Origin of the sequence: Methylobacterium sp. Leaf102 (assembly GCF_001422425.1) — a bacterium.
Taxonomy (GTDB): Bacteria; Pseudomonadota; Alphaproteobacteria; order Rhizobiales; family Beijerinckiaceae; genus Methylobacterium.
Genome location: NZ_LMMX01000001.1, coordinates 1 through 57,465 on the forward strand (window position 1 = coordinate 1; position 57,465 = coordinate 57,465).

48 protein-coding genes, 1 tRNA gene and 1 pseudogene (1 of these 50 only partly in view) are annotated in these 57,465 nt (G+C 69.6%); 26 read left to right on the plus strand and 24 right to left on the minus strand.

The window, feature by feature from the left end; all coding sequences use genetic code 11:
• Positions 1-66 precede the first annotated feature (66 nt).
• Positions 67-1,208 (plus strand): IS3 family transposase gene (locus tag ASF27_RS00010; RefSeq protein ID WP_156467404.1). Its coding sequence is split into 2 segments (ribosomal slippage): positions 67-334 and positions 334-1,208, totalling 1,143 coding nucleotides; the frame shifts between segments, so codons are not numbered across the junction.
• Between the two features lie 655 nt (positions 1,209-1,863).
• Here ASF27_RS00010 and ASF27_RS00015 read toward each other — a convergent pair.
• The gene (locus tag ASF27_RS00015; protein WP_244480909.1) at positions 1,864-3,906 is read right to left on the minus strand and encodes a M23 family metallopeptidase; all 2,043 of its coding nucleotides are present in this window, start codon (positions 3,904-3,906) and stop codon (positions 1,864-1,866) included.
• A 462-nt stretch (positions 3,907-4,368) separates the two neighbouring features.
• On the minus strand, positions 4,369-4,716 hold the full coding sequence (locus tag ASF27_RS00020; RefSeq protein ID WP_056356783.1) for a hypothetical protein: 348 nt from the start codon (positions 4,714-4,716) through the stop codon (positions 4,369-4,371).
• A gap of 146 nt (positions 4,717-4,862) precedes the next feature.
• Here ASF27_RS00020 and ASF27_RS00025 point away from each other — a divergent pair.
• Both ASF27_RS00025 and ASF27_RS22790 read left to right on the plus strand, forming a co-directional pair.
• Positions 4,863-4,939 (plus strand) — tRNA-Arg (locus ASF27_RS00025).
• 53 nt (positions 4,940-4,992) lie between these two features.
• A complete protein-coding gene (locus ASF27_RS22790) occupies positions 4,993-5,139 on the plus strand; it encodes a hypothetical protein (protein ID WP_210166255.1) in 147 nt (48 codons plus the stop codon).
• Positions 5,140-5,227: 88 nt separating this feature from the next.
• Here the strand turns inward: ASF27_RS22790 and ASF27_RS21295 are convergent.
• Positions 5,228-5,721 (minus strand): annotated as a pseudogene (locus ASF27_RS21295) (IS5 family transposase); the annotation flags it as partial.
• Between the two features lie 726 nt (positions 5,722-6,447).
• Between ASF27_RS21295 and ASF27_RS00030 the strand changes: the two are divergent.
• The 7 genes from ASF27_RS00030 to tssG all read left to right on the plus strand — a co-directional run bounded on the left by ASF27_RS00030 (position 6,448) and on the right by tssG (position 14,943).
• Entirely contained in the window at positions 6,448-7,248 is an 801-nt protein-coding gene (locus ASF27_RS00030; protein WP_056356786.1) for a MetQ/NlpA family ABC transporter substrate-binding protein, read from the plus strand.
• A 91-nt stretch (positions 7,249-7,339) separates the two neighbouring features.
• Positions 7,340-8,140, plus strand: a complete 801-nt coding sequence (locus tag ASF27_RS00035; RefSeq protein WP_056356789.1) for a MetQ/NlpA family ABC transporter substrate-binding protein — start codon at positions 7,340-7,342, stop codon at positions 8,138-8,140.
• Positions 8,128-9,276: an ATP-binding cassette domain-containing protein gene (locus ASF27_RS00040; protein ID WP_244480888.1), complete on the plus strand. Its 1,149-nt coding sequence runs from the start codon at positions 8,128-8,130 to the stop codon at positions 9,274-9,276. Before ASF27_RS00035 ends, ASF27_RS00040 begins: the two co-directional genes overlap by 13 nt.
• Positions 9,257-9,910 (plus strand): methionine ABC transporter permease, encoded by a 654-nt coding sequence (locus ASF27_RS00045; RefSeq protein WP_056265753.1) that lies wholly within the window; start codon positions 9,257-9,259, stop codon positions 9,908-9,910. The genes ASF27_RS00040 and ASF27_RS00045 overlap by 20 nt, the downstream gene beginning before the upstream one ends.
• Positions 9,907-11,286, plus strand: a complete 1,380-nt coding sequence (locus tag ASF27_RS00050) for an LLM class flavin-dependent oxidoreductase (protein WP_056356792.1) — start codon at positions 9,907-9,909, stop codon at positions 11,284-11,286. Before ASF27_RS00045 ends, ASF27_RS00050 begins: the two co-directional genes overlap by 4 nt.
• An 817-nt stretch (positions 11,287-12,103) precedes the next feature.
• Positions 12,104-13,912, plus strand: a complete 1,809-nt coding sequence (gene tssF / locus ASF27_RS00060) for a type VI secretion system baseplate subunit TssF (RefSeq protein ID WP_056356795.1) — start codon at positions 12,104-12,106, stop codon at positions 13,910-13,912.
• A complete protein-coding gene (tssG, locus tag ASF27_RS00065) occupies positions 13,909-14,943 on the plus strand; it encodes a type VI secretion system baseplate subunit TssG (RefSeq protein ID WP_162238626.1) in 1,035 nt (344 codons plus the stop codon). The genes tssF and tssG overlap by 4 nt, the downstream gene beginning before the upstream one ends.
• Positions 14,944-14,994: 51 nt before the next feature.
• Here the strand turns inward: tssG and ASF27_RS00070 are convergent, their stop codons facing one another.
• The 8 genes from ASF27_RS00070 to ASF27_RS00105 form a co-directional block, all read right to left on the minus strand.
• Positions 14,995-16,065 carry a serine/threonine-protein kinase gene (locus ASF27_RS00070; RefSeq protein WP_056302549.1) on the minus strand — a complete coding sequence of 357 codons (1,071 nt, stop codon included), beginning with the start codon at positions 16,063-16,065 and terminating at the stop codon, positions 14,995-14,997.
• Positions 16,058-17,521, minus strand: coding sequence for a type VI secretion system-associated protein TagF (gene tagF / locus ASF27_RS00075; RefSeq protein ID WP_056356800.1), 1,464 nt, complete (start codon positions 17,519-17,521; stop codon positions 16,058-16,060). The genes ASF27_RS00070 and tagF overlap by 8 nt, the downstream gene beginning before the upstream one ends.
• 16 nt (positions 17,522-17,537) lie before the next feature.
• On the minus strand, positions 17,538-20,441 hold the full coding sequence (gene tssM, locus ASF27_RS00080) for a type VI secretion system membrane subunit TssM (protein ID WP_056356804.1): 2,904 nt from the start codon (positions 20,439-20,441) through the stop codon (positions 17,538-17,540).
• Positions 20,438-21,901: a type IVB secretion system protein IcmH/DotU gene (gene icmH, locus ASF27_RS00085; protein WP_156467405.1), complete on the minus strand. Its 1,464-nt coding sequence runs from the start codon at positions 21,899-21,901 to the stop codon at positions 20,438-20,440. The genes tssM and icmH overlap by 4 nt, the downstream gene beginning before the upstream one ends.
• A 187-nt stretch (positions 21,902-22,088) precedes the next feature.
• Positions 22,089-23,426 carry a type VI secretion system baseplate subunit TssK gene (gene tssK, locus ASF27_RS00090; RefSeq protein WP_056356809.1) on the minus strand — a complete coding sequence of 446 codons (1,338 nt, stop codon included), beginning with the start codon at positions 23,424-23,426 and terminating at the stop codon, positions 22,089-22,091.
• Between the two features lie 22 nt (positions 23,427-23,448).
• Complete coding sequence (locus ASF27_RS00095; RefSeq protein ID WP_056356811.1) at positions 23,449-24,711, minus strand: FHA domain-containing protein; 1,263 nt, start codon at positions 24,709-24,711, stop codon at positions 23,449-23,451.
• 70 nt (positions 24,712-24,781) lie between these two features.
• On the minus strand, positions 24,782-26,206 hold the full coding sequence (locus ASF27_RS23340; protein ID WP_056356815.1) for a DotG/IcmE/VirB10 family protein: 1,425 nt from the start codon (positions 26,204-26,206) through the stop codon (positions 24,782-24,784).
• A gap of 103 nt (positions 26,207-26,309) precedes the next feature.
• Complete coding sequence (locus tag ASF27_RS00105) at positions 26,310-27,527, minus strand: DotH/IcmK family type IV secretion protein (protein WP_156467406.1); 1,218 nt, start codon at positions 27,525-27,527, stop codon at positions 26,310-26,312.
• A gap of 295 nt (positions 27,528-27,822) precedes the next feature.
• Here ASF27_RS00105 and ASF27_RS23345 point away from each other — a divergent pair, with 295 nt between their 5' ends.
• The 3 genes from ASF27_RS23345 to ASF27_RS00115 are packed head-to-tail and all read left to right on the plus strand — an operon-like array spanning position 27,823 to position 29,689.
• The gene (locus tag ASF27_RS23345; RefSeq protein ID WP_277996057.1) at positions 27,823-27,957 is read left to right on the plus strand and encodes a hypothetical protein; all 135 of its coding nucleotides are present in this window, start codon (positions 27,823-27,825) and stop codon (positions 27,955-27,957) included.
• Complete coding sequence (locus ASF27_RS00110; RefSeq protein WP_056356822.1) at positions 27,954-29,108, plus strand: type IV secretory system conjugative DNA transfer family protein; 1,155 nt, start codon at positions 27,954-27,956, stop codon at positions 29,106-29,108. The genes ASF27_RS23345 and ASF27_RS00110 overlap by 4 nt, the downstream gene beginning before the upstream one ends.
• Positions 29,105-29,689, plus strand: coding sequence for a DUF882 domain-containing protein (locus ASF27_RS00115; protein ID WP_056265793.1), 585 nt, complete (start codon positions 29,105-29,107; stop codon positions 29,687-29,689). Before ASF27_RS00110 ends, ASF27_RS00115 begins: the two co-directional genes overlap by 4 nt.
• 77 nt (positions 29,690-29,766) lie before the next feature.
• Here ASF27_RS00115 and tssE read toward each other — a convergent pair whose 3' ends face one another.
• The 6 genes from tssE to tssA all read right to left on the minus strand — a co-directional run bounded on the left by tssE (position 29,767) and on the right by tssA (position 35,733).
• Positions 29,767-30,237: a type VI secretion system baseplate subunit TssE gene (tssE, locus tag ASF27_RS00120; RefSeq protein ID WP_056171572.1), complete on the minus strand. Its 471-nt coding sequence runs from the start codon at positions 30,235-30,237 to the stop codon at positions 29,767-29,769.
• A gap of 8 nt (positions 30,238-30,245) precedes the next feature.
• Positions 30,246-31,055, minus strand: coding sequence for a type VI secretion system accessory protein TagJ (locus tag ASF27_RS21300; RefSeq protein WP_156467407.1), 810 nt, complete (start codon positions 31,053-31,055; stop codon positions 30,246-30,248).
• Between the two features lie 28 nt (positions 31,056-31,083).
• Positions 31,084-32,496, minus strand: coding sequence for a type VI secretion system contractile sheath large subunit (gene tssC / locus ASF27_RS00125; RefSeq protein ID WP_244473779.1), 1,413 nt, complete (start codon positions 32,494-32,496; stop codon positions 31,084-31,086).
• A 7-nt stretch (positions 32,497-32,503) separates the two neighbouring features.
• Positions 32,504-33,997: a type VI secretion system contractile sheath large subunit gene (gene tssC, locus ASF27_RS00130; protein WP_056356824.1), complete on the minus strand. Its 1,494-nt coding sequence runs from the start codon at positions 33,995-33,997 to the stop codon at positions 32,504-32,506.
• 2 nt (positions 33,998-33,999) lie between these two features.
• Complete coding sequence (tssB, locus tag ASF27_RS00135; RefSeq protein ID WP_056171576.1) at positions 34,000-34,536, minus strand: type VI secretion system contractile sheath small subunit; 537 nt, start codon at positions 34,534-34,536, stop codon at positions 34,000-34,002.
• A gap of 120 nt (positions 34,537-34,656) precedes the next feature.
• On the minus strand, positions 34,657-35,733 hold the full coding sequence (gene tssA, locus ASF27_RS00140; protein WP_056356827.1) for a type VI secretion system protein TssA: 1,077 nt from the start codon (positions 35,731-35,733) through the stop codon (positions 34,657-34,659).
• Between the two features lie 243 nt (positions 35,734-35,976).
• On the opposite strand from tssA, the gene tssH reads away from it, so the two are divergent.
• The 3 genes from tssH to ASF27_RS00155 all read left to right on the plus strand — a co-directional run bounded on the left by tssH (position 35,977) and on the right by ASF27_RS00155 (position 40,316).
• On the plus strand, positions 35,977-38,643 hold the full coding sequence (gene tssH / locus ASF27_RS00145) for a type VI secretion system ATPase TssH (RefSeq protein ID WP_082478720.1): 2,667 nt from the start codon (positions 35,977-35,979) through the stop codon (positions 38,641-38,643).
• 66 nt (positions 38,644-38,709) lie between these two features.
• A complete protein-coding gene (locus tag ASF27_RS00150) occupies positions 38,710-39,186 on the plus strand; it encodes a type VI secretion system tube protein Hcp (protein ID WP_056171580.1) in 477 nt (158 codons plus the stop codon).
• A 116-nt stretch (positions 39,187-39,302) separates the two neighbouring features.
• Positions 39,303-40,316 carry a LysM peptidoglycan-binding domain-containing protein gene (locus tag ASF27_RS00155; protein WP_056356832.1) on the plus strand — a complete coding sequence of 338 codons (1,014 nt, stop codon included), beginning with the start codon at positions 39,303-39,305 and terminating at the stop codon, positions 40,314-40,316.
• 34 nt (positions 40,317-40,350) lie between these two features.
• Here ASF27_RS00155 and otnI read toward each other — a convergent pair whose 3' ends face one another.
• A complete protein-coding gene (gene otnI / locus ASF27_RS00160) occupies positions 40,351-41,142 on the minus strand; it encodes a 2-oxo-tetronate isomerase (protein WP_056302575.1) in 792 nt (263 codons plus the stop codon).
• A gap of 158 nt (positions 41,143-41,300) precedes the next feature.
• On the opposite strand from otnI, the gene glp reads away from it, so the two are divergent.
• The 3 genes from glp (at position 41,301) to ASF27_RS00175 (ending at position 46,787) form a co-directional block, all read left to right on the plus strand.
• Positions 41,301-42,551 (plus strand): gephyrin-like molybdotransferase Glp, encoded by a 1,251-nt coding sequence (gene glp, locus ASF27_RS00165; RefSeq protein WP_056356837.1) that lies wholly within the window; start codon positions 41,301-41,303, stop codon positions 42,549-42,551.
• 521 nt (positions 42,552-43,072) lie between these two features.
• Positions 43,073-43,768 (plus strand): TerC family protein, encoded by a 696-nt coding sequence (locus tag ASF27_RS00170; protein ID WP_056172148.1) that lies wholly within the window; start codon positions 43,073-43,075, stop codon positions 43,766-43,768.
• Positions 43,761-46,787, plus strand: a complete 3,027-nt coding sequence (locus ASF27_RS00175) for an ATP-binding protein (RefSeq protein WP_056356843.1) — start codon at positions 43,761-43,763, stop codon at positions 46,785-46,787. Before ASF27_RS00170 ends, ASF27_RS00175 begins: the two co-directional genes overlap by 8 nt.
• A gap of 6 nt (positions 46,788-46,793) precedes the next feature.
• Here ASF27_RS00175 and ASF27_RS00180 read toward each other — a convergent pair whose 3' ends face one another.
• From ASF27_RS00180 to ASF27_RS00195, 4 genes are all read right to left on the minus strand, one after another.
• A complete protein-coding gene (locus ASF27_RS00180; RefSeq protein WP_056356846.1) occupies positions 46,794-47,045 on the minus strand; it encodes a hypothetical protein in 252 nt (83 codons plus the stop codon).
• Positions 47,046-47,122: 77 nt separating this feature from the next.
• Positions 47,123-47,602 (minus strand): 30S ribosomal protein S9, encoded by a 480-nt coding sequence (rpsI, locus tag ASF27_RS00185; protein WP_056171590.1) that lies wholly within the window; start codon positions 47,600-47,602, stop codon positions 47,123-47,125.
• 2 nt (positions 47,603-47,604) lie between these two features.
• Positions 47,605-48,078 (minus strand): 50S ribosomal protein L13, encoded by a 474-nt coding sequence (rplM, locus tag ASF27_RS00190; protein WP_056171592.1) that lies wholly within the window; start codon positions 48,076-48,078, stop codon positions 47,605-47,607.
• A 271-nt stretch (positions 48,079-48,349) separates the two neighbouring features.
• The gene (locus tag ASF27_RS00195) at positions 48,350-48,790 is read right to left on the minus strand and encodes a PaaI family thioesterase (protein WP_056356849.1); all 441 of its coding nucleotides are present in this window, start codon (positions 48,788-48,790) and stop codon (positions 48,350-48,352) included.
• A 59-nt stretch (positions 48,791-48,849) separates the two neighbouring features.
• Between ASF27_RS00195 and ASF27_RS00200 the strand changes: the two genes are divergently transcribed.
• From ASF27_RS00200 to ASF27_RS22795, 4 genes are read left to right on the plus strand one after another with little or no spacing between them, the layout of a single operon-like run.
• Positions 48,850-49,272 (plus strand): CoA-binding protein, encoded by a 423-nt coding sequence (locus tag ASF27_RS00200; RefSeq protein ID WP_082478722.1) that lies wholly within the window; start codon positions 48,850-48,852, stop codon positions 49,270-49,272.
• A 31-nt stretch (positions 49,273-49,303) separates the two neighbouring features.
• Positions 49,304-50,581 carry a hypothetical protein gene (locus ASF27_RS21940; RefSeq protein ID WP_156467408.1) on the plus strand — a complete coding sequence of 426 codons (1,278 nt, stop codon included), beginning with the start codon at positions 49,304-49,306 and terminating at the stop codon, positions 50,579-50,581.
• Entirely contained in the window at positions 50,578-51,639 is a 1,062-nt protein-coding gene (locus ASF27_RS21305) for a DUF262 domain-containing protein (protein WP_082478723.1), read from the plus strand. Before ASF27_RS21940 ends, ASF27_RS21305 begins: the two co-directional genes overlap by 4 nt.
• Complete coding sequence (locus ASF27_RS22795; protein WP_210166256.1) at positions 51,623-52,279, plus strand: hypothetical protein; 657 nt, start codon at positions 51,623-51,625, stop codon at positions 52,277-52,279. The genes ASF27_RS21305 and ASF27_RS22795 overlap by 17 nt, the downstream gene beginning before the upstream one ends.
• Before the next feature lie 8 nt (positions 52,280-52,287).
• Here the strand turns inward: ASF27_RS22795 and ASF27_RS00205 are convergent, their stop codons facing one another.
• A complete protein-coding gene (locus tag ASF27_RS00205; RefSeq protein WP_056357789.1) occupies positions 52,288-53,571 on the minus strand; it encodes an MFS transporter in 1,284 nt (427 codons plus the stop codon).
• 190 nt (positions 53,572-53,761) lie between these two features.
• A complete protein-coding gene (locus ASF27_RS00210) occupies positions 53,762-54,109 on the minus strand; it encodes a DUF3140 domain-containing protein (RefSeq protein WP_056356858.1) in 348 nt (115 codons plus the stop codon).
• 231 nt (positions 54,110-54,340) lie between these two features.
• On the opposite strand from ASF27_RS00210, the gene ASF27_RS00215 reads away from it, so the two are divergent.
• From ASF27_RS00215 to ASF27_RS00225, 3 genes are all read left to right on the plus strand, one after another.
• Positions 54,341-55,618, plus strand: coding sequence for an O-acetylhomoserine aminocarboxypropyltransferase (locus ASF27_RS00215; protein WP_056357792.1), 1,278 nt, complete (start codon positions 54,341-54,343; stop codon positions 55,616-55,618).
• Positions 55,619-55,816: 198 nt separating this feature from the next.
• Positions 55,817-56,212: a response regulator gene (locus ASF27_RS00220; RefSeq protein ID WP_056171599.1), complete on the plus strand. Its 396-nt coding sequence runs from the start codon at positions 55,817-55,819 to the stop codon at positions 56,210-56,212.
• A 29-nt stretch (positions 56,213-56,241) separates the two neighbouring features.
• Positions 56,242-57,465, plus strand: the 5' portion of a protein-coding gene (locus ASF27_RS00225) for an aminotransferase class I/II-fold pyridoxal phosphate-dependent enzyme (protein WP_056171601.1). 72 nt of this gene lie beyond the right edge of the window; only the first 1,224 of its 1,296 coding nucleotides appear in the window; its start codon is at positions 56,242-56,244; the stop codon falls past the right edge of the window.

The following is a 57,465-nucleotide window of genomic DNA, read 5'->3' on the forward strand; positions in this document are numbered from 1 at the left end:
TGACGTGACTGGCTGGCTTTGGACCGGGCTGATTGAGAGGATCAGCCAGGACCGAAGGAGCTGGACATGCGGCGAGGTCAGAAGACGGGTGCGGAGCAGGTGGTGCTGAAGCTTCGCCAGATCGAGGTTCAGACGGCGCAGGGCAAGAGTTTGGCCCTGGCCTGCAAGGAGGCCGAGATCTCCGAGCAGAGCTACTATCGCTGGCGCAAGGAGTACGGCGGCTTGCAGATCGACCAGGCGCGCCGGATGAAGGATCTGGAACGTGAGAACGCGCGATTGCGCCGGCTCGTGGCTGATTTGTCTTTGGAGAAGCAGGTGCTGGCGGACGTCGCCGCGGGAAACTTATAGCCCCGGAGCGACGCCGGCAGGCCGTCGACGGCATCAGGGAGAAGTATGGTCTCTCAGAACGCCATGCCTGCCGGATCGTTGGCCAGCACCGGGGCACGCAACGCTACATACCGACTGTGCCGGCTGACGAGGATGCGCTGACCCGCGCCATCATCGCCTTGGCGTCTGAATACGGACGCTATGGCTACCGCCGTGTCACCGCGCTGCTGCAGGCAGCGGGCTGGCAGGTGGGCAAGGACCGGGTTCAGCGGATCTGGCGTCGTGAGGGGCTCAAGGTCCCGCAAAAGCATCGGCCGCGAAGCCGGTTGTGGTTGAACGATGGCTCCTGCGTGCGGCTGCGGCCTCTCCATCGCAATCACGTCTGGAGCTTCGATTTCGTGCAGACACAGACCCACGACGGGCGGAGCCTGCGCATCCTGACGCTGATCGACGAGCACAGCCGGGCGTGCTTGGCGCTGAAGGTGGCCCGGCGCATCAACAGCCTGGGCGTGATCGAGGCGCTGGCCGATGCGATGTGTCTGCACGGCATCCCAGAGAACATCCGCTGCGACAATGGTCCAGAGATGATCTCGAAGGCTTTGCGGAAATGGGTCGCCAAAACCGGCCCGCAGATCCAGTACATTGCACCAGGATCGCCGTGGGAGAATGGCTACTGCGAGAGCTTCAATGGCAAGCTAAAGGACGAGTGTCTACGCCAAGAGATCTTCTACTCGCTCAAGGAGGCACAGACCGTGATTGGGATCTGGCAGAATACCTACAACCGCGTTCGGCCGCATTCGTCGTTGGGCTACCGGCCACCTGCGCCTGTCACCCTCCCGGATCTGGCCTTCCGGCTACCCATGGCCGCCACCATGCAGTAGCCTTCCAATTGGCTCGGTCCAAAATACCGGTCAGGTCACTGCGCCTGTCACCCTCCCGGATCTGGCCTTCCGGCTACCCATGGCCGCCACCATGCAGTAGCCTTCCAATTGGCTCGGTCCAAAATACCGGTCAGGTCACCCCCACCAACCCAATCCACCAAACTTGGCGAAGAGCCAGTTTTCAGGGGGAAGGCCAGTGCCGGCGAAAGGCGAAGACACCGCCGCAGGACCTGCAACGCACGCTCTCGGCGATCCTCTGACGGCATCAGAACGGGGCCGAATGGTGGGCTATTCGAAGCGACCGCAGATCGTCGATGAGTTGCTCGAAGCACCCAGCCGCGCGCCAGCGCCGGGCCTGCTGATAGACGGCTTCCCAGGGCGGGAAGTCGTTGGGCATCCACCGCAACAGCCGCTCGTCCTCACGACGTAGCGCGGTCCGTCGAACACCTCGCGAGACTGCACTCACGCTGACCCGCATCCTCGCGCAGCAGCGTTGGGTCGGGAGCGACCAGCGGCCCATTCCCCCTCGGAAACGTCGGACGGGTGAGCGGCGTGCGAAGCGGTCACGCCTCCTTCGTCTGGATTCCCATCTTCACCGCTCCATGACAGCCTCGAGGATGCGTCTCGCGACGTCGCACGGGCACCGTGAAACCGCTCAGCGGACGGGGTCGCGCTGCGCCATCGCAGTCGCGGAGCGCGATTTCTGCATCACGCCCTCGATCTGCTCCCGTTGACGGGTGAACTCCGCCAGCATTCGGCCGTCGAGCTCGCGTCCACGGGGAACGCGGATCTTCATGGGGTCGACGAAGTGACCGTTGATGATCACCTCGTAATGGAGGTGGGCGCCCGTCGACAGGCCGGTGGACCCGACATAGCCGATCACCTGCCCCTGCCGCACCTTCGCGCCGGCCGTGACCCCGCGGGCGAAGCGAGACATGTGGTTGTAGGTGGTGACGTAGCCGTTGATGTGCTGGACCTCGACCCGCCGTCCATAGCCCGAATCCCAATCGGCCTTGATCACGGTCCCGTTGCCCGCCGCGACGATGGGTGTGCCGATGGGGTTGGACCAATCCACGCCGGTGTGGAGCTTGGCGTAGCCGAGCACTGGGTGGCGCCGGTAGCCGAAGCCCGACCGCATGATGCCGTCGGCGATGGGTTTGCGGATGAGGAACTTCTTGAGCGACCGTCCCTGTTCGTCGAGGTAGTCGATGGTGCCGTCATCGGGTGACTGGAACCGGTAGACCTTGCGCGGTTCGCCACCGAGGTTGAGCGACGCGTAGAGAAGGTCCGGTCGCTCCGACGGGGTCTGTCCCGTCTCCTCGTCGAAGGTGTAGAACACGTCGAGGGCGTCGCCCGGCGAGATTCGGCGCTGGAAATCGACATCGTAGCCGAAGATCCGCACGAGATCCTCGACGGTGGTGCGCGGCAGGTCGTGCCGGGCCGCCGTCTCGTAGAGGCTCTGGTAGAGCCTCGGCCCCGAGCCGCCGTCCTCCTCCTCGTCCTCCGCCGCCGTCTCGGTCTTGCCGGAGGCCTTCGCGGCCGGCGCCCCGTCCGTGGGCGGGGCGACCGAGACGAAGGCGCCCCGATCGTTGATGGCCGCGATGCCCTCGATGCCACCCTCTCCGTAAAGGATGAGCCGCGTCACCTGCCTTGGATCGCCGGGCTTCGGGCCGGGCGCGATCTGCAGGCGGAACTGCTGCCCCTCGGTGAGTTCGGCGATGCGTCCGCGCCCGCCCAGGGCCGAGACGATGCCGCGGATCTGCTCCTCGCTGGCCTGCCCCGTCGCACGCAGGACCATGTCCAGGGTCTCGCCACGCTTGAGCGCGAGATCGCGCTCGTCGACGAGGGACACGTCGCCGGCCCGTAGTCCGACCTTGGCGAGCTTCGTCACGTTCTCGGGCACCACGAGCACGTCGATGGACTGGAACGGACTTTTCCCGACGGGTGCGGCCGGCCCATCGAAATCAGGCGTGACCCCACCCTGCTGCAGGGTGCGCGACAGCATGATTTGCGGCGCCACCGGCACGGCACTGCGCCGGCCGGCCTCGGTGGTGAGGCGGCGCTCCTCTTCGACCTGCGCGACGACATCGTCGTCCGTGAGGGCGGGTGCGCCGGGATCGACAACGAGGCCGACCAAGTCCTGCTTGACCACCGACACCTCGCCGCCCGGCCCCTCGGCGAGGCCGGGATCGGCGGCACGCTCCGCCGGTTCGTCGGAGGTGAACTTCATCGGATCGAAGCGGGGCATCTCGGCCGCGAACACGCCCGTCGTCATGGATAGGGCCGTGGTGACCCGGACGAAGGGGCGGACCTTGATGATCTCCCGGTCGGCGAGCCGCACGGTGACGGGCGCCCGAAAACTCTGCTTGGCCGAGGCGATCATCAGGTTGCGCACGAGGCGGTCGCCCTTGCGGGCCAAGGCGATGTCGTCATCGCTCGGAGCCGGACGGACGACCACGGCCGCCCGCTCGGGGATCGCCGCGAAGGAGATGTCGCTCTGAAAGGAGACGTGGATCGCCGCACCGATGAGACCCGCTCCGGTCAGGCCCGTGAGGGTGCTGGCGCAGAGCCAGCGCAGATTGACCTCGCGTCGGTCGATCCGCGGTGCATCGGGCCCGAGCAGGTCGAGGGGCGGTTCGATCCCGTTCTGGGAGCGCGGAGTCGCACGCGCGTCCTGAGTCGGGGCCGGATGGCCGATCTTGAGGCGACCGCGCTTCACGAAGAACCCTTGCGACACTGCCGGGCGAACTGGGGGCGCCCTTGCCCGGCGGGTCTAGGATGTCGAAGGTCAGCATGTCGAGAGTGAGGCGAGGTGCGGCGACCGCACGGCGCGATCGCCCCTCGCCCACACCCGTGCCTGCGATCCTTCACGGTTCAGGGGCCAGCCGGGCCCGCCGCGCCGTCGCGACGACCTGTTCGGGCGTCGGAGGATTCGCGGGATGACGATTCCAGCACAGTGGCGTGCTCCGCCTTGTCGCGCTTCCCGCCCCCCGCTGGCGTAGTGGAACTCGCCGGCCCTGAGCTTGCCGAATTGGCCGCCGTTCCCCCCGCTCGCACCCGGAATTTCCTGGGCGGCCGCGATGGTGCCAGGCGCAGCCGTGTGCTGGAAGTGTTGCCTCGTGCGGTTCGAGACGACCTGGGCGTGGTTTCCTTCGGAAACTCAGGTCTCGACGGTCGCCCGGAGGCCGTCCCGGCAGCCCTGCGCCACGAACTCGCTCCCGCTGTCGAGGCTCGGCGGAGCTTTCTGGGCTTGGCAGTCGTGCTGACCCGGGAGGTGGCTCCGTGCCTCGGCCATGACGTAGAGGCGGCCGTGCAGCGGGGCATTCGACTCGATCCAGTCGAACAGCGCGATCTGGAGGCGGTCGACGAAATCCTCGCCCGACGCCGCCCAAGCGAGGCGCCGACAGGTTGCTCGACGAAACGCGCGTGCGTGCAGGGTCGGGGCCGGAAAACAATTGGCTTTGGCCGAAGGCGGTACCGTCGACCGGCAGGAGCGGGTTCGTCGCAATGGCGGCTGGCGCTGGACCGCCAGGGCTTGCGCATTCGGCGAGGCGCTGTCGATCTCCCACCGGGGCCGCGAACCGGGCCGGCCTTTCCCTGCTCACACACCCGTTGCACCCAACGGCGCCATGGGCTAGATCTTCGCCGCGGTCAGCACCCGTAGCTCAGCTGGATAGAGCGTTGCCCTCCGAAGGCAAAGGTCACACGTTCGAATCGTGTCGGGTGCGCCAATCATCAAGCCATTGGTCTCGCTTATGATTCGGCCCCGCGTTTCAACCTCCCCATGGCGTCGTTGATCGACCTGTCGCCCGTTTTGTCACAGGTAACGGGTTTCGAATCACGGCTGCCATTCGTCGGCGCAGTCGATCCTGGCAGGTTCAAGTGCGAGGCGCCGCCCCGCCTCGTCACGATCATTCTCTTCGAAAAGTGAAACCGTATCGTGGGCAGAAGCGCAGGCGCGTGAAGCCCAACGGCTAAGGCGTCTCTGCAAAGTCATGTGAGCCAGAGCATGCTGATGCCAGGGCGAATCGCTCGTGGCGCTCGCCCGCCATCAGCACCGTAGTGCTGGGTGCACAACCGCCTTCGGCGCGCAGAGGCAGCTTGGTCGACAACCCGCCCTGGCTGCGCCCAGGGGCTCACCCCGCCTTCGACCGTGCCCTCATCCCCCAATGGCGCCGGACCGGCGTGCAGGTGGACGCGCACCACCGTGGTGTCCACGAAGTGCAGGTCCCAGTCGAGGTCGCCTCGGGCATCGGCTTGCGCCTGCAGGCGCCGCCGCATCCGGTCGAACACGGCTGGCCTGCCGCCAGCGACGGAACCGGCTCGACCCGGTCCCGACAGCACCATAGCGCGCCGGCAGATCCGCCCAGGGTGCGCCGCTCCGCAAGATCCACCGCGTAGTGTTCAGAATTTGCCGGTGGTCCTCGAAAGAAGGGCCCGTGCGAAGCTGCTGCGGAGGCAGCAGCGGAGCGATCGGCTCCCACTGCGCACCGGTCAATTCGTAGCGTCGCATCCCGTCCACCTGGGGGCGATCACCCCGCCGATGAACCCTTCGCAGAGACGCCCTATGACGCGGTGTGTCGGCTGATCTGCCAGGTGGCGGCGCGCGCAGGGGGCCGGAGGCGAGGTCCGAGCCAGCACCGGGGCGTGTCGACGGCTGGAACCGGACCTTCGAGCCGGTATCGATCGCGGAGGCGCGCTGGGGCCCGACCACCTACGGCCACGATACCAACGGTCAGGTGACGGAGGCGCGGCGACGGACTGGCGGAGCGCTTCGATGACGATCTGGCCCTGAACGGGGCGGCGTTCCACGTGGTGGATGCGGGTCGGGGCGGTCTGGCGCAGGCGGCACGCCTGCCGGAAGCGGCAACCGACAAACGCCCGGGGGCGCCTTCGACGCGACGGGATCAACCCGGAGACGGTCGCCGAGTAGAAGAAGCGGGCCTGGGTCGCCGACCAGCGCACGGGATCGAAGAATCGCCGTTCGCCGGTACTGACGGTGCTGAGCGCTGTGTCGAATTTAGCTGGAAGCCCGAGCCGACGCGACACGAAGTTTCGTCGGCAAGGCTCGTCTCGGCGTCGTGCAGGGAGAAGATCGATGCGCTTCGAGCACGGCATGTGAAAACAACAGTCTGCAAAGTGGCAAAATTTTGATATTCAGTACTCTTGATGCGAGCCGTTCCTTTGGAGATACAGAGATCGTCTTTCCTTTTTCTAACAACAGCGAGAAGCGTGCGCCGTGCTTGCACCGACCCGTCGCGTCTTCCTGTCCGGCGCCCTGGCCCTGAGCATCGCACCGGCCCGCGCCGCATCGACGCCCCTGCGGGTCGTGGCCTCCTCGCTGCCGCATACGGAGATCCTCGAATTCGTCGGCGAAAAGCTCGCCCCCGAACTGCCTCTGAAGATCATCGAGATCTCGGGCGATCTGCGCCCGAATGCCCTGCTGCGTGACGGCGACGCCGATGCCAACTTCTTCCAGCACGTCCCCTTCCTCCGCTCGGAGGAAGCCGCCATGGGGATGCGCTTCGCCGTCGTCGCGGCGGTGCATGTCGAGCCCCTGGGATTGTATAGCCGCCGCGCCACGTCGCTCGCGGCCCTCCCGAGTGGCGGTGCCGTCGCCCTGTCGAACAGCGTCTCCAACACCGGCCGCGGGCTGTCGCTGCTTCAAGCGAACGGCTTGATCCGACTGCGGGCGAGGGACGCGGGCGTGGCCGCGACCGTGGACGACATCGTCGAGAACCCGAAGAACTTCCGCTTCGTCGAGATCGCACCTCCGCAACTGCCGCGCTCCCTCGACGACGTGGCGCTCGCGGTGATCAACGGCAACTACGCGTTGGAAGCGGGGCTGGAGCCCGCGCGGGATGCGTTGGCCCTCGAAGCCGCCGAGGGCAACCCGTATGCGAACGTCCTCGTCACGACCGAGGGCTTGGCGAGGGATTCCCGTGTGCTGCGCCTCGGAACCCTGCTGACCTCGGCCGAAGTCGCGGAGTTCATCGGCCACCGCTACCGCGGCTCGGTCGTCCCTGTCCGCCCGTCCTGACCGCCGGGGGTGGGGTGAGACCGGCCGCCACCCTTCGAGATCCACAGCCTGCCCTGCCTTCGCCGAGTCGGGCGACCGGAGTCCACGACCGATGCGCTTCCTGAAGACCCTCGCCATCGCCTTCCTGTCCATGGGTACGATGGCGGCCCAGGCAGAGACCTTGACGATCGGTACCGTGCCGGGCGCCTACAGCGACGCCATCACCGCGGCCGCCAAGGAGGCCAAGGAGCAGGGCATTGTGGTGAAGGTGATCGAGTTCAGCGACTGGACGACGCCCAACGTCGCCCTCGATGCCGGCGACATCGACCTGAACTTCTTCCAGCATCGCCCCTTCATGGAGAACGCCGCGAAGCAGAAAGGCTACCGATTCGACATCGTCGGGCTCGGCATCCTGCAGAACATCGGGCTATTCTCGCTCAAGCATAAGAGCCTCGACGGGATCCCGGTGGGGGGCAAGGTCGCCATCGCCAACGACCCGGTGAACCAGGGCCGAGGCCTGCTGCTGCTGCAGAAGGCCGGCCTCATCAAGCTCAAGGACGGTGTCGGCTTCCTCGGTACCGTCGACGACATCGTCGAGAACCCGAAGAAGCTGAAATTCACCGAGGTCGAGGGTCCGCAATTGGTGCGGATCACCGGCGACGTCGATCTCGCCCAGGGCTACCCGCATTTCATCGTCGCCGCCGGGGCCTTCGACCCGAAGAGCGGGCTGATCTATTCCGGGATCGAGGACAAGCTGTTCGCCGTAAGCTTCGTCACGAAAGCCACCCGCAAGGACGATCCGACCATCCGAAAATTCGTCCAGATCTTCCAGAACTCCGAGGCCGTGAAGCAGCAGATCCACACATCGTTCGCCGGCAGCGAAAAGCTGTACCTGCTCGCGTGGCAGAACTGACCATGGTGAGCCTGGCTTTGGATCGCCTCGGGGCGACGGGTTCGGCCCGGTCGAAGGCGATCGGCCTGGACGCGATCCCCGCCGCCCGGACCGAAGCGGGCCGGCGCTGCACCGGCACCGTGCGGTTCGAGAACGTCTCGAAGACATATCGCTCTGCGGGTGGCGAGGTCCGTGCCCTCGACGACGTCAGCCTCGACGTTCCGTCCGGCGCGATCCTCGGCATCATCGGCCGCTCGGGTGCCGGCAAGTCGACCTTGCTCCGAACCGTCAACCGTCTGGAGGCGCCGACGTCGGGACGGGTGCTGGTCGACGACGAGCCCATTGAGGCCCTCCGGACGGACGGCCTCGTGGCCCTGCGCCGCCGCACCGGCATGATCTTCCAGCACTTCAACCTGCTGTCGGCCAAGACCGTCCGGCAGAACGTGGCCCTGCCGCTCAAGGTGGCCGGAATCCGCCCGTCGGAGATCGAAGGCCGGGTGGAAGCGGTGCTGCGCCTCGTCGGTCTCCAAGGCAAGGCGGAGGCCTATCCGTCGCGCCTCTCGGGCGGGCAGAAACAGCGCGTCGGCATCGCCCGCGCCCTGGTCAGCGACCCCGAGATCCTCCTCTGCGACGAGGCGACCTCGGCCCTCGACCCGGAGACCACCCTGTCGATCTTGGGCCTGCTGCGGGATATCAACCGGCGGCTCGGCCTGACCATCATCCTCATCACCCACGAGATGAACGTGATCCGCGAGATCTGCACGGACGTCGTGGTGCTGGAAGCCGGGCGGATCGCCGAGTCCGGTCCGGTCTGGCGCGTGTTCGGCGCCCCGGAACACCCGGCGACGCGGGCCCTGCTCGCGCCCCTCACCCGCGACCTGCCCGACGATCTGGCGGAGCGGCTCGTGCCGCATCCCGTCCCGGGCGCCCAGGCCGTCCTGCGGATCACCTATCCCGGGGGGTCTGCCCCCGACCTGTCGGCCCTCGTCGCGGCGACGGGCGGCCCGCTGCGGCTCCTGCAGGCGAGCGTCGAGCGCATCCAGGGACACGCCGTCGGCCGCCTGCTGATCGCCGCCGAGAACCGGCAGGCAGAGGCCCGCCTGAGAGCCATCGGGGTCACCGTCGAGGGAATCGGCTATGTCGCCGCAGATGATTGACCGCCTCTGGCAGGCGGCGTTCGACACGATGTTCATGGTGGGCGTCTCGGCGGGAATCGCGGTGGCCGCCGGCATCCCGCTCGCGCTGTTCCTCGTCACCTCCGGGGCGGGCGGCATCTTCCCGGCACCGCGGACGAACCGCTTCGTCGGCCTTCTCGTGAACGGCTTTCGCGCCGTGCCCTTCATCGTGCTCCTGGTCGCGCTGATCCCGTTCACCCGGCTCGTCGTGGGAACCACGATCGGTGTCTGGGCGGCCATCGTTCCCCTCGCGGTCAGCGCGACGCCCTTCTTCGCACGGATCGCCGAGGTCTCGCTGCGGCAGGTCGATCCCGGACTGGTCGAGGCGGCCCAGTCCATCGGCTGCCGCCGACGCCACATCCTGCTCCACGTGCTGCTGCCCGAGGCGCTTCCGGGAATCGTCGGCGGCTTCACCATCACGATCGTGTCGATGATCGGCGCCTCGGCCGTGGCCGGCGCGGTCGGCGCGGGTGGGCTCGGCGACGTGGCGATCCGCTACGGCTACCAGCGCTTCGACACCACGGTGATGTCGGTGGTGATCGCGATCCTCATCGTCCTCGTCTGCCTCGTGCAGTTCGCGGGCGACAGCGTGGTGCGGAGGCTCCGGGCACGATGATGGGCGCCGCCAAGCAGATCCGGCTCAACGCGTTCAACATGAACTGCGTCGGTCACATCAACCACGGCCTCTGGACCCATCCGCGCGACCGCTCGGCCGAGTACAACACGCTCCGCTACTGGACGGACCAGGCCAAGCTCCTGGAACGCGGCCTGTTCGACGGGATGTTCATCGCCGACATCCTCGGCGTCTACGACGTCTACGGCGGCGGCATCGACGTGACGGCACGGGAAGCCGTGCAACTGCCGGTTAACGACCCGACGCTGATCGTTCCGGCCATGGCGGCGGTGACGGAGCATCTCGGCTTCGGCGTTACCGTCAACGTCTTCGCGGAAGCGCCCTACACCTTCGCCCGGCGCCTCTCGACGCTCGACCATCTCACCGGCGGGCGGGTCGGCTGGAACATCGTCACCGGCTATCTCGAGAGCGCCCATCGCGGCCGGGGCGAGACCCTTCCGGTGCACGACCGCCGCTACGATTACGCCGATGAGTATCTGGAGGTGCTCTACAAGCTCTGGGAGGGAAGCTGGGACGACGCGGCGGTACGCCGGGACCGCGGGGCACGGGTGTTCGGCGATCCCGCGTTGATCCGGCCGGTCTCCCATCGCGGCGAGTTTCTTTCCGTCGACGGCTACCACCTGTGCGAACCCTCGCCGCAGCGGACGCCCGTGCTCTATCAAGCGGGCGCCTCCGGCCGGGGCCGCGCCTTCGCCGGGCGACACGCCGAGTGCGTGTTCATCTCGGCGCGGGACAAGGCGGCGGCCCGAGACGCCGTCCGGGCGATCCGGGCAGAGGCCGCCGCCGCCGGGCGCGACCCACAGGACGTGAAGGTGTTCATCGGCATCGCCGCCATCCCCGGCCGCACCCGTGCCGAAGCGGAGGATAAGCGCGCCGAGTACATGCGCTACGCCAGCGCCGAGGCCGGGCTCGCGCATTTCTCCGCCTCCACCGGCATCGATTTCGCCCGCTACGGCCTCGACGAGCCGATCCCCTACGCCCCCGGCAACGCGATCCAGTCGGCCACCGCGGCTGCGGCCAAGCGCGGGCTGACCAAACGCGACCTCCTTGCGGAACTCGGCCTCGGCGGCCGCTACGCGGTGCTGACCGGGGACGCCACGTCCATCGCGGACGAACTGCAATCCTGGGTCGAGGAGGGCGAAGTGGACGGGTTCAACCTCAGCCGCATCGTCGTGCCGGAAAGCTTCTCGGACTTCATCGATCTCGTGATCCCCGAGCTTCAGGACCGCGGCCTGTACAAGACCGCCTACGCGCCGGGCTCGTTCAGAAACAAGCTGTTCGGCGCGGGCGACCGCCTACCCGCCCGCCACGCCGCCCAAGCCTACCGAGCCAAGCCTACCGAGGCGCCGCCGCCGTGAGCGGCTGACGGCAGACGCCGCGATACCGGCGGGCATGGCCGCGGCGATAGACGGGTGAAGCAGAACACCCCCAAACGCGTCTTGGAGATCGTCGCAGGGAGAGATCCGCAAGTGTCCGGCCGGCGCCGTGGGCCAAGGCAGCGGTGGGATCGTGCTAACAGGCTTCATCCCCCTGATGTCCTCATCCCCCGTGGTATCCTCATCCTCCGTGGTATCTTCATCCCCCGTGGTATCCTCGGGCCGCGTCGTACGGGTAGGCCCGGACGCGTTCACCGACGCGCGCGGGATTCGCGGCGGCGCCGTTGTCCGGCCGCCCGCCGCGCCCGGGGAGGCAGCTCGCGAAGGTGGACTTGGCCGGGTGGGTCCGGGTCGCCGCACAGGAAGGCGAGTGCACCAGGCATCGCGATCGGTGCGCCGCGATCGCCCCGGGGTCGCATCCAGAGCCGATGTCTTCGCATGAGAAAGCGCGATCCCCGCAGGGAAACGACAGCGCGAGCGCCCGGCGGTCGAACATCCGCGGGCACGCTTCACCGGCTCGGAGCCACCTCCTCAAGACAACCCAGGGTCGCATAGAATACGGATAGCTGATTCCGGGACGGGACGGCTCGGCACAACAGGACGTCCAGGATCGATTGCTGCGCGACCCAGCACGTGTACCTCTGGCCGGATCGGAAGTACAAATCTGTATTTGCGACGATCTCATGAAGACCATCATCGTCCATGTCCCTGCACAACCAAGCAGACCGGCGCGATTTTCCGTGATTCGACCGATCGTCCGGTGTAGGTTTTCTACCGTCCGAGCCTGGAGAGCGCCCCCGTGAACGACCGCCTCTACGGCTTCTACAATTCCGAACTCGAGGCCCTGCGCGGCCTCGGCGGCCGGTTCGCCGAGCGGCATCCGAAGATCGCCGGGCGGCTGCGGCTGTCGCCGGATGCCATCGACGATCCCCATGTGGCCCGGCTGATCGAGAGCTTCGCCTTCATCGCCGCGCGCCTGCGGCTCAAGCTCGACGACGACTTTCCCGAGCTCACCGAGACACTGCTCGAATTCCTCTATCCGCACTACCTCGCGCCGATCCCGGCGCTCGCCGTGACGCAGGTGGCGTTCCCGCCAGACCTCAAGGAGGTCATCACCCTGCCGCGCGGCGCCGTGGTCGAGAGCGAGGTGCTGGAGGGCGACGTCTGCCGGTTCCGGACCACGCAGGACGTGGAGCTCTGGCCCGTCCGGGTCGCTTCGGTCGCCCTGACCGGGCGCCCCCTCGTCGCGCCGCCCTGCCCGCATGTCGAGGCGCCCGCCAGCCTGCGGATCGTCCTCGAGACCGTCGATCCGGGCGTGACCTTCACGGACCTCGGCGTCGACCGCCTGCGCTTCTACCTGCGGGCGCCCTGGCAGCCGGCGGTGGCGCTCTACGAACTCCTGCTCAACGACTGCCTCGAGATCGCCCTCGCGGATCACGCCGAGGACGGGGGAGCCGTCTTCATCGGGCCCGACGCGATCCGCGCGGTGGGGTTCGAACCCGCCGAAGCGGTGCTGCCGCCCGCGCCGCGGTCGCATCCGGCCTACCGCCTGCTGACGGAGTTCTTCGCTTATCCGCAGAAGTTCCTCTTCCTCGACCTGTCGCGCCTCTCGGCGAAGACCCTGCGGCGGGCCGGCAACCGCCTGGAGATCTTCTTCTATCTCGGCCGGCATGCGCAGGAGCTCGAACGGGCCTGCACCGCCGGAACCTTCGCCCTTGCCTGCACGCCGGTCGTCAACCTGTTCGAGCAGCGCGCCGAACCGATCATGCTCACCCAGGTGGCGAGCGAGTACGCTCTCGTGCCCGACGCGCGTAGGCACGCCTCGCGCGAGGTCTACGCGGTGGAACGCGTCACCCTGACCGACCGCGCCGGGATGACCCGCGACGCGAGTCCCCTGTTCGGACGGACGCTGGCCCAGCACGACGCGGTCGGCGCGCTCTACTGGCAGCTGCGCCGCCGGCATCTGGCGGAAGGGGGCGAAGGCACGGATGCCCGGCTCGCCCTCGTCGATGCGGCCGCCTCCCCGGCCTCGCCCACCGATGCGGTCCTCTCCGTCGACACCACCTGCATCAACCGGGACCTGCCCGCCCGCCTGCCCTATGGCGGCGAGCACCCGGTCCTCACGGTGCTGCGCGGACCGGGCGAGGTCGGGCGCCTGAAAGCCCTGACGCCCTTCACCGCCACCCTGCGGCTCACGCCAGGCGACGGCCTCCTGTGGCGGCTGATCTCGCACCTGACGCTCAACCACCTGTCGCTCTCCAACGGCGAGGGCGGACCGGAGGCGCTACGCGAGATCCTGCGGCTCTACGACTTTCGCGATGCGCCGGAGACCCGCACCCTCATCGACGGGATCGTGTCCGTCACGCACCGGCGCTCGACGGCGCGGGTGGCCGAGGGCGGTCTCGCACGCGGCCTCGACATCGAGGTGGAGATGGACCGCCGCTACATCGATCCGGGCGCGGCCTTCCTGCTCGGGCAGGTGCTCGACCGTTTCTTCGGCCTCTACGTCAACCTCAACAGCTTCACGCGCCTGACCGTGCGGATGCGCGGGGCCTCCCGGGCGCTGAAGACATGGCCCGCCCGCTCCGGCGCCCGGCCGCTCGTATGAGCCCGCGCGTTGGAAAGGCCGTCCCGGAGCGGCTCGGCGACAAGCTCGCCGCCGAGATCGACCGCTTCGAGCCGTTCGAGGGCTTGCGCCTCGTCGAGGCGTTCGGCCCCAGGCCCGCGCCGGACGAGGCGGAGGCCCCGGCCGATCGGCCCCTCGCGACGGGCGCCCTGACGAGCCGGCACGTCGCCACGCCCCTCGTGCCGGGCGGTCGCTTCGGCCTGGACCGGAGCTGGATTCCCGAGATCGCCTTCGTCGGGCTCGCCGGCCCCCTCGGCCCGCTGCCGCCGATCTACACCGAGGTGGCGCTCAAGGAACGCAAGGCGCGCAATCTGGGATTCGCGGCCTTCCTCGACGTATTCGTCGCCCGGATCACGACGGCCTTCCTCGACACCTCCGAGAAGTATCGGCTTCCGGCCCTGGTGGCGCGCCGCGGTAGCGGCGGGGCCAACCGCATGACGGAGGCGTTGCGCGCCCTCATGGGCCTCGGCCTGCCGTCGCATCGGGGCCGGCTCGCCACCCCGGACGCCGAACTCCTGCCCTATGCGGGCCTGCTCGGGCGGGACGTGCGCTCGGCCGCGGGCCTCGAAGTGCTCCTGGCCGACCGGCTCGGCACGCCGATCCGGGTCGCGCCGTTCATCGCACGGTGGCTGCCCATCGCCCCCGCCGAGCAGAGCCGCCTCGCCGGGCCGAACCCGGCCTTCGGACGCCTCGGCGTCGATGCCGTCGCGGGCTCGGGGATCATGGATGCCTCCAGCACCTTCCGGGTGGTGGTGGGGCCCCTCGACGCGGCGACCTTCGCGGCCTTCGCGCCCGACGGGACGCGGATGGCGGAACTGGTGGAGCTGGTGCAGCTCTACATGGATCCCGGCCTCGACTTCGACGTCCAGATCATCCTGCGCAAGGACGACGTGCCCGAGTGCCAACTCGGCCCGGCCGCCCCGTCCCTCGGCTGGAACGCCTGGCTGCGCCAGCTGCCCGCCGAGCGCGACGCCGATCAGTCGGTGCACGATCCCATGCGGGGCGCGCACTGAGCCCGACGCCGGGTGTCGTCCGGCCGGACGCTCGCGCGGCTCGCTCGCGCGTCAGCGCCGCCGCAACACGCGCGGCAGCCAGCCGCCCGCACCGAGCCGCGACAGGACCTCCTCCGCCGAGGGCCGGCGGTCCGGATCGGCGCGCAGCAGGGCCCGCACCAGGCGCCCCAACCGGCCGTCGAGGCCGCTGTCCGGCGGCCGCAGCCGCGCCGCCCGCGCGCTCTCGCGATCGGTGCCGAGGGGCGGCCGCTCGCCCCGCGCGGCGCAGGCGAGGAGGAGGCCGAGGGCGAAGAGGTCCGCGGCCGGACCGCCGGGCTGCCCGTCGAGCTGCTCGGGGGCGGCGACGGACCACTTGCCCGCGAACGCGATCTCCGGATCGGGCTCGCCGATCCTCCGGGCGACGCCGAAATCGATCAGCGTGGCGCCCGCGGCACCACCGCACAGCATCACGTTCTCGGGCGAAAGATCGCCGTGCACGAAGCCGGCCGCATGAACGGCCGCGAGGGCGCCGGCGATGCGCCGGGCCAGGACCGCGACCTCGTCCGGTGCCAGGCCCCCCCGGGCCCAGATCGCCCGTGCCAGCGTCTCGCCGTGGAGCAGGTCCATGACGATGAAGGCGCGGCCGTCGGCGTGCCGCAGCAGATCGCGCACCTGCGGGATGGCCTCGTGGCGCAGGCTCATCAGCGTGCGGGCCTCGGCGACGTGGAGACGGGCGATGACCGGATCGCGGACGCGATCCGGCCGCAGGATCTTCACGGCGTGGTCGCGCCGCAACTCGCGATGGCGGACCTGGTAGATCTCGGCGATCCCGCCCCGTCCAATGCGGTCGCGCACCACGTAGGTGTTGGCCAGGACCGTATCGGGGCTGAGCGAGGCGGTGTCCGGCGTGTCCGGCGCGGCGGAAGGCTGCGCGCGCGACGCCTGCGCCAGGGCGGAGCCGCCGTCGCCGAGGCGGTCGAGGGCGGCGCGCGCCGCGTCCACCAGCGCCCGTCGCTCGGGTTCGAGGCGCGGACGGCCGTCGCCACCGGCGACGATGGCCTGGACCAGGGCGTCGAGCCGCACCTGAACCCGCAGGGTTTCACGCCGGGCGGCCTCGCCCTCCACGTTCGCCGCCTCAACCATCGGCGCCGACGACATCGACGACGACGGCCGAGATGTTGTCGCGCGCACCGGCGATCAGCGCGTCGTCGATGGCGCTTCCGACGGCCTCCTGCGGGGTGCCGTGACCGACGGCGTGGCCGAGCCCGGCCTCGCCGAGCGCTCCGACCAGCCCGTCGCTGCACAGGACGAAGCGGTCCCCCGGCCGGATCGTCCCCTCGACCCAGTCCGCCGCGAACGCATCCTCCGCCCCGACAGCACGGGTGACCATCCTGCGGCCCTCGCGGGTCACGTGGTCCTGCGTCAGGGGCCGGAGCGCATGGCCGCGCAGGAGATAGGCGCGGCTGTCCCCGACCCAGACCACGGCGTAGCGGCCCCGGTGGACGAGGAGCGCCACCACGACGGCCGCCACGATCTCCTCGGGCCCGAGCCGGCGGGCACGAGCCCGCAGGGCGGCGTTCGCCTCCAGGAGGAGATGGTCGATCTCCGCCCGCTCCGGCGCGCGGCCGAGGGGGGCCGGCATCGCTTCCAGCCGGTCGGCGACGACGCCGGCCGCGTAGTCCGCCGCCGCATGGCCGCCGGCGCCGTCGACCACCGCCCACAGGCCGAGGTCCGACCGGTTCACCACGGCATCGTCGTTGCGCCGCCGCCGCGTCCCCTTGTGCGACCGGGCGGCGCCGACGAGCTTGACCAGCCCCGGATCGGGCTCCGGTTCCGGGGGCCCGGCGGGCTTCGACGCGGCGGGCGGCCCGGCCCGCAGGCCCTCGTGCCAGCCCCATTCGCGCCAGCGCCCGTCGAGCAGGGCGGCGAACTGCTCGGGTTCCGGCGCCGCGTCATGGAGGAGCAGGGACGGCGCCACGGTGCTCGAGCCTCGCGTCCACCAGGCGGAGAAGGGTCGGTTCGTCCCCGCCAGCATCGCCTCGACGGCGTCGGCATAGGCCTGGATCGGGCCATCCGCGCCGTCGCGCGCGAAGCGGCTCGGGTTCGGCCGGGCCGGCTCGTCCGGTATCGGGGCCGGCGGGCCGAACGCGCGCACGGCCTCCTCGAAGGCCTCGAAATCGTAAGCGTCGTCGAGACAGCTCCGGGCCAGGGCCTCGACACCGTCGAACCAGGCTTCGGCGGCGCGCACGAGCCGCCACGGGCTGGCCAAGCCCGGAAGTTCGAGGGCGATCACCAGGGGAAAATAGCGACCGACCCGGTCGACGGAGGGCATCAGGACGCCGGCCGTGGCATGCGGCCCGAGGGTCCCGGGGCCGGCGACGAAGCGCCAGACCGGGGCGACGAGATAGGTCGGCAACCACTCCGTTCCGAGCTGGCGCCGGCTCGTCACGATGGCGCGGGACAGCCATTGGTCGAGGGCGGCCTGCAGGGCCTGACCCAGGCGGCGGTTCACGAAGTCGCCCCGGGTCGGGACCTTGCCGAAGAAGCCGAGCTGCGGCGGGCCGGGCGGCGCGGCGTCGGCCGCGCGCTTCACGGGCATGGGCCACGCCCCCCCGTCATGGAAATCTCGGGCAGCGGAAGCTCCGCAGGGCCGCGAGCCCGAACGGATTCGGCAGCGCCAGGCTGCGGATCTCGAAGGTCACGGCGTGGCTCGCCGTGCCGTAGGTCACCCGGGTCCGGTCCGGCGCGACGGCCTCCGCGCGGCCGGCATCGAGGAGCCGGAGCAGGGCCCAGGGTCCGGTGAAGGAGAGGGCCTCCGGGGCGCCCGGCTGCACGCTCACCCGCGCCGCCGGGCCGGCGAGGCCCGGCGTCGGCCAGGTGAAGCGCAGGGGGCGCGCGCTGCCGCGCGAGAAGGCCGCCTCCTGGCCGTCGCTGACGAACGAGGCGGCCGTCGCCTCGGCGTCCAGGCGGATCGGCGTCACCTCGAAGGCCAAGGCGGGCTGCGCCCCGGCCGCCGGAAAGAAGGCCTGCCGGATCTCGTCCGCATCCTCGAAGCTGCGCAGGAGGGCGGCGCTGCCCGCCGATCGCCATCGCCAGGGCTTCGCCGTCCCGTCGACGGCATCCGCCATGTGGGTGCGGAAGAAGGTGGCGAAGACGCCCTCCGGTCCGAACACCGCGGCGAACTCCCCCAGCGGCGTATCGGCCGCCGCATTCCGATCGAACGGGAAGCGCCTGTCCGTCGCGGCGCGGCAGGCCTGCTCGCCGGCCCGGCTCCAGCGGCGGGCGAGATCGACCACCTGCGCCTTGCCCTCGGCTCCCGCGATGAGGGTCTCGTCGAGGGCGATCGGCACCAGGGGACGCGCCAGCATCGCCGCGACGTGCCCGTCGAGGCTCGTCCGCAGGACGGCGTGCTTCTCCTCCGGGTAGAGCCGCGCGAACAGCCCCTCGAGCCGCGCGTCGGCGAAGGGCTTGTCGAGGGAGTCGGCGCCGCCGAGCATGCGGTAGAGACGCAGGGTCTCGCCGATATCGGCTCCGGCCGATCCGGAATCCGCATCCTTCGCGCCCCTATCCTTGCTTACCGCGTCCTTGCTCCCCGCGTCCTTGGCACCCAAGTCGGCGACACCGGCCTGGATCGATTCGCGGACCAGCCTCGGCGAAGCTGCGCCGGCCACGCCCGGGACGGCCTCCCGCGCCACGGCGGCGGGCGGCCGGGGCATTCCTCTCGGCACCACCGGCGCGTCCGGGTTCGGTTTCTGGGCAGCGTCGGCGTCCCCGGCCGCGCCGGCCTCGCGCAGGGCGTTCCCGAGCGCGACCAGGATGCGCGGCAGCAGGAAGCCCGTCAGGGCGCGCTCGTAGAGGTTGGCCCGCCCGGCCGAGATCTTCTCCGCCTGGTCGAAGGTATCGAGCAGACTTGGAGTGCCGGCCTCGGTGAAGGGCGTGGCCGCATCGCGGGCCTGGCTCAGCACCACTTCGGCGCGCACGAAGTCGGTATCCGCCACGGCCTCGACGGGCAGGGTCCCGGCCCCGGCGGTGTAGACGGCGAGGCGCGCATCGGTGTCCGAGAGCATCCGCTCCTGGCGCAGGTAGGCGACGAGCCAGGTCAGGGACAGGCCGAGGACGAGGGCCGCGGCCAGGCCGCCCGCCGCGGAGCGCAGGATCCTGCGGCGGCGCTCCAGGGCCGGATTGGTCGAGACGAGGTTCGCCTCGTTGAAGATCACCTCCCGCAGCAGGCGCGCGAGGAAGTAGCTGTGCTGCCCGTCCGCCGAGGCGGCACCGAAGCGCGGCAGGTCGATGGCGAAGCGCTGGCTCGCCGAACGCGTCACGAGGTCGAGGCCGCTGCCGCTCTGCTCGGCCGAGGCGAGGTAGAGGCCGCGCAGCCGCGGCGGGGCGTCGAAGCGCGAGGACGCCGCGATCTCGCCGATGGTCTCGTGGAGCGGCTCGGCGATGAGGGCGAGCTGGCTCGGAAAAGCGAAGATCTGCGCGCGCCGCTCGGGGTCCGTCTCGGCCTGCAACCGGTCGAGGAGGAGTTGGTCGAGGCGTCCGACGAGCCGGTCGAAGGCGGAGCCGAACCGGTCGGCGAGGTCGCGGCCCTCGATCCCGCCGCGCGGCGGCGGCAGGGTGACGCCCCAGACCTGCTCGCGGCCGGTCCGGGCCATGTCGTCGAAGAAGGCCGTGAATCCGGCGAGGCGGTCCGCCTTGGTCAGCACGAGATAGACCGGCACGCGAAGGCCGAAGGCCTCGTCGAGTTCCCGCAGGCGCTTGCGGATCGTCCGGGCGTGATGCAGCCGCTCGGTGGCGGAGGCCTGCACCAGCAGGTCCATCCCGACCATCACGATGGCGCCGTTGAGGGGCTGGCGCCGCCGGTGCTTGCGCAGCAGCGTGAGGAACCCGCGCCAGCCCGCCGCATCGGCCTCGCCGTCGCCCTCCTGCGCGGTGTAGCGCCCGGCGGTGTCGATCAGGATGGCCTCGTCCGTGAACCACCAGTCGCAGTGGCGGGTGCCGCCGACGCCCTCGACGGATTCGCCGACGCTGTCGGCGAGGGGAAAGCGCAGGCCGGAATTGCGCAGGGCCGTGGTCTTGCCGGAGCCGGGCGGGCCGATCAGCGCGTACCAGGGCAGCGCGTAGACGGAGGCGCGCCCCATGGTCTTGCGCAGGAGCTTCAGGGCGTCGCGCAGCCGCGACTTCAGTTCGGCGACGTCGTCGGCCGCGGCCCGGGCGGGATCGGCCTCGGCCCCGGCCGCGACGGCGTCGATGAGCGCCGCGTCGCGCCGCTGGCCCCGGACGAGGCGGACGAGGCAGTAGAGCACGAAGCCGACGGCGATCGCCCCCACCGCGTACAGGCGGGTCTCGAAGCGCTCGAACGGCCGCCAGCGGCCGAACGAGACGCCGTCGCCGTAGAAGAACACCACGCAGGCGGCGACGAGCGCCCAGATCAGGGCGACCAGCCACCAGGCCTTGACCCGGCTGGCATAGGTCGTCGCGTAGGACCGGATCTCGTAGATCCAGTTGAGGATGTTCATGGCGTGGCTCCCGCCCTCGACGGTCCCGGGGCCGGTGCGCCCGATGCAGGACCGTCCGATGCAGGACCGTCCGACACGCCCCGGGCCGGCGTGTTGCGGCGGATCAGGAGTTCGGTGCGCCGGTTCTCGGCCCGTCCCTCGCGGGTGTTGTTCATGGCGATGTTCTCGGCAGAGTCGTTCGGGCGGATCGGCTGCGCCTCGCCGCGGCCCTCGGCCCGGATCGCGTCGCTGCCGATGGAGCGGCCGAGGATGGCCGCCACGGCCTCGGCGCGGGCGACCGAGAGCTGGTAGTTCGAAGGGAACCGCACAGTCTGGATCGGGACGTTGTCGGTGTGCCCGACCACCTGCACCGTGACGTCGTCCGTCCGGATCGCCGCGCCGACGCGCTCGAACAGCTGGACGAAGGCGGGAGCCACCGTCGCGCTGCCCGACTCGAACAGTCCGGCGTTGCGGATGCGCACGATCGCGCCGGAGCCGCTCGGCTCGACGTCGATGGCGCCCCGGTCGATCTCCGGCTTTAGCACGCGCCCGAGCCCGGCCGCGAGGGATGTGTCGGATGCCGGGGGCGCTTCGGCGATCGGTTCCGCCGGAGCTCGGGCCGACGGCACGCGACGCAGGCTCGGCGTCCCGCGCGGCGGCGCGTCGAGAAAGGCCGCGAAGGTCGCGTCCGAGCGCCGGTTGACGGCCCATTGCAGGGCGAGGAACAGGCCCGCGAGGGCGAGGATGCCGAGTCCGGCCCCCGCCCAGAGCAGGAGCTGCCCGCGGATCGGGGGCAGGCGCGCATCGACGCCGCGCCACTCGGGCGACAGTTCGCGCTCCACCGGCCCGCGCAGGGTGCGGTAGAGCCCCTCCCGGATACGCCCGATCTCGAGATGCCCCTGCGGATGCACCCGCATCCGCCCCTCGAAGCCGAGGGAGAGGCAGTGGTACATGAGCAGCAGCACGTCCCGGTTCGAGCCGGGGTCCTTGTGCAGGTGCGCCAGGAGGTCGAAGAAGCGCTCACCGCCCGTCACGTCGGTGTGGAAGGTCGAGACCATGCCCTGCCGCGCCCACAGGCTGTAGGCGCCCCAGGACGAGTTCAGCACCACGTCGTCCACCGTCGCGCAGAGGGCGTAATGCGCAGCCTGCGCCCGCTCGCGCGTGACCGCGACGCCGAGGATCGCCGCCTCGAAGGCCTTGACGGCGGCGATCACCTTGAGGCGCAGGGCCTCGAGATCCGGCGGGCTCGACAGGCTGCGCAGGCGTCCGACGAGGCTGAGGATCGGCAGGGCGGCCGCCACCATCGGGGGCACGCCGGACCGGGCGAGATCGAGGCTGCCGAGGGTCTCGATGGCCGCGTCCGGGGGGGCCGCCGCCGGCTGCGGGTCCACCCGGAGCACGGGCTGGGGACGCACCCCGCCGGGCGTCGGCTTGACCACCGTGGATTCACCCGCAAGCCCGCGGGCCTCAGCTTCCGACACCGTTCGCTCCCGCTCGCTCCAAGGTCGTCCACCGGCTCGCGACGGCCCGCGGGCGCGGGCCGCGGCCGACCGCTCCGCGCACGGCCGAGGTCACCCGCGACACTGCGCCAAAACCACCGCCCGCCCCAAGGGAAATTCTACCGAGGATCGCATAAAACCGAACAGACACCGTTTGCGTGTTTCGCGCTCAGCCCTTGATCGCCCACAGTTCGAGTTCGAGATCGGGGAAATTGCCGGCGAGGTGGATGGCGACCGCACTCGAATGCTCGAGTTCCCGCCAGAGCGGGCCGGTGGTGTCGAGCTCGAAGTAGACCGTGCCGCCGCGATAGGGGAGCTGGCGCGGCGCGACGGCGAGGGGCCTGACCGCGATGCCCGGCAGGGCGACGTTGACGAGCTGGGCGATCTGCTCGACGGGACCGATCTTGACCTGGTTCGGCAAGGACCGCCGCAGGCTCTCGGCCGGCATGTTGGCGCGCACGGCGAGGACGAACCCGGCGCCGAGCAGCAGGGAGCGGTCGTTGATCGCGCCCACCCGCACGCCGTGGCGGCGCTCCTGAAGGTCGATGGGCACGGCCACCTGATCCAGGAGTGCGGAGAGCGCCGCCCGCAGGTCGGAGAAGACCGTCGCGAACGTCGCCGCCAGATCCTCGTGGGAATAGTCGGGAAAGCGCGTGGCGCGCTTCGAGGGCGCCGTGAAGGTCGCGAGTTCGCCCGCCAGGGCGAGGCAGAAGCCGTAGAACGCCTCCGGCGGCAGACGACCCGCCTGGGCCGCCGCGTGGCGCAGGGGCGGATCGGCCCGGTTTAGGGCCTGGAGGAGCAGGAAGTCGGCGACCTCGGCGGTGCCGCGCACCGTCGGGTCGGCGATCCGGGCCGCGATGGCTTCGGCCCGATGCGAGACGAGACCCTGCAGCTCGTTGACGAGGGCGGCCAGGGGCGCCTGCGCGGCGCAATTGAGGCAGGGCGCGATGAACCGGTCGTCGAGGACGATGCTGAGGTCGGAGCGGACCTCGACCACCCGGGCGACGGCGAGGCGTTCCGTGCCCGCGAGCGGTCCGTTCGACGGGGCATAGGCGAGGCGCAGGCGCCCCACTTCAAGGCTCGCGCTCGTGAAGCTGTCGCCGTTGGCGTCCGGCGCGTCGTAGGCGGTCCGCCGCAGGCGGGTGGCGGCGTCCTCGCGGCGCTCGGCGCCGATCTCGGGACTTCCCGGCTGGCGCATGGGAATCGCGAGGTAGATCGTGACGTCGCGGGTGCCGGGCAGCAATTCGAGGGGCGGCGGGAGGTCGGCGTCGCCGGGCGCCTCGAAGGGGGTTCCATCGGGGAAGATGCCCCGGGCGTGCGCGACCGCGAAGCGCCCGGCGCCGAGGGTCTCGCGATTGATGCCGATGTCCGAGAAGCCCCAGGGATAGGGCGCGAGGTCCCGCGTCAGGCCGCGCACGAAGCGTTCCGTCCAGCGGTCCGCCTGCTGGAAGTGCTGGACGCGGAGGAACATGCCCTCCGACCAGACCACACGGTTCTCGCTCAGCATGGATCGGGGCTCCGGGGCTCTGTCAGGTCCTGCGGGCGTAGGCCCGACGCAGCGGCGTCAGCACGACGTCGGCCGCGGGGGCGTCGGGCGCGCCGCAGAGGTTGGCGTGAAGGGCGACGTAGCGGTCCCACGAGGCGGCGCGCAGGAGCGGGCCCACGGCGAGGCGGGTCCGCTCGCGGGCCGCGTCCTCGAGGAATTCGGGCTGGATCTGCGCGCCGAGATCGGCGGCGGCCTCGCCGACGGAGAGGCCGAGGGCACGGCTCGCCTGGGCGAGGCGGGCGAGGCGGCCGGTAAGTTCGTCCGTCGCCCCGGCATCCCCCATCGCGAGGGCGGCGGCGAACAGGGAGGCCAGGTCGGCCCCCGACGTCTCCCGGTCGGACAGGCCGAGGTCGCGTTCGGCGGTGCGATGCACCGCCTCGAGGGCGGCGAGGACGTCGATGAGGCGACGCAGGATCTGCCCGCTGCGGACCATCGCGGCGCGGTCGCGGGCGGGCGCGACGCCCTCCGGCATCAGGCCGCCGAGGCCGGCGCCTTCCACCAGGGCGGCCTGCGCATCGCCCCAGCCGGGTCCCGCGGCGGCGCCCGACGCGGGCGGCGCATCGTCGCCCAGATCCCAGTCGGCCGGCAGGATCGCCCGGACGCCGCCGAGCTGCAGCGCCTCGCTCACCGGCGAGAGGTGCTCGCTGCGGCTGGCGAAGTCGCTCAACGGCTGGAGCATGGCCTTGGGCTCGTCCGTCAGGGACGTCGCGGGCGGAGCCTGCCAGCCGAAGGGCTGCACGACCTGCGCATCGACGGCCCCGCCCGGCAGGGTCGAGAGCCAGTCGCTGGCGCTGCCGCCGAGGCTGCGCGCGGCGCGGCCCTCGCTCGCCTCGCTGGTGCCAGCGAGGATCCCGGTCACGCCCTCGGCGGTGCCGGGCGCGATCCGGTCCGTCCCGCCACGCGGGTCGGGCAGGGTCGCGTCGGCGGTCCGATCGAGGGCGATGCGATAATCCCCGATGCGGAAGACGTCGCCCGGCCCGAGGAGGCGCCGCTGGTCCCGTCCGACGGGGCGCGTGTCGGCGGCGAAGAACACCCCGTTGCTCGACAGGTCCACGAGGTACAGGCCATCGGGTCCGTTCTCGATCCGGCAATGCACCTTGGAGATGTGGCGGTCGGGATCGGCGAGGATCCAGTCGTTGTCCGGCGCCCGGCCGATGGCGAACGGACAGGCGGACGGTTCGAGGCGCCGCGGGTCGATCCCCGGAACGCCCGCGGGCGTCTGCAGGACGCGCAAGGTGAACGTCATCGTCCCATGAGGCTCCGCCGGAGCCCCCGTTTCGTGAACCCCCGAATCCTGCGATTCCCCGCCCGCACCGCTAGTTCGCCCGCATCCGGACGCGGGTGTCCCGCTCGCTTCGGCCCGAGCCGTAGACGGCGTCGCGCGGCAGGGCCGGCGGCTCGAGGAAGACGACGCCGATGCCCAGGCCCGGGGCGCCCGCGATGGTGGCCGGCTTGTTGAAGTTCTGCGCGCCGATGGCGGTGGCGGCCTGGCCCAGGGGCAGGAGCGCGCCGATGGCGGCCTGCGTGCGGATGCCCCCGCCCTGCGAGGAGACCGCGAGGCCCGTGCCCGGGTCGATGGCGATGTTGCGGTTTCCCTGCAGCAGGAGTTGGCCGGCCTGGCCGGCGCCCTGGATCAGCGCCCCCGCGAACAGGCCGGCGTAGCGTTCGAAGACGTGCTGGTCGACATCGTTCGAGACGCCCGTGCGCGCGTCGCGGGCCGAGATCGCATAGGCCTTCAGGGGGAACTGGCGCCCGTCGTTGAGGACCATCTGGCTGAACTGGATCGCCGCCTGGTTGCTGCTGTAGACGATCTGGCCGATCAGGCGGACGCCGTGCAGGGGGCCGGGCCGCTGCGCCCCGTCGACATCGTAGATCGTGGCGAAGATCGGCGCCTGCGGATCGTCGGAATTGAAGCCCTGGTCGAGGGACGCGTAGACCGTGTCGCCGGCGCGCGCGACGGCGTAGCGCCGGACCGGCGCCCCCCCGAACTGGCCGTTCGGACCGGCCTGCCCCGGATATCCCCCCTGCCCCGGATATCCCCCTTGCCCCGGATAAGCATTCTGGCCCGGATAACCGCCCTGGCCTTGCGAACCGCCGCCATAGCCCGCCTGCCCCGGGGCGCCGCCCGGCCCAGCGGAGCCGCCCGGAGACCCGGACTGGCCGCCGCCGGCGCCGCCGAAGCCGCCCGGCTGTGCCCCCGCCTGCGGGTAGGTCGCCTGCTGGATCGGTGTGCCGCCGCTTGGTGCGGGCGATCCGCCGCTGCGGGTCGGGCCGGCACCGGAGATCCCACCGCCGCCCGCTCCCTCGGCCCGCCCGTAGCGCTGCAGGGTGAAGCCGCCGCTCGGTGGCGCCATCAGCGCCTCGATCTGAGCGTTGATCCGCGCCTCGATCGCCGGGTCCGAGAGCGCCTGACCGGGGGGTCCCTGGTAGACGACGCTCGGTGCGGCCGGCGCCTGCCCCGGCAGCGACCCTTGCGTGAACGGCATCGCCGCCTGGGGCGGCGGCTGGACGGGGCTGGCGGGCGCCTGGACAGGGCTGGCGGGCGCCTGGACAGGGCTGGCGGGCGCCTGGACAGGGCTGGCGGGCGCCTGGACAGGGCCGGCAGGCGCCTGGACCGTGCCGGCAGGCGCCTGGACCGTGCCGGCGGGTGCCTCGGCCTGGACGCGGATCAGCAGGGTGGCGTCGGGTGTCGCGCCGGCCAGAGCCGCACCGAAACCGAGGGCCAGGACGAGGGATGGCATCGTTTCACCTAGTCACGAGGGCGGGGTCACGAGGGCGGAGACACGCGGACGGGGTCGCACGGCATGCGGCCGATCCGAGGCGGTCCCGGTCCGGCGAACGGAATCAGTACGCGATGGTGACGGCGCGCTCGCGGCCCTCGGCATCGGTCACGAGAAGGCGCGGCACCGGCCGGTCGAAGCGCCAGACCCGCAAACCATCCGTGGTCTGGGCCATGGCGTCCTGAACCGGGTTCACGACGACGACGGGTCCGCGCACGTAGAGCCGCCCGCCGTAGCTCCAGGCCGACACCACGGGGTCGTCGACCCGCAGGCGCAGGGCGGACCGGGGCGGGACGCCGGTGCCGAAATCGTCCATCAGCCGGTCGGGGTCCGGCGGGCCGCCCGCGCGCCGAACCCGGGTCGAGACGAGGCGCGCGGGGCCGGCATCCGCCCCCGCGGCGGCGGCCACGAGCGCCGTGTGCCGGGCGTTGACGGGCCCCTCCCGGAGCAGCCGGCTCGCCGCCGCGGTGGACGCGGCCTCGGCGTCCGGCACCCGGCCGGCGGCGGAGGCACCGCGCCCGCGGACCGTGATGGCGACGGGCAGGTCCACGGTCTCGATCCCGCGCCCGCCGCTGCGCACGATCAGCACGATCGGCAGGGGGTAATTCTCGATGGTGATCGAGATGTTGCCGTAGGTGGAGACCCGGCAGGGCATGATGTGGATGGTGCTGGGGCGCTCGGCCGGCGCCACGGCCTGGCCGCCGCAGCCGCCGCCGTCGACGGCGAACATGCGTGGGTCGTAGGCGGTCGCGGTGATCGGCCAGGGATGGCCGCCACCGTCGAGGATCGTGATCGGCGTCACCATCCCGAAGGCGAGGTGCACGACCTGGGGCGCCGCCATGTCGACCTGAGGCTGGATGCTCATCAGCTTCGGCCGGACCTTGGGCGGCGGCTCGTCCGAGTAGCCCGACGCCATGGCGGCGCTCTGCGCATCGATGATTCGGTTTCGGATCGCTCCGATGTTCCCGGGGGTGAGGATCGCACCGCCCGACCGGTCGGTCATTGCGCTCTGGAGCGCGGAGACCTCGGCCGGCGTGAGCTCGCGCGGCGGCGGAGGCGTCGCGGCCCGCTGCGCCTGGGGGGCCGGGCCGGGGGGCGCAGAAGCCGAGGAGGGCCCAGAAGCCGAGGGCGGCGCGGGAGCCTCGCCCGCGACCGGGCGGGCGGGTTCGGCCTGCGCCACCTGGGTCGCGGCACGCGCCTGCGCCAGGGCCGGCGCCGCTCCGCCCGGCGCCAGAACGCAGAGCCACACCACCAGGGGTGGCGAAAATTTCCTGCTGATCAAGCCCGAAAGCCTCTTCGCCTCACGCACGTCACCACCCCTCGGTTGTGGCGGGATCGGCTCACCTGCCGTGCTTCGGCGCCGAAACGCAATGCCATTCCTGCCACACCCCGGGTTTTCGGCAACAACTCGGCGGAGCGGGAACGGCTGAAAATCGCAGGGCGCCCGGGACCGTGCTTCGGTTCTGTGCTCCCCCGGACACAGGGCCCGGCAATCACCAGCGGACCCTCCGAAGCGGATTGACGCGGGCGCTTCCGAACGGGGATGACAACTTCTGGTTATTGCAGGGAGCCCGGGTATGAAGTCGCTACGCCTGCTCGTCCTGGTTGCGTCGGCCCTCGGCCTTCAGGCCTGTTCCTCGACAGGCGGCACGGGCTCGCCCGAGAGCACGCAAATCTTCCTCAAGGACGAGATGGGCCGGCGCGGTCTATGAGGCTCGTTCGTCCGCTCCTCGCCGCGACGGTGTCGCTCGCTCCGGTCGCCGCGACCGCTCAGGTGAATCCGATCCTCGCGGCGACGCAAGCCGCGGCCCCTTTCGTGCCCGGCGCCTTCGCCCCCGCGCCCTATCCCTACGGGGCTCCGGCCGGGTACGGCGGCTTCTATCCTCCCCCGTATCCCGGCTACGGATCGCCCTACCCCGCCACCAATCCCGCCCTGAACCAGATCACCCAATCGCAGGGGAGCCCGAACGTGCCGAGCCGCGCCGGCGCGACGCAGATGCAGGGTCTGCTCGGCGGTGGCCAAGGGGGCGGTCAAGGGGGCGGTCAGGGCGGCGGCGGCCAGGGAGGAGGATCCGGCGGTGGCGGATCGCCGGGCGGCGGCGGCGCCGCGATGCTTCCCGCGCCCGATCCGGACACCAGCTACGAATTGCTGCAGGATCCGGGCTCGCCGGTCTACGGCCGCTACGGCGGCCTGCGCTCGAAGAACGGCGACATCCGCCAGCAGGTGATCGCCCAGGCGGCCCGCGGCGTCGGCGTGCGCCAGGGCTTCGCGGACGAGACGGCCCGGATCAACGCCGAACTCGACGGCGCCTACGGCGCGGCCCTCGACCGGCGCTACGACTTCGCGCCCCTGATGATCGACCGTACCCTGGTGCCGCCCGTCATCGTCGAGCTGCGCCGCCTCGGGGAGCGGGCCGACGACCGGCGGCTCTACCTCACCCTGGGCGCCTTCGAGATCGTGCGGCCGGCCCGCCTCGCCCTCGCGCCTCCGGGCTGGCGCGACTACCTCTACAACACGGGCGTGCCGCCGACGCTGCCGCCATCGGCCTCCGAGGTCCGGCCCGAGGGCGGCGCCGAGGAGGGCGTCTGGGGGATCGCCTTCGAATCCGGCGTCGCGGTCGGGATCGCCGAGGCGCGCGCCAGCTTCACCGCCAACCTCGACCGCCTCGAGCGGGACCATGCTGGGATGGGCCGCTATCACGACCTCGCCCGCAGCGGCGCCGTCAGCCTGCCCGTGGTCGGAACGTCGGCCCGCCGGGTGCGCGTGGCGGCGGACGGCGCACGCGCCTTCGTGGGCGAGCGCGTCGTCAGCCTGCAGGTGAGCCCCCGGTTTCGCGCCGCAGCCCCCGCCGCCTTCCGTTGAGGCGCTTCGCGCGCCGCACCGTCCTGGGCGGTCTCCTCGCCGGAGCATGGCCGGGCGACGCCGCCTATGCCGACGCCCTCGCGTCCCTGCGTGACCGGCCCAACGGCCGTGACCGTCTCTGGCTGCGCCGCGCCGACGGCTCGGAGATCGTCAGCCGGTTTCGGGACCCGTCCGGCGCCTACGACCGCGCGCAGATCCTCCTGCTGTCATGGTTCATGCGCGACATCCGCGACGACGAACGGGCGGTCTGGATGGAGCCGCGCCTGTTCGACCTCCTCGCCTCGGTCCAGTCGAGCATGGCGGCGGTCCACGGCGCCCCGCTCCCCCTCCTGGTGACCAGCGGCTACCGGACCCCGGCCCACAACGCCGCCCTGGAGAACGCGGCGCGCCAGTCGATGCACGTCTACGGCTATGCCGCCGACGTGCAGGTGAAGGGCTACGCTCCCCGCGCCGTCGCCCTCGCGGCCTCCTTCGTCTCGGACGGCGGCATCGGCCTCTACGACAGCTTCACCCATCTCGATGTCTGGACCCGCCGCAGTTGGGGCGGCGAAGCCAGGAAGCCGCCGGAGCCGTCGCCCTGAGCGGGGGCGGAGTGGTTCTTCCGCGGCGCGGGCCGTCGGTCGCCCCGGCGCCCGCGATCACGCGACACCCAGTCCCCTCAGTGCGGGCTCTCCACGGCGAAACTCCGGATCGCCGGGTCGAGCGAGGTCTCGAACGCGACCGGCTCCGGGCCGGCGCCGAGGTGCGCGACGGCCTCGATCCGGATGCGCAGCAGGCGTTCGAGGGGATCGCGGCCCTTGACGACGCTCACCCGCACGGAGTGGAACCGCGGCTCGAACGCCTTGATGGTGGCTTCGAGGGCGCGGGCGAGGTCGGTGCGCTGCTCGGCCGTGGCGAGCGGCGCGCCGACGAAATCCTCGACGCCGTAGCCGGGCAGCGCTCCGCGCAGGGCGGTGAAGGCCGCCGGCAGGGTCGTGGGCCTCCGGCGGGTGTTGAGGAGCGATTCGAGGTCGCGCCGGAAGCCCTCGCGGATGCGGCGCAGCGCGTCGCTCCGCGCCCGCGGCGGGTCCGCCGCCCGCTCGGGCTCGTCGTCGATCAGCCGATCGAGGAGGGAGGCCTGGAGGCGCATGCCGCGGCTCAGCGCGGCGCGAAGGCGACGCGGCCGAGGCTCAGGAACTCGCGCACCGCCTCGCCGACGAGCCAGACGCGCTGGCCGCGCCCCCGCACCGTGCCGCCGGGCAGGTCGATCCAGGCGGTCTCGCGGGCGAGACGTGCCGCCTCGCCGGCCTCCGGATCGTGATACTGCGCCAGGACGAGGAAGGTGGTCTCGCGTCCGTCCACGAGGCGCGCCTCGGCCCGGCGCCAGAGCAGGTCGGTCGGGCGCCGGGGCGGCGCGAACACCAGGCTCTCGACCCGCTCCGGCGCGAGCCAGAGGTAGCGCCCGGCGAGCGTCAGCGCCTCGAATCCGGCCTGAGACAGGTCGCACACGTCGCGGACCTCCTGCATCGCGCCCGCGTCGACGGCGGCCAGAATCGGCGGCATCGCCTCGAGGGCGAGGCGTGCGGCCTCGGCGGCCGCGGCATCGCCCGCCCGCACGGCGAGGGCCAACCGCATCGCCCCCCCCTGACGCGCGGTCGGGCCGTCGATGAAATCCGGGAGGGCGCCCTGGCGGTGCCAGGCCTCCCGCGCCACGGCGGCCCGCAGCAGGTGGCGCATGGCGACGAGGGCCGTGGCCTCGGCCGGCGCGTGTTCCATGGCGACCTGAAGCTGCGCTTCGGCCCGGTCGAGGGCGCCGGCGAGCACCAGCAGTTCGGCCAGGGCGAGGCGCGCCGCGGCCTGCGTCGGCCGGGCCTTCACGCCCTGCGAGGCGACCGCGATCGCATCGTCGAGGCGCCCGGCGTCGAGGAGGTCGGCGAGACCGGTCGGCGCGTCGTCGGTCGTGGTCATGGTCAGGCCTCTGGCGGGGGAAACGGCGTCACGCGCCGCTCTGTGCGGTGGTGACCTCGGCGACGAGCTGGAAGCTCGCCGCGACGTCGTCGAGCTGGAAATGCGGCTGCAGGCGCAGGGTGCACCCGAGCACGCCGGGGCGGCCGGGGATCTCGCGTACTTCGACGCCGGCGTCGCGCAGCGGATAGCGCGCCTTCAGTTCCGGAGCGGCCGTGTCGTTGCCCAGGCGGTACCGGCCGAGCCAGTCGACGATCAGGCGCTCCACCGCGGGGGCGTCGCCGAGGCGCCCGACCTGATCGCGCATCATCACCTTGAGCGTATGGGCGAAGCGCGCGGCGCAGAGCACGTATTGCAGCATGGCGGCGAGCCGGGCGTTCTCCTCGGCCGCGGCGCCCAGGCTATGGGGCGGCCGATGCAGGGACGGGTTGGCGTTGAACACCAGGGAGGCCGTGAACGGCACCCAGCCCACCGGGATGATGCCTTGGTCCGACAGCTGGCGTTCCTGGCTGGCGGTGAGGCGGATCTCCACGGGGGGCTGCGCGGCGAGGCCCGGCCGATCGGTGCCGAAGGAGAGCGTCGGCAGGTCGGTGACGAGGCCGCCGCCATCCTGGTCCTGCGGGGCGCCGCGCAGGTCCGCGAACCAGCCCGACAGTCCGAAGGCGCGCAGGACGACCCGGGCGAAGGCGTAGATCGGGCTGCCCCACAGGAGGGCGTGGCCATCGGCCCGCACATCCTCCTCGAACGGGAAGCCGTCCACCCGGCCGCGATGGTGGGCGCGGTGCGGCCGGCGCATGAGCACGCGCGGCGCCAGGATGCCGAGGAACCGGCAATCCTCCGTCTCGCGCAGGCTCTTCCAGCGGAGGAAGTCGGGTCCGTCGAAGGCGCCGCCGAGCTGCGGCAGCCCGTCGAGGTCCGTGAAGGCGTCGACCGCGAGGGTTTCGGGCCGCAATGCGGTGAGGAACGGCGCGAAGGCCGCGGCCGCCACGCCGGCGATGCCCTTGAGCGCGGCGATGTCGTCGGTGCGGTCGACGGGATCGAAGCGGTGGCCGACCGCATAATCGCCGAGCAGCAGCCCGAACGGCTCGCCCCCCGGCATGCCGAATTCCTGCGCGTAGACGAGCTCGAACAGGCGGCTCTGATCGAACTCGACCGCCCGCTCGAAATCCCGGCACAGGTCGCGCCAGGACACCGAGAGCAGTTTGACCTGGACGTCGCCCGTCTCGGTCGCCACCCCGACCAGGTAGGCGAGACCGCGCCAGCGCGCCTCGAACGCCTGGAACTCGGCATGATGCAGGATCGCGTTGACGGACGTGTTGAGCGCGCGGTCGATCAGCGCGACGAGGCGGTCGGCCTGCCTGCGCGCGGCCGCGCCATCGGACGGGGCCGCCTGCCCCATCCCCCCGAAGGACGATGCGGGCTGTGCGCGGTCCGCGTCGAGCACCGGGCGATCAGCCCTGCCGCGGGATGCGGGCCACCATGCGCAGGGAGGTCGTGAGCTCCTCCATCTGCAGCCAGGGCCGCATCCACGTGATGGCGTTGTAGGAGCCGGGGCGGCCGGGGATTTCCTGGACCTCGACCTTGGCCTCGCGCAGGGGATAGCGGGCCTTCATCTCCGCGCCGGCGTCGTCGTTGGCGTTGACGTAGTTGCCGATCCAGCGGTTGAGCCACTTCTCGCAGTCCTCGGCCTCCATGAAGGAGCCGATCTTGTCGCGGGCGATGACCTTCAGGTAGTGCGCGAACCGCGCGGTGGCCATGATGTAGGGCAGCCGGGACGAGATCGCGGCGTTGGACGTCGCCTCCGGGCGATCGTACTTCTCGGCCTTGTGGGTTGTCTGCGCGCCGAAGAACACGGCGTAATCGGTGTTCTTGTAGTGGCAGAGCGGCAGGAACCCGAGCTTGCCGAGTTCGGCGTCGCGCCGGTCGGTGATGCCGACCTCGGTGGGGCATTTGAGGTCGAGGTCGCCATCGTCGCTCTGGAAGACGTGCATCGGCAGGGATTCGACCTTGCCGCCGCTCTCGGCGCCGCGGATGGCGGTGGCCCAGCTGGTCTTGGCGAAGGCGTCGGTCAGGCGGGCGCCGAGGACGAACGCGGCATTCGACCAGCAATACTGCGCGTGGGTGAGGGATGTGCGCTCGCCGACGAGCCCGCCGGGCGTCTCCTCGAAATCGAACTCGTCCACCGAGCGGGTCTCGCGGCCGTAGGGCAACCGCGCGAGGACGCGCGGCATGGTCAGGGTGACGAAGCGGGAATCCGGCGAATCCCGGTAGGAGCGCCACTTGGCGTATTCCACCGTGTCGAAGATCTTCTCGAGGTCGCGCGGCCGGGCGAGATCGCGGAAATCCTCGAAGCCGAACAGCTTCGGGCTCGCGGCGGCGATGAAGGGCGCGAACGCGGCACCCGCCACGCCCGAGAGCCCCTGCAGCATCTCGATGTCCTCGAAGTGGTTCGAGAACTCGTAGTTGCCGATGAGCGCGCCGTACGGCTCGCCGCCGGGGGTGCCGAACTCGTTCTCGTAGATCGCCTTGAAGATCTGGCTCTGGTCGAACTCCGTCGCCTTGAGCAGATCCTTGCCGAGCTCGCGCTTCGAGACGTTGAGCACGCGGATCTTGAGGTTGGCCGACGTCTCGCTGTTGTGGACGAGGTATTTCAGGCCGCGCCACGATCCTTCCAGCTTGAGGAACTCGGGATCGTGCATCACTGCCGCGAGCTGGCGCGAGATCCGCGCGTCGATCTCCGCGATGGCCCGGGTCAGGGTGACGGTGAGGTTGCGGTCGAAACTCACGGTGCCCGCGAGGGCGGTCTGCGTGAGGGTGCGCAACAGGCCCTCGGTCCGGTCCGGCTCCGTCTGCTTCGTCGCCGCGATGGCCGTATCGAGCAGGCTGGTGGAGCCCGTGACCGATTCCGTGGTCGGGAGGGTGCGGGGATCGGCGGATCGCGACATCGTCAGAGAGCTCCGTCGGGGGTGTGGGTCGGCGGCGAGCCCGGTGCCTCGCGGTCGAGCTCGCCGACGAGGCGGCGCAGTTCGCCGTTGTCCTGCAGGATGCGTTCGAGCAGGAGCTCGAGATCCTCTGATCGGTCGGCCTTGGTCATGAGATCGCGCAATTCGTTGCGGGTCTCGAACAGCTTGGCCAGGGCCGGCACCTGCCTGACGATGGCGGCGGGCTCGAAATCGTCGAGCTTGTTGAAGCGCAGCTTCAGCGCCATCTGCGTTCCGTCGTCGGCGAGCGTGTTGTCGACGAGCAGGTTGAGGCCGGGCGCCATGCGCGCCATGACCTCGTCGAAATTGTCCCGGTCGATCTGGACGAACTTGCGTTCCCGGAACGGCTTGAGCGGCTCCGCCGGATTGCCGGTGAAATCACCCAGCACGCCGACGACGAAGGGAAGCTCCTTCTCAATCAGGGCGCCTTCGGTCTCGACCTCGTACTTGATATGCACGCGCGGCTTGCGCACGCGTTCGAGCTTCTCATGAATGCTTGACACGCGGACTTCTTCCTGTGCTGGAGCCGGGACGGCGATCTTGGCAGCGGGAGCGCCGCGGCGATCCGCGCGCGACGATCCGTGGCGGAGCCGAACCGGCAGGAATTTCGGACCTGGACGGCCTCACGGCACGGGCCTTTCGGCACCGGATTCGATTCCGGCCTGTCGGAGGAACTGAACCCGGCCCGCCGCATCCGGGATCAGCTCGGAGAGCAGATCGAGGAGGCTCATCCGGCCGCGCCGTACGATGGTCTCGAGGGCGTAGGAGATCGGCGAGTGCGGCTCGGCCCGGCGGAAATAGGCGGCGATCCGAAGGAGCTCGTCGAAGGCCTCGTCCCGCGTCGCGATCTCGGTCCGGACGCCCTTCGGGGCCGGGCGAGCGGCCGGCCCGTCGGGAGCGGGCGCCGGATCGGGGGCGTCCTGCAGCACCGGCACGGCCACGGTCGCGGCCGGGCCGTACCAGGATTCGCCGAGCATCCTCCGGTAGACGTCGAGGACGTCCTCCAGAACCGTGCGGATGTTGGACAATGGCGGCGCGTCGGCGCCGCAGAAGGCATCGAGGGTCGCGCTCATGCGCTGGAACGCCTCGTAGGCCGCGCGGGCCATGTCGGCATGGGCGCGCAGGGCCTCGGAGCCCGCCGCCGCCCGCGCCTCCAGGAAATCCTGGCCGGACCGGTCGGCCTCCCGCCCCGAGCGCTGCATGTGCCAGAGGGCGTTCGCGCCGTAGGCGTGGTTCGGAAGCAGCGAGATCATCCGGATCGGCTGAATCAGGACCCCGTCGCCGCCCACGCCGTTCAGTCCGGCCAGGGGAGAGAGCCGGCCCTCCGCATCGTCCTCGTCGTTCGAATGCAGGTCGGGCCAGTACCGGTCGATCAGCCCGTCGACCAGGGCGAAGCCCTGCGCCAGGCCGGCGAAGCCGTCCTGCCGGACGAGCGCCTCGGTGAGCCAGGCGGTGACCTCCAGATCCTTGCTGTGGTTCGCCAAAGCCTCGGCGGCGAGCTGACGGACCGTGGTCCAGGCCGCGGGCACCGAGGTCGGCTCACCCGACGCCTCGGCGGTGCGCTCCGCCGCGCGGGCCTGCGACCGCGCATCCTTCAACCGGAGGTACAGCGCGTCCGAACCGAGATTCGCCCTCAGATCCGAGCCGGCGGGCTCGGGTCCACTGAAACGCTCCAACAGGGTGGCGAGATCGATCGGCATCGACGCTCGATAAAGCGCATCTATCTACGATTGTACAGGCCTTGACCGCTCGCGGCAGAGTTATAATAACTGACGCCCGGGGCGTTCGGCGGACCCCGGCTCGGATCCGACTGGCCGGAGCCGCTCTAGCCTGACGACACAAGTAGAATTCGAACTCCACCTTCCCGACCAAGGCTGAACCCCAGTCGAAGACAGCGATCGCAGCGGCTTCATGGTCCGGCGCGGCGGAGCAGACGAGATCCCATGCCGACATTCGACCTTCACGTCGTGGTTGCAAGACTGGACCCGCCGCTTCGGCAGGCCCTGGAGAAGGCCGTCGGCCTCGCGGTCGCCCGCGAGCACGGTGCGGTTGAGGTCGAGCACTGGCTGCTGGCCCTCGTCGACGGGTGCCGGCCGTTCACCGATCTCTTGAGCGAACTCGACTGCCGGACCGCCTCGGTGTCGAACGAGGTCGCCCATGCACTGGATCGGATGCGCCGCAGCGGCGGCGGCGCCCCCTCCCTGTCGCAGGCGACGATCGGGTGGATCGAGGAGGCCTGGCTGACGGCCTCCCTCCGCTACGGCCGGGATACGGTCACGGCGGCCGACCTCGTCTCGGCGCTGACCACCTCGACCGCGCTCAGGGCCACGGTCCGGGACATCGCCCCGTCCCTTCGGGTCGATCCGGGCCGGGTGGCGGACATGGCCGCGGCCGTTCCGGCATCGGTCCGAGAATCGGGTGGCGCCCCGGTCGACGGCCGTTCGCCCGAGGACGCCGAGATCGAGCGCTACACGGTGGACCTCACCGCCGAAGCCCGGGCGGGCCGGATCGATCCCGTGATCGGGCGCGTGCCGGAGCTGCGCCAGGTCATCGACATCCTCCTGCGGCGGCGGCAGAACAATCCGATCCTCACGGGCGAGGCCGGGGTCGGCAAGACCGCCATCGTCGAGGCACTCGCCCTGCAGATCGCCGCCGGCGCGGTTCCGGCCCCTCTGGCGGACGTGTGCATCCGTGCCCTCGATCTCGGTCTCCTGCAGGCCGGCGCGGGCGTGAAGGGCGAGTTCGAACGCCGGCTCACGGCGGTCATCGCCGCCTGCAAGGCGGCGCCGACACCCGTCATCCTGTTCATCGACGAGGCGCACACGCTGATCGGCGCGGGCAACCAGGCCGGCGGCAGCGATGCGGCGAACCTCCTGAAGCCGGCCCTCGCCCGCGGCGAGGTCCGGTCGATCGCGGCCACCACCTGGTCCGAATACAAGCGCCACATCGAGCGGGACCCGGCCCTGACCCGCCGGTTCCAGGTGGTGAAGGTCGACGAGCCGGTCGAGGAGACCGCCGCGCGGATGCTGCGCGGTCTCGTGCCGGTCCTCGAAGCCCACCACGGGGTGACGATCCGCGACGCCGCCATCGTCGAGGCCGTGCGCCTGTCGGCCCGCTACCTGCCCGCGCGGCAGCTGCCCGACAAGGCCGTGAGCGTGCTCGACACGGCCGCCGCCGCGGTGGCGATCAGCCGTTCCTCCGACCCGGCCACCCTGCAGGATCTCGTCGCCGAGGCACGATACCTCGAGACGGAGCGGACGTCGCGGGCCCGGGACGGCGACAAGGTGGACGGGGCAAAGGGAGACGGGACCGGCGGGCCGGGATCGTCGGGGGAACTCGACGGCCGCATCGCCGCCGTGGAGGAGCGCCTCGCCGCCGTCCGCGACAGGCTCGGGCGGGAACGGGAACTGATCGCGGCGATCGAGGCCCTGGAGGCCCCCGGGGAGATCGCGCGTCCGGGCGTGTCCGAGCGGCACGCCGCCTTGACGGCCGACCTCGCGGCGCTGCAGGGCGACGCCCCCCTCGTCCACCGGGAGGTCGACCGCGAGGCCGTCGCCGCCGTGATCGCGCGGTGGACCGGGATTCCGGCCGGGCGGCTCCTGCGCGACGCGGCCCTCGCCTCGCAATCCCTCGAAGAGCGCCTCAAACGGCGGGTGACCGGGCAGGACGCCGCGCTCGCGACGATCGCGGCCGCGACGCGGACCGCCACCGCCGGCCTCGCCGATCCGCGCAAGCCGCCGGGCGTGTTCCTCATGGTCGGGACCAGCGGCGTCGGAAAGACCGAGACCGCCCTGGCGCTGGCCGAGGCGCTGCACGGCGGCGAGGCGAGCCTGACCGTCGTGAACATGTCGGAGTTCAAGGAGGAGCATAAGGTCTCCTCCCTGATCGGGGCACCGCCGGGCTACGTCGGCTACGGCGAGGGCGGCGTCCTCACCGAGGCGGTCCGGCGCCGGCCCTACGGCATCCTGCTCCTCGACGAGGTCGAGAAGGCGCACCCGAGCGTTCAGGACGTGTTCTACCAGGTCTTCGACAAGGGCTCCCTGCGCGACGGCGAGGGCCGCGACGTCGATTTCCGCAACACCACCGTGATCCTGACGGCCAATGCCGGGTCCGAGACCCTCGCCGCGCTGGCGGCCGACCCGGAGACGATGCCGGAGGGCGAAGCCCTGGTGGAGGCGATCCGGCCCGAGCTCCTGCGCCATTTCAAGCCGGCGTTCCTCGGGCGCGTGACCATCGTGCCCTACCGGCCCCTGACGCCCGAGATCCTGGCGCGGATCGCGCGGCTCCAGCTCGAGCGGGTGCGCGAGCGCGCGGCGGCCTCGCACGGGACCCGGCTGGTCTGGGACGACGGGGTCGAGGCGCGGATCGTCGCCCGCTGCCTCGCGGCGGATATCGGCGCGCGGGCCATCGAGGGCACCCTGACCCGCGAGATCCTGCCGGCTTTGTCCGACCTGATCCTCGAACACGCCCTCGACGGACGCGTGCCGCGGGAGATCGCCCTCGGCGTGGCGTCCCACGGACAGTTCACCGCCTCGGCCGACGGGGCCCCCGCCGCAACCGCCGGGGCCGCGACGCCCCTGGTCGCACCCTCGCACGGTCGCCCCCTCTAAGGCGCCGGCGAACGTTCCCGGGCGACGCCGCCCACACCGCTCCACACGAGACACAGGGCCCAAACCATGCCGATTTACCTGCAGATCGACGGAATCCAGGGCGACGCCACCCACGAGACGCACAAGCGTTGGATGGACATCGAGTCGCTGCACTGGAACGTGACGCGCAACATGAACACCTTCGCGGGCTCCGCCTCGAACCGCGAAGCCTCTGAGCCGACGGTGAGCGAAGTCACCCTGACCAAGGTCAGCGACAGCTCCACCACCAAGCTGTTCCAGGAGGCCTGCTCAGGCCGCAACGGCAAGACGGCGACGATCCACCTCGTCACCACCGGAAACCCCGGCGACACCTACATCGAGTTCACGCTGCACAACACGCTGATCGCCGGCTACACCGTCGGCACCACGGGCGACCGTCCGGTGGAGACCGTGACGCTGAACTTCACCAAGATGGACGTGAAGTACACGCCGTTCGACGACAAGAACGCGCAGCAATCACCCATGATCGCCTCCTACGACCTCGCCACCGCCCGCTCGTCCTAACGGGCCGCGGCCACACCCGCATCGGAACCGGGCCGCGCCAGCGTGCGGCTCGGGTGGATCGAGATCCGGCCTTCGCCCGCCCCGTGGCGCGGCGGCGGACCAACACGGGGAACCCGATGAAGCCTGTCCGCTACGTGCTGAAGGCGGGCGACACGCTCTGGCGTGTCGCCGAGGCGCATTACGGCGATCCCGCCCGCTGGCCCGATCTCTACGCGTTCAACAATCGCCCGGACATCCTGGCGATGACCGAGCGGCCCCTCGTCAACCCGGACCGGCTGGTTCCGGGCCAGGCCATCTTCCTGCCCGCCAGCCGGGAGCGTGCGACGCAGCGGAGGGCGCCCGCCAGCCAGGCGACGCGCTCGCCGGGGGTGCGCGGCGGGGGGAGCGCGGCCGGGCCGATCGCCGACGGCCTGGCCCGGAACGTGGCAGCGGAGACCCTGGTCAACGATTTCGCACACGGCTTCCACCTCGCGGACGAGCGCCTCGCGGTGCGGGGCGAGGCGTTCGGCGCCACGCTCCGGATCAGCGGCGCCATCGCGCTGCAGCGCAACGGCCCTGTCCCGCTGGTGAACTACAGCCTTCGCAGCGCCGAGACGCAGGCGCGGACCCAGTCGGCGATGCTGCTGGGGCGGCTCCTGGCCGCGCACGGCACCCGGCTGGGCTGGAACGCCGGCGCCGCCCGGGTGCGCTACCACGCGCCGCTGCTCGATCTGGCGTCCGTCGCAGCCCCCGAGGCCCGGCTGACACCGGGCGTGACCGCCCGCGGCGAGCCGGTGCTGACGGCGGAGATTACCCTGCCGGACTTCGCGGGCCGCATCGCCAACCACACCTTCGTGGGTCAGGGCGTCACCCTCGCGGTGGAGTTGCGGGCGACGCGGAGCGCCACGGCGGGCGCGGCCGCCCCGACGGGCGCGCGCGGCGACGATCCGTCGACCTGGACCTGGGCGAGCGCCTCGCCGAGCGCGGGGGTGATGCTCGTCGGAACCATCCTGTCGGAGGCGTGCGTGACCCCGGGCGGCGGCCTCACCGACATCGTGACCATGCTCGGGTCGTCCGTGGCCGGGCGCAGCCTGCCCGCCGGTTTCGCCGCTGCGGCCCTGCCGCGCACGCCGGTGCGGATCGGCGGCTGATCCGGCCGCGCGGCGGTGCGGGCGAACGACGGCCTCACCCGCCCACGATCTGCCCGGCCCGGTAGGGGGTGAACCAGCCCAGGCCCGCCTCGGTGCCGGCGGCGGGGTTGTACTCGCAGCCGACGAAACCGGCGTAGCCGAGGCGGTCGAGTTCGGCGAACAGGAACGCGTCGTTCATCTCGCCGGTGCCGGGCTCGTTGCGGGCGGGCACGCTCGCGGTCTGGACGTGGCCGACCAGCGGCAGGAGGGCGCGCAGGCGGGTGGTCACGTCGCCGTGCAGGATCTGGCAATGGTAGAGGTCGAACTGGAGCCGGAGGTTCGGCAGGGCGAGGTCGCGGATGAGATCGGCCGCCGCCCCGAAATCAGCGAGGAAGTACCCCGGCATGTTGCGGGGATTGATCGGCTCCAGCACGAGGTCGAGCCCCGCGCGGGCGAGCCGTTCGGCGGTCCATGCCACGGCCCGGCGATAGGCGTCCCGCGCCGCCGGGTCGCGCGGGTCGGCGAGGCCCGCCATTAGGTGCAGCCGGGCGACGCCCGTGGCGGCGGCGTAGGGCAAGGCCGTCTCGACGCCGGCCTGGAGCTCCGCGAATCGGTCGGCCAAGGCCGCGAGGCCGCGCTCGCCCGCGTCCCAATCGCCCGGCGGCAGGTTGAACAGGGCCAGGGTCAGGCCGTGCCGGGCGAGGCGTTCGGCGATCGCCTCCGGCGGATGGCCATACGGAAACAGGCACTCCACCGCCGTGAAGCCGGCCTGCGCCGCCGCGGCGAACCGGTCGAGGAACGGCACCTCGGTGAACATCAGGGTGAGGTTGGCGGCAAAGCGCGGCATGGGTCCTGGCACTCCCGGGCATTCGAAGAGGGCGTTCGCAACCGGCCGGCCGCGTGCCCGCACATTGCCCTTGGCGAGTCGGCAGGTTAGCCCGGCAGCGTACAGATCCGAAACGGTCCGCGCTTCGGGCTCGGGCCGGAGAAGCGGGATCCGGCGGCATGGCGCAACTCACCGACAGCAGCCTCGTGGGTCGCGGACGATCCCTCGCCCTGTCCCTCGACGAGGCCGTGGCCCGCGTCGCCGCCCTCCCCGTGCGCGCCGGCATCGAGAGCGTGAGCCTCGGCGAGGCCGACGGCCGGGTGGCGGCGCACGCGCTCACCGCCCGCCGCGACGTGCCGCCCTTCGACAATTCCGCCGTCGACGGCTACGCCGTGCGGGCCGTCGACCTCGCCGCCACGGGCGAGACCCGCCTGCCCGTGCGGGGCCGCATCGCCGCCGGGCAGACCGGCATTGCCCTCCCCGGCACCGCCATCCGCATCTTCACCGGCGCGCCGATGCCGGAGGGCACCGACACGGTGTTCATGCAGGAGGATGTCCGCCGCACCGGTGACGAGATCGTGCTGCCGGCCGGTCTGGCACCGGGAGCCAATTGCCGCCGGAAAGGCGAAGATGTCGGCACGGGCCAGCGCATCGTCGCCGCGGGCCACCGCCTGACCCCGGCCGACATCGCCCTCGCGGTCGCCGCCGGCCACGGCCGGCTCGACGTGCGCCGGCGCCTCCTGGTGGGGCTGTTCTCCACGGGCGACGAACTCGCCGAGCCCGGGGCCGCCCTCGAGGCCGGCGCGATCCACGATTCCAACCGGCCGATGCTCGCCGCCCTGCTGCGCCGCCTCGGCGCCGACGTGCGCGATCTCGGTATTTTGCGCGACCGGCCCGAGACCCTCGGCGCGCGCCTCGCGGCGGAAGCCGGCCGGCACGATTGTCTCATCACCACCGGCGGGGTCTCCGTCGGCGAGGAGGATCACGTCCGCCCCGCAATCGAGGCCGTCGGGCGGCTCGATTTCTGGCGCCTCGCCATCAAACCCGGGCGCCCCGTCGCCATGGGGGACATCGCCGGAACGCCGTTCGTCGGCCTGCCGGGCAATCCCGTGGCCGCCTACGTCACCCTCCTCTTCGTGGTGCGTCCCCTCCTCGCCCGCCTCGGCGGCTGGGACTCGCCCCCGCCCCTGGCGGTCGCGGCCCGCGCCGCCTTCGACCACACCAAGAAGGCCGGCCGGCGCGAAATCCTCCGCGTCGGCCTGCGCCGAACCGACGACGGTACCCTCGAGGCGGTCCGGCCCGCGGGCGCGGCGGCGGGCGGTTTGTTGTCCCTCGCGGCGAGCGACGGCCTCGCCGTCTTGTCCGAGGACCTGACCGCCGTGCGCGTGGGCGACGGGATCGCGGTCTATCCCCATACGAGCCTCGCGTGAGCTTGCCGTCGCGGGCGGCGTTGAGGGGACGACCCGCCTGGCCACGGGATCGGGTGCGGGCGCCCTCCCCCGGGAGGGCACCGGGTTCGGACACGGGCCCGCGGGCGCGCGTCGGAAGCCGCCCTCCGCCGGCGTGAGGCACGAGGGCGCTCACTCTCTTGTAAGGCGTGGCGGCCCGCGTCATCCGCGCGAGGAACCGAGTCCACAGCCCGTGTGGCGTCAGGCTGACAACCGGGGTGGACGAGGTCCCCGTCGGGCCGAGGCTGGCGAAGCGCCCGGACCGTCGACGCCGTCCCGGACGTTCGACGGGTCTCGGACACGTCAGAAATCCGCTGGGGTGAGGGCTGCGTCGCGCCGAGAAGTGTGAATCCGCGAGCCGCGACGGTAAGGGAGCACTGGCGCGACGGCACGCGAGTAGGCACTTCACATGGGGACGGTACGAGACCGGGCTCATTTCCCCCGTTCGGGCGCACGCCCGGAACGGCATCCGCTTCCGCCAGACGACGCCCCATAAGGTTTCGATGATCACCCTCGACACGCCCTTCCTCGTCTCGGTGCTGCAGATCGTGTGGATCGACCTGCTGCTCTCCGGCGACAACGCCGTGGTCATCGCCCTGGCGTGCCGGGCCCTGCCGCCGCGCCAGCGCCGCATCGGCATGCTGCTCGGTGCCGGAACGGCGGTCGCCCTGCGCATCGTCTTCGCCCTGGCGATCACCTGGCTCCTTGCGGTGCCGCTCCTGCGCGTGGTCGGCGGCGTGCTGCTGGTCTGGATCGCCGTGAAGCTGGCGCTCGGCGAGGACGAGGATGCCCACACGGTGGACGAGAGCACCTCCCTGTGGCGGGCGGTTCGGACCATCGCCATCGCGGATGCGGTGATGAGCCTCGACAACGTCGTCGCCATCGCGGCCGCCGCCAAGGGGCATGTGGAGCTGTTCGTGTTCGGGCTGCTGCTGTCGATTCCCCTCATCGTCATGGGCGCCACCCTCATCAGCCGCCTTCTCCAGAAGTATCCCGCCATCGTCTGGGCCGGCGCGGGCCTGCTCGGCTGGATCGCCGGCGAGATGATCGCCACCGACCCCTTCGTGGTCGAGCGGATCGCCGCGGTGCCGCATGCCGCGACCTGGGCGGCCGCGGCCTGCGCCGCCTTCGTCATCGGCGTCGCCGCCCTCCTCACGCGGCGCCGGACCCAGGCTGCCGACGCGGTGCAGCGTGGCTGAAGACCGCTCTGGCACGCCCCATCGTCCGCGCCTCTCCGCCGCCGCATGGGCGGCGGGCTCCGCTGCCCTCGCCATCCTGTTGCTCGGCGGCTGGCAGTTCGCCCGAACGGCCGAGATCGAGCGGGCGGTGGTCGATGTCGCCGGATTCGACTTCGCGCTGGCCGGTGGCTTCGTCCCGTCCCTGATCGTCGGCCTGTCGGTGGCGGCCCTCCTCGGCCTCGCCATCGCGGCCGAACGCCGTACCCGGCGGCTCAAGGCCGAGGCGGACGCGGCCGAGGCCCGCTTCCTCGACGCCTTCGAGGCGGCGCCGGATCTCCAGCTCCTCGTCTCGGTCGCCGCCGATGGCGGGTCGACCCTCATCCGGGCGAACGCAGCCGCGCGCCGCCGCCTCGCGCAGCCCGGAGATCAAGCCTCCCCGGCAAGCTTGGCCTCCCCGGAAAGCTTGGCCTGCCCGGAAAACCTGCCCTTCACGGACGTGTTCTCACGCGATGACGCCGAGGCCATGCGGCCCCACCTCGAACGCGCGGTCGCCACCGGCCTGCCGGTGCGGAGGGAGGGTGGGAGCCTGCGCCTCGGTGGCCTCGACAGCACGGATGCCCTCTACGTTCCCCTCCGGGGGGCGAAGGGCGCCGCGCTCGTCTGCATCACCCTGCGCGACACCACGCGGCTGAAGGCCGCCGAGGCGGAGGCGCACGCCGCGACCCACCTTCTCGGCATGGCCGAGGAGGTCGCCCATGTCGGCCACTGGCTCATCGGCCTGCCCGGCTTCGCGCTGACCTGGTCGGAGGAGGTGTTCCGCATCCACGGCGTCGACCCGGCGACCTTCGTGCCGACCCTGGCGGCGGCGATCCAGGCCTACCATCCCGACGACCGGGCGCGCGTGGAGGCCTGCATCGCCGCCGCGATCCGCGACCGGGCCGGCTTCGAGATCCGCCTGCGCATCGTCCGGCCGGACGGCGACGTGCGCGAGGTGTTCGCCCGCGGGGTCTATCAGGTGACCGATGCGGGCGGCGCCGAGGCGACCCATGCGCTGTTCGGGGTGTTCGCCGACCTCACCGACCGCAAGCAGGTGGAGCGGGCGCTGGCCGACAAGTCCGAACTCCTCGAAGCGACCCTGGAGGGCATCGATCAGGGCCTGATGGTGATCGCCGCCGACGGCACCGTGCCCATGGCCAACCACCGCGCCCTGGAGATCCTGCGCCTGCCCCCCGAGATGATCGCCAGGCGCCCGGATTACCGGGCCGTGCGCCGGCATTGCCGCGCCACGGGCGCTTGGGGCGTCCTGATCCAGGACCCGGCCCACTGGCACCTCGACGGCGAGCGGCGCACCACGGACCTGCGCTCCGAGCGGCGTCGCGTCGACGGTAGCGTCATCGAGATCCGCTCCCTGCCGATCCTCGGCGGCAAGGGCTACGTCCAGACCCTCACGGACGTCACCGAGCGGCGCCTCGCCGAGGACCGCCTGCGCGACAGCGAGGCGCGCTACCGGCTGCTCGCCGACCACGCCTCGGACCTCATCCTCCTCGAAGACCCGAGCGGGCGCCACCTCTACATCTCGCCCGCCGTCACGCCGATGCTCGGCTACACCGTCGACGAGGCCAACGAGGCGGGCCTGCGCACCCTCGTCCACCCGGAGGACATCGCCAACCTGTCGGCGACCCTGCACGCCCTGTCGTCGGCGCGCCCCACGGGCTCGGCGGTCTATCGCCTGCGCCACAAGGACGGGTCGGACATCTGGGTCGAGGCCGCGTTCCGGCGCATCGAGGAGCACGGCGTCCAGATCATCCACGCCATCCGGGACGTGACCGAGCGCCAGCGCCAGGAAGCCGACCTGGAGCGCGCCAAGGTGGCGGCGGAAGCCGGTGCGCGGGTGAAGGCCGAGTTCCTCGCCAACATGAGCCACGAGCTGCGCACGCCGCTCACCGGCATGCTGGGCGTCCACGATCTGCTCATGGGCGAGGCGACCTTGAGCGTCTCGCAGACCCGCCTCCTCGGCCTCGCCCAGGAATCGGGCCGCTCGCTGCTGACCATCGTCAACGACATCCTCGACTTCTCGAAGATCGAGGCCGGGCAGCTCACCGTCGAATCCCTGCCCTTCGGCCTGCGCGCCCTCCTGGAGGCGTGCCGCGAACTTTCCGTCGAGGCGGTGCGGGGCCGGTCCGTGGCGATCTCCGTCGAGGTTCCCCCCGGGATGCCCGACTGGTTCATCGGCGACCCGACGCGCCTGCGGCAGGTGGTGCTGAACCTCGCCACCAACGCCATCAAGTTCACCCCGGACGGCAGCGTCACCCTGCGGGCGCGCCACAGCGGTACCGGCGCCGTGCCCCTCGTCACCATCGAGGTGGTCGACACCGGCATCGGCATCGCGGCCGACGCCCTCCCCCACCTGTTCGAGCGCTTCTCGCAGGCCGACGGCTCGATCTCGCGGCAATACGGCGGCACCGGCCTCGGCCTCGCCATCAGCCGCCGCCTCGTGCGCCTCATGCGCGGCGAGATCGGCGCCACCAGCCGGGTGGGCGAGGGCTCGACGTTCTGGTTCACGGTGCCCCTGCCCCTGGCGCAGGCGGCCGATGCCGGAACCGGGCGGACGGCGCTGACGGCCCCGGCGCCCCTGGCGCGGCGGCTGCTGCTGGCGGAAGACAACCCCATCAACCAGGAGATCATCGGCACGGTACTGCGCCAGAAGGGCCACGCCGTGACCGTGGTGGGCGACGGCGAGCGGGCGGTGAGCGCGGTGGCGACGGAGCCGCCCTTCGACCTCGTGCTCATGGACGTGCAGATGCCCGGCCAGGACGGTCTGGCGGCGACGCGGGCGATCCGCCGGGCGGAGGCCGACGAGGGCCGCGCGCGGCTGCCCATCGTGGCGCTCACCGCCAACGCCATGGCGGAGGAGATCGCCCGCTGCCGGGCGGCCGGCATGGATGCCCACGTGGCCAAACCCGTGGACTGGGCCCTGCTGTTCTCCGCCATCGACGGGCTGCTGTCGCAGCGCGCATCCGGGCCGGACGCGCGCCCGTAAAGGGCCCTACCCTTCGAGCACGCCCCAGGACGGCTTCCACACGGCGCGGGGGTCGATCACCACGATCTCGAGGCCCCCCTCGTTGGCCACATGCACGGCGATGCCGAAGGCCTCGGCCACGGGGAGCGGCCCGGTGGTGCTGAACAGCCGGCCGTCGGCGAGCTTGACCTCGCCCGTCACGTCGCCGCCCTTCTGGTCGAGGCATAGGGTGACAGCGCTCGCCACGGGGGCCTCGACGCGCCGGAAGGGTTTTGCCATCGCGGGCTGCTCCTGCTGAGTGAACGCAAAAAGGGCGGCTGTGACGCCGCCCTCTTTGTAGGATCGATATGGGCCGATCAGCGCTTCGAGAACTGGAAGCTGCGGCGGGCCTTCTTGCGGCCGTACTTCTTGCGCTCGACCACGCGGCTGTCGCGGGTGAGGAAGCCCTCGCGCTTGAGCGGCGAGCGCAGCTCGGGCTCGTAGTAGGTCAGGGCCTTGGACAGGCCGTGGCGCACGGCGCCGGCCTGACCCGAGAGACCGCCGCCATGCACCGTGACGGTGATGTCGTACTGGTCGACCCGGTTGGCGATGGTGAGGGGCTGGCGCAGGATCATGCGCAGCACCGGACGGGCGAAGTACACCTCGACGGCGCGGCCGTTGACCACGACGGTGCCGTTGCCGGGCTTGATCCAGACGCGGGCGACCGCGTCCTTGCGCTTGCCGGTGGCGTAGGCGCGGCCCTGCGCGTCGAGCTTCTGCACGTGGACCGGGGCGGCGTCCTCGGGGTTCTCGACGTTGCCGCGGGTGAGGTCGGAGAGGGACTGAAGGGTCGCCATGATCAAGCGCTCACGTTCTTGCGGTTGAGGCTGCCGACGTCGAGCGCCTGCGGCTGCTGGGCGGTGTGGGGATGCTCGGTGCCCTTGTAGACCCGGAGGTTGCCCATGATCTCGCGGAACAGCGGGCCGCGCGGGAGCATGCGCTCCACGGCCTTCTCCACCACGCGCTCGGGGAACCGGCCGTCGAGGATGAACTTCGCCGTCCGCTCCTTGATGCCGCCCGGGTAACCGGTGTGGTGGTAGTACACCTTCTGCTCGCGCTTGCGGCCGGTGAACTTCACCTTCTCGGCGTTGATGACGATGACGTTGTCGCCGCAATCGACGTGGGGCGTGTACGAAGCCTTGTGCTTGCCACGCAGGCGCATCGCGATGATGGAGGCGAGCCGGCCGACGACCAGGCCCTCCGCATCGACGATGATCCACTTCTTGTCGACATCGGCGGGCTTCAGCGAAAAGGTCTTTTGCGCGCTGCTCATCCCGTGACGTTCCAGTCTGATCTTGAAAAGGGTGCGCCGCCGCGTTCGGGACGCGACGGCGTTGGCACGGTCTCTAGGGGGTGACGGCGGGCGCGTCAAGCCCGGATGCGGTTTTGGACTGCGAAATGGCGAAAACCACAGTGTTCTGAGCAGGTTCGATCAAGTGGTATTCTGATACCGCAACTCTCTCCCGGCCCCTCTCGTAGGAGGCGCCGCGGTTCCAGCGGGGAATGCCCGAACCATCGTCCCCTTGGGAGAACGGCTCCGCGCCTCACCGCTCCGGCGGGATCGAATACGTCCCCGTGGCGTGGCAGACGAGGTCCTGCGAATCGGGGGCCGTGATCGCCACCTCGCCCACCGCGAGCCGGCGCCCGAGCTTGAGCAGGCGCGCCTCGGCCACCAGCCCGTTCGGGCCGGGCTTTCGCAAGAAGTTGAAGTTGAGGCTCGTGGTGACGGCCAGCGCCACGGGGCCGATGTTGGCCAGGATCGCCGCATAGAGGGCGTAATCGGCCAGCGCCATCATGGACGGACCCGAGACCGTGCCGCCGGGGCGCAGGTGCCGCTCGTGATGGTCCATCCGCATCGTCGCGCGCAAGGGGCCGACGCCGACGAGATGATAGGTCCGCCCGCCCGCCGCCATCTGGGGAAACGCCGCGTCGAGGAACGCCACGGTCTCGGGCAGGGATAAAGCAAGATCGGGGGCGTCGGACATGCGGGCGGGTCTCCGTTCCACCTTGCAGCATGACGGGGCATGCCCGACAAGATGGCGGCATGTCCGATCACGATGCCTACGACCCCGCCCTGATCCGCCGGATCCTCACGGAGACCCGGACCATCGCCCTCGTCGGCGCCTCGGCCAATCCCGCCCGGCCGAGCCACCACGTGATGGCGTTCCTGCTCGGGCGCGGGTTTCACGTCACCCCGATCAATCCCGGGCTCAGCGGCCGGACGCTCTTGGGCCAGCCCGTCCTCGCCCGCCTCGCCGACCTGCCCGCCCCCGTCGACATGGTGGAGATCTTTCGCAGTTCCGACGCGGCCGGCGGCGTGGTGGACGAAGCCCTCGCCCTCCCCTGGCTGCCGCGCTTTGTCTGGATGCAGGTCGGGGTGCGGGATGACGCCGCCGCCGCGCGGGCGGAGGCGAAGGGGGTTGTGGTGGTGATGGATCGGTGTCCGAAGATTGAGATGTTTCGGTAGGCTAGTGGTAACGGTTGAGCGCAGTTGATAAATGAAAAACTCTATTGATTATATTGATGTGATGACGCCACGAAGCTTCGAAATCCTACAAATACCAGATGGAATCGGCCTTCCTAGTCCGAAACTCACGGTCCAAGAAAAACGTACAGCCTTGTATCCGTACTATGCTGCTTTCTCCGGTGCGTTTGTAAAATCACTGCTAGAACACATTGGGGCACAACCAGGATGTTCGATTTTGGACCCGTGGAATGGATCCGGAACAACAACAGCTGTTGCGTCTTCTAACCGCCTTCGGGCAACAGGAATCGATCTGAATCCTGCGCTCAATCATGTAGCAATTACACGGTCTTCTAGAGCCGCTTCGATAAATTTAGTTAACTCAATAGTCGAACGTCGCTTATCCAAAGCTTTAGCTGCAATGCAGTTAGATCCGCGTTGCGGGTTCCATCCGATCAGCACATTCCATGACACGCTACAGCAGGATGAGCCGACGTACGACGAAAACTATGACGAAGTAGACTCGGCTATATATACATTAATATTTAAATCTATCCGTAGACTTTCGGCTATAAGAAAACTTTCAAATCCGACATGGTTCAAGATAGCAAAGGACATTCATGTTAGCAGCGAAGATTTTGAGTTAAATTTCAGAAAATCGTTTCAAGAACTTATTATACTAAATGAAAGGCAACCGAATACTTCTAACCCTCGCCCAACCATTCTAACTGACAACTTCCAGCAGACGATACATAAATTCGGTGAAAAGTTCGACTATGTTGTCACATCGCCTCCCTATCTAACAAGGATTGACTACGTCAAGGCGACACTTCCAGAGTTAACTTATCTCGACATTCGCAACGAAGTAAACATTGATAAGATACGCTCGGAAATGATAGGAACACCGATCACCAAAGGAGTTGCGACTCGCTTGCAAGATGGCTCCGGTTCACGGGTCGAAAACCTGATGGCTGCAATAGAAGGTCATCCATCCAAGGCATCTTCGACCTATTATAAGTATTTTTATCAAAAATATTTTTTTAATTTACATGCTTCCCTCAAGAGTATTTCCGAATGCTTAAAGCCTGGGGGAATAGCTGCGATTATCGTCCAAACATCACATTACAAAGAAATTTTTATTGACCTTCCGGGAATCGTGTCTGAAATGGCTGCCAATCTTGGTATGGACCTGACCGAACAAATTGACTTTAACCAAAAACGTTCAATGCTATCTGTGAACAGGCGATCTTTCAGTTCTCACAACAAGCTAAAGATTGTAGAGTCGGTTGTGATCTTTAGGAAAAATAGATGAAGGCATCCTCCGCTCCTGTTGCCGTAGGCGACTACTGCTCAGCAATGATTGACCAGAAAATTACAGTGAACCGTGAGTATCAGAGGAGCCCTCAGGTCTGGCGGGGCGAGGCACGCTCCTTTTTTGTGGAAACAATACTGCTAGGGTATCCAATACCAAAATTATTTCTGTACTCAAAACTTGATTTGAGAACAAGAACGACAATCAAGGATATTGTAGATGGCCAGCAAAGAAGTATGGCCCTTTTGGATTTTTACAATAATAAATTCCGACTGTCCAAAAATATCGATACGGAAGAACTGAAAGGAAAAAACTATAACCAACTAGATGATGAGTGGAAAGAAGCTTTTCTGACTTATTCGCTTCCAATTGACCAGTTCGCAGGCGTCTCTGAGTCGGAAGTGCGCCAGGCATTCCGAAGGATGAACTCAAACAATGTCCCGTTGAATGATGAAGAAAAGAGAAATGCTCGTTATCAAGGCGAATTCAAATGGATGATTCATTCGCTTGCCACAGAATATAAAGATGCTTTTTTTCGCGCTGGATTGTTATCGAGGCGCGATTTAATCAGAATGGCAGATTACAAGTTCATAACTGATATTGCCTTCGCTATAAACAACGGAATACATACAACTAAGTCAAAAGAACTTGATAGCATTTACGCTAAATATGACAAGGATTTCCCTTTTCAAGATCACATCTACAGTACAATAAAGTTGGGCCTTGATGCCCTTCTGTCGCTAGTTGAGTATTATGGTACCGATTTTTTCAAGGCTCACGTTGCGTACGCTATTGTATTAGCTGCGATTGCTCTAAATCAGGGCGACGGACCGGTCCTTCAAAGCATTGCCGGTTTTCACCCTGATCAGTATCATGACATTGAGGTTCTCAGGCTGCCCGATCTCATTTCGCTTTTAGCAGCAGAATACGATGATTCACTCACGCATCCTTTCTATGTCGCGTGCTCGCAAAAAACGAATGTCAAAGAACCGAGGTGTATTCGCACTGCGTATTTCTTCAACGCATTAAGGTTGCGGCAAAATGAGGCCAACGATTAATTTTCTCTATTTACACAAATCAGCGAGAAGAAGACTTCGTTATCTCAACAATACCTATGCTTCCCGCTCCTCACTTGGTTCAGCTCAACAAAATGCGTTGTTGAGTTTTTGTGTAGTCGAACTAGATAACATAATTATAAATCTCCATCGGGAATTCCTTGTCTCTGCCCTTTCTACCAAATGTGTGACATGCGGTGGCGCTCAAGTAACTCATAATCAATCACTTGCTAGTTCAGACGAAGCGATGCTGTACGTCATGAGCGTACTAGAACCGAATCGTTTCAAAAAAAATTACAAGAGCACGGTTGTTCTATCCCGCCGTGACGAAACTAAAATCAGAGACCCTCTCAAGCTTCAAACTTTGAGTATTGATTGCAGATTGTCGAATTACAACAGCATAGTAAATGCACTAAGCTTGAATTCTACTGTTTTCGCGGAAATTGCCGTCTTTCGAAACTTTTATGCGCACCGAAATTCCCAGACTGCTAAAGCTGTATTCGCTTTCTGTAGAAATCTTGGAATCGCCACCGTAGATGATGCATGGGATGCTGTTACCCTCCAACCTCCAGGTAGGCCACTGAATATTTATCAATCTTGGATTACCGATCTAAGCAATTTTGCAGAATTATTGTTAGATTAAACGAGTATCTAATCGCTCTCGTGGAGGCGATGTACATAGAGAGTCTCCTCCATCAACCACACAGCCGCAAAACTAACCCCAGCCGCCACAGCCAGATAAACCCCCACCCAACCCACACCGCCCCATTCCGAAAGCCGCTGCGCCAGATACGGCGCAGCGGACGCCCCCAGGATCCCCGCGAGGTTGTAGGTCACGGAGGCCCCGGTGTAGCGCACGCGGGTCGGGAACAGCTCCGGCAGCAGGGCCCCCATGGGGCCGAACAGCCAGCCCATGGCGAACAGGCCGAGGCACAGGAAGCCCAGCACGAGGCCGCCCTGGCCGCTGCCGAGCATCGGGCCCATGAGCAGGCCGAGGCTGGCTGTGAAGGCGAGGCCCGAGAGGAGGACGGGGCGGCGGCCGTAAGCATCGGCGGCCCAGCCCGAGAGCGGGATGCCGAGCCCCATGAACAGCACGGCCACGCACTCGAACAGCAGGAAGGTCGGTCGGGTGAAGCCGAGGGTCGAGACGCCGTAGCTGAGGGCGAACACCGTCGAGAGGTAGAACACCGCGTAGCAGGCCACCATGGCGAAGGTGCCGAGCAAGGTGGCGCGGAGGTATTTGGTGAAGATCACCGCCAGCGGCACGCGCTCGGGCGCGGCCTTCTCCAGGGCGGCCTTGAAGATCGGGGTCTCGGTGAGCTTCAACCGGACATAGAGTCCGACGCCCACGAGCGCGGCGCTCGCCAGGAACGGGATGCGCCAGCCCCAGGCCTGGAAGTCTTCGGGGCTGAGCGCCAGGGCGAGGCCCAGGAAGCCGAGATTCGCCGTGATGAAGCCGACCGGCGCTCCGAGCTGCGGGAAGATGCCGTAGAGGGCGCGGCGGCCCGGCGGGGCGTTCTCCACGGCGAGCAACGCCGCCCCGCCCCACTCGCCGCCGAACCCCAGCCCCTGGCCGAAGCGCAGGACGCAGAGCGCGAGCGGCGCCCACCACCCGGCGGTGGCATAGGTCGGCAGGCAGCCGATGAGCACCGTCGACAGGCCCATGATCATCAGCGACGCGACGAGCGTCGCCTTGCGGCCGACCCGGTCGCCGAAGTGTCCGAAGAACGCCGCACCGAGCGGCCGGGCGATGAACGCGATGGAGAACGTCGCGAACGCCGCCAGGGTCTGCACCGCCGGATCGCCGGGCGGAAAGAAGATCGGCCCGATCACCAGGGCGGCCGCCGTGGCGTAGACGTAGAAGTCGTAGAATTCGATCGCCGTGCCGACGAAGCTGGCGATGAGGATCCGCGCGGCGGAAACGGGGGGGCTGATGGGGCGCATGGCGCCGCTTTAGCGAAGCTTTCTGGGGGCGCCTAGCGCGGATTGGACGCGTGCTGCCTTACGTTTTGGCGTCAAGCGCGACCGGCTCCCTCTCCTGGAAGGTGTGGGAACCCGCGCTGTCAGTCGGCGATCAGCATAACGCGGGGCAACACGCACCCGGCCGGATCGCACCCCGAAACGATCAATCCTTCAGCGGATCGTGCCCCCAGTTCATCAGCGACAGGCGCCAGGGCGAGTCCTTCACGGCGTCCTTGTCGTCGGGGCCGCCCTGCTCGCGGTGGCGGTGGATGTAGCTGACGACCTTGCGCATGTGCGCGTAATCGTCCTCGGTGAGATCCGCCTTCTTGGTGTGCAACAGGTCGACGATGCGGCGGCCGGAGGCGTGGCCGATGGATTCGTCGCGGCCCTTCGCCTTCTGGCCGACGGATCGGCTCGCGTCGGTGTCGAGAAATTTTTCCAGGGCGGAGGCGGTCATGTTGACGGCCGCCTTGAACTCTTTCCACGTGCTCGCGTCGTCGTGCTCGGCCACCGCGCCATCTCCCGGGTTCGCTTGCCTTTGCTCCACCGATCACGCGCAGCGGGGCGGGGCGGTTCCGGGCCGTGGCCGCGTGCCCCAGGGCGCCCGCGCTTGACCTGCGGGGATCGTCCGCTACAAAGAACGCATGTTCGTTTAAGCGGAACGGGGTCAGCCCCTTTCGCTGCGGGCGGGGCCGGCGCTAGAACGGTGCCGCTGCGGGCCCACCGGCCCGAGGAGGATTTCATGACCGACCGCCTGCCCGGCTTCAACACCCTGGCGATCCACGCGGGGGCCGCCCCCGACAAGACCACGGGCGCGCGGGCGACCCCGATCTACCAGACGGCGTCGTTCGTGTTCGACGACGTCGACCACGCCGCGTCGCTGTTCGGGCTCCAGGCCTTCGGCAACATCTACTCGCGCATCACCAACCCGACCAACGCCGTGCTGGAAGAGCGCATCGCTGCGCTGGAAGGCGGCACGGCCGCGGTGGCCGTCGCCTCGGGCCACGCCGCCGAGTTCCTCACCATGAACGCCCTGATGCAGCCGGGCGACGAGTTCATCGCGGCGAACAAGCTCTACGGCGGCTCGATCAACCAGTTCAACCACGCCTACAAGAACTTCGGCTGGAACGTGGTCTGGGCCGACACCGACGACCCGTCGTCGTTCGAGCGCGCCATCACGCCCCGCACCCGGGCGATCTTCTGCGAATCCATCGCCAATCCCGGCGGCGTCGTCACGGACATCGCGGCGTTGTCCGAAATCGCCAAGCGGCACAACATTCCGCTCGTCGTCGACAACACCATGGCGACGCCGTACCTCATCCGCCCGTTCGAGCACGGCGCCGACATCGTGGTGCATTCGGCGACGAAGTTCTTGGGCGGCCACGGCAACTCCATCGGCGGCCTCGTGGTCGATGGCGGCACCTTCAACTGGGCCGGCGACGACCGCTATCCGACCCTGTCGAAGCCCCGGCCCGAATACGCCGAGATGATCCTCGCCGAGAATTTCGGAAACTTCGCCTTCGCCATCGCGATCCGGGTGCTCGGCCTGCGCGACCTCGGGCCGGCGCTGGCGCCGTTCAACGCCTTCCTCATCCTCAACGGCATCGAGACCCTGCCGCTCCGGATGCAGCGCCACTGCGACAACGCCCTGGCGATCGCCAACCACCTCGCGCACCACCCCGCCGTAGAGTGGGTGAGCTACCCGGGCCTGGAGACCGACCGCTACCATGGGCTCGCCCGGCGCTATTCGCCCCTCGGCTCCGGCGCGGTGTTCACCATCGGCCTCAAGGGCGGGTACGAGGCCGGCGTCAAACTCGTGTCGAACCTGCAGCTGTTCTCGCATCTGGCCAATATCGGCGACACCCGGTCCCTGGTGATCCACCCGGCCTCCACCACTCACCGCCAGCTCACCGACCCGCAGAAGATCACGGCCGGCGCCGGACCGGAGGTGGTGCGCCTGTCCATCGGACTCGAGGATCCGGCCGACCTCATCGAGGATCTCGATGCCGCGTTGGCCTGAGCGCGGCGCATCGGGCGCGCGCGCCGGCGCGGGCCGGGGCGTGGACCGGGCCGATCCTCGGCGCATCGGCGCCTGCGCCGGCGCACCGCGTCATACCCGCGCCGGTGAAACGATCGTGCGCCGCGCCCCGTTGTTGACGGCATGGATGACGGGGAATAGGCCCCACTCACCCCGTAGCGCGAGATCGTCCGGCTGCCGATGACGCACTCCCCTGACCTCCCTCAAGATTTGCCCGTCGTGCTCCTCGTCGAAGACGACGGCCTGCTCCTGATGGAGGCGGCCGACACGCTGGCGGATGCGGGCTTCACGGTGGTGGAGGCGAGCCACGCCGACAAGGCTTTGACGGTGTTGGAGAATCGCAGCGACGTCGGCGTGCTGATGACCGATGTCGACATGCCGCGCGGCTCCATGGACGGCTTCGCCCTCGCCCGCCTCGTGGCCCATCGCTGGCCCGACATCCCCGTCCTCGTCGTCTCCGGCATGGGCACGCCCGGGCCCCACGACATGCCGGACGGCGCCCGGTTCATCCCGAAGCCCTACGAACCCTCGACCCTCGTCCGCACCCTGCGCGCCTTCGTGCACCGGGCCGCCTAACTCCCTGACAGAATTCGAGAAAAGGCCCCATGGCCAGCGAGACCAGACCCCACCGCTTCGCCACCGCCGCCATCCATGCCGGCGCGGCGCCCGACCCCGCCACGGGCGCCCGGGTGCAGCCGATCTACTTCACCAACGGCTTCGTGTTCGAGTCGACGGAGCAGGCCGCCGACATCTTCGCCATGCGCCGGACCGGGTTCTCGTACTCGCGCGGCTCCAACCCGACGGTGGCCGCCCTCGAGCGCCGCGTCGCCGCCCTGGAGGGTGCCGCCTCCGCCGTGGCGGTCTCCTCCGGGCAGTCGGCCCTCCTGCTCATCCTGATGACGCTGATGCGCAGCGGCGATGCCTACGTCGTCTCCCCGCGCCTGTTCGGCGGCTCCCTCGGCCTCATCACCCGCCTCGACAAGCGCTACGACATGAAGGCGCAATTCGCCCAGGGTCTCACCCCGGCGGATTTCGAAGCGGCGATCACGCCCGAGACGAAGGCCATCGTCTGCGAATCCATCGTGAATCCGTGTGCCACCGTGATGGATCTGGCGGGCATCGCGGAGGTCGCGCGTCGGCATAGGCTGCCGCTCATCGTCGACAACACCCTCGCCTCCCCGGCGCTGATCCGTCCCATCGAGCATGGCGCCGACATCGTCATGCACTCGACGTCGAAGTTCCTCGGCGGCTCCGGTCAGACCATCGGCGGCGTGATCTGCGACGCCGGCACGTTCGACTGGAAGGCGGCGGGCGACCGCTACAACCTCATCGCCGAGCCGTGGGAAGATTACGACGGCCTCGTCATCACGGAGCGCTTTCCCGATTTCAGCTTCGCGGTGGCCTGTCGCCTGTTCGGCCTGCGCGAACTCGGGCCCGGCCTCTCGCCGATGAACGCTTTCCTGACGCTGACGGGCATCGAAACCCTGCCGCTGCGCATGGCGCGCCACTGTGCGAATGCCAAGGCGGTGGCGGGCTTTCTCAGGGATCATCCCGCCGTCGATTGGGTCAGCTACCCGGCCCTGCCCGGTCAAGCCGGCGAAGCGCTGGCGGCGAAGTACGTCCCGGACGGACCGGGCTCGATCTTCACCTTCGCCCTGAAGGGCGGCGAGCCCGCGGCGGTCAAGTTCATCATGGGCCTCCGGCTCATCTCGCACCTCGTCAACATCGGCGAGATCAAGTCCCTGGCCATTCATCCGGCGACGACGACGCACCGCCAGCTGCTGCCGCACGAGAAGGCCGCCGCGCTCGTTGGGCCCGAGACCGTGCGC

What these genes read in the sequence shown, in the direction of transcription:
- ASF27_RS00110 (WP_056356822.1), top strand. Translation starts at nt 27,954, where the DNA reads ATGAGGCTCGTTCGTCCGCTCCTCGCCGCGACGGTGTCGCTCGCTCCG.
- ASF27_RS00170 (WP_056172148.1), top strand. Translation starts at nt 43,073, where the DNA reads ATGATCACCCTCGACACGCCCTTCCTCGTCTCGGTGCTGCAGATCGTG.
- tssM (WP_056356804.1), bottom strand. Translation starts at nt 20,441, where the DNA reads ATGAACATCCTCAACTGGATCTACGAGATCCGGTCCTACGCGACGACC.
- ASF27_RS22795 (WP_210166256.1), top strand. Translation starts at nt 51,623, where the DNA reads ATGAGGCCAACGATTAATTTTCTCTATTTACACAAATCAGCGAGAAGA.
- ASF27_RS00150 (WP_056171580.1), top strand. Translation starts at nt 38,710, where the DNA reads ATGCCGATTTACCTGCAGATCGACGGAATCCAGGGCGACGCCACCCAC.
- rpsI (WP_056171590.1), bottom strand. Translation starts at nt 47,602, where the DNA reads ATGGCGACCCTTCAGTCCCTCTCCGACCTCACCCGCGGCAACGTCGAG.
- glp (WP_056356837.1), top strand. Translation starts at nt 41,301, where the DNA reads ATGGCGCAACTCACCGACAGCAGCCTCGTGGGTCGCGGACGATCCCTC.
- otnI (WP_056302575.1), bottom strand. Translation starts at nt 41,142, where the DNA reads ATGCCGCGCTTTGCCGCCAACCTCACCCTGATGTTCACCGAGGTGCCG.
- tssK (WP_056356809.1), bottom strand. Translation starts at nt 23,426, where the DNA reads ATGCTGAGCGAGAACCGTGTGGTCTGGTCGGAGGGCATGTTCCTCCGC.
- tssA (WP_056356827.1), bottom strand. Translation starts at nt 35,733, where the DNA reads ATGCCGATCGATCTCGCCACCCTGTTGGAGCGTTTCAGTGGACCCGAG.
- ASF27_RS00155 (WP_056356832.1), top strand. Translation starts at nt 39,303, where the DNA reads ATGAAGCCTGTCCGCTACGTGCTGAAGGCGGGCGACACGCTCTGGCGT.
- ASF27_RS00045 (WP_056265753.1), top strand. Translation starts at nt 9,257, where the DNA reads ATGTCGCCGCAGATGATTGACCGCCTCTGGCAGGCGGCGTTCGACACG.
- ASF27_RS21300 (WP_156467407.1), bottom strand. Translation starts at nt 31,055, where the DNA reads ATGACCACGACCGACGACGCGCCGACCGGTCTCGCCGACCTCCTCGAC.
- ASF27_RS00200 (WP_082478722.1), top strand. Translation starts at nt 48,850, where the DNA reads ATGTCCGATCACGATGCCTACGACCCCGCCCTGATCCGCCGGATCCTC.
- tssG (WP_162238626.1), top strand. Translation starts at nt 13,909, where the DNA reads ATGAGCCCGCGCGTTGGAAAGGCCGTCCCGGAGCGGCTCGGCGACAAG.
- ASF27_RS21940 (WP_156467408.1), top strand. Translation starts at nt 49,304, where the DNA reads ATGAAAAACTCTATTGATTATATTGATGTGATGACGCCACGAAGCTTC.
- ASF27_RS21305 (WP_082478723.1), top strand. Translation starts at nt 50,578, where the DNA reads ATGAAGGCATCCTCCGCTCCTGTTGCCGTAGGCGACTACTGCTCAGCA.
- ASF27_RS00195 (WP_056356849.1), bottom strand. Translation starts at nt 48,790, where the DNA reads ATGTCCGACGCCCCCGATCTTGCTTTATCCCTGCCCGAGACCGTGGCG.
- ASF27_RS22790 (WP_210166255.1), top strand. Translation starts at nt 4,993, where the DNA reads ATGGCGTCGTTGATCGACCTGTCGCCCGTTTTGTCACAGGTAACGGGT.
- ASF27_RS00215 (WP_056357792.1), top strand. Translation starts at nt 54,341, where the DNA reads ATGACCGACCGCCTGCCCGGCTTCAACACCCTGGCGATCCACGCGGGG.
- tssC (WP_056356824.1), bottom strand. Translation starts at nt 33,997, where the DNA reads ATGTCGCGATCCGCCGATCCCCGCACCCTCCCGACCACGGAATCGGTC.
- ASF27_RS23345 (WP_277996057.1), top strand. Translation starts at nt 27,823, where the DNA reads ATGAAGTCGCTACGCCTGCTCGTCCTGGTTGCGTCGGCCCTCGGCCTT.
- rplM (WP_056171592.1), bottom strand. Translation starts at nt 48,078, where the DNA reads ATGAGCAGCGCGCAAAAGACCTTTTCGCTGAAGCCCGCCGATGTCGAC.
- ASF27_RS00220 (WP_056171599.1), top strand. Translation starts at nt 55,817, where the DNA reads ATGACGCACTCCCCTGACCTCCCTCAAGATTTGCCCGTCGTGCTCCTC.
- tssH (WP_082478720.1), top strand. Translation starts at nt 35,977, where the DNA reads ATGCCGACATTCGACCTTCACGTCGTGGTTGCAAGACTGGACCCGCCG.
- ASF27_RS00095 (WP_056356811.1), bottom strand. Translation starts at nt 24,711, where the DNA reads ATGACGTTCACCTTGCGCGTCCTGCAGACGCCCGCGGGCGTTCCGGGG.
- tagF (WP_056356800.1), bottom strand. Translation starts at nt 17,521, where the DNA reads ATGCCCGTGAAGCGCGCGGCCGACGCCGCGCCGCCCGGCCCGCCGCAG.
- tssE (WP_056171572.1), bottom strand. Translation starts at nt 30,237, where the DNA reads ATGCGCCTCCAGGCCTCCCTCCTCGATCGGCTGATCGACGACGAGCCC.
- ASF27_RS00070 (WP_056302549.1), bottom strand. Translation starts at nt 16,065, where the DNA reads ATGGTTGAGGCGGCGAACGTGGAGGGCGAGGCCGCCCGGCGTGAAACC.
- ASF27_RS00180 (WP_056356846.1), bottom strand. Translation starts at nt 47,045, where the DNA reads ATGGCAAAACCCTTCCGGCGCGTCGAGGCCCCCGTGGCGAGCGCTGTC.
- ASF27_RS23340 (WP_056356815.1), bottom strand. Translation starts at nt 26,206, where the DNA reads ATGCCATCCCTCGTCCTGGCCCTCGGTTTCGGTGCGGCTCTGGCCGGC.
- ASF27_RS00050 (WP_056356792.1), top strand. Translation starts at nt 9,907, where the DNA reads ATGATGGGCGCCGCCAAGCAGATCCGGCTCAACGCGTTCAACATGAAC.
- ASF27_RS00035 (WP_056356789.1), top strand. Translation starts at nt 7,340, where the DNA reads ATGCGCTTCCTGAAGACCCTCGCCATCGCCTTCCTGTCCATGGGTACG.